Origin of the sequence: Pseudomonas sp. CK-NBRI-02 (assembly GCF_008124495.1) — a bacterium.
Taxonomy (GTDB): Bacteria; Pseudomonadota; Gammaproteobacteria; order Pseudomonadales; family Pseudomonadaceae; genus Aquipseudomonas; species Aquipseudomonas guariconensis.
Window position 1 is genome coordinate 1 of sequence record NZ_VSJH01000008.1, and the last position, 57,135, is coordinate 57,135.

General features: G+C 62.1%; 50 protein-coding genes and 1 tRNA gene (1 of these 51 only partly in view). 28 read left to right on the plus strand and 23 right to left on the minus strand.

Annotated features, from left to right (window positions below; all coding sequences use genetic code 11):
• Positions 1–181: 181 nt before the first annotated feature.
• On the minus strand, positions 182–1,381 hold the full coding sequence (gene tyrS / locus DQ397_RS07805) for a tyrosine--tRNA ligase (RefSeq protein WP_043210472.1): 1,200 nt from the start codon (positions 1,379–1,381) through the stop codon (positions 182–184).
• Between the two features lie 213 nt (positions 1,382–1,594).
• On the opposite strand from tyrS, the gene DQ397_RS07815 reads away from it, so the two are divergent.
• Together DQ397_RS07815 and DQ397_RS07820 are read left to right on the plus strand one after the other, a co-directional pair.
• Positions 1,595–3,025 carry a peptidoglycan DD-metalloendopeptidase family protein gene (locus DQ397_RS07815; protein WP_043210470.1) on the plus strand — a complete coding sequence of 477 codons (1,431 nt, stop codon included), beginning with the start codon at positions 1,595–1,597 and terminating at the stop codon, positions 3,023–3,025.
• A gap of 3 nt (positions 3,026–3,028) precedes the next feature.
• Complete coding sequence (locus DQ397_RS07820; protein ID WP_043210467.1) at positions 3,029–4,120, plus strand: anhydro-N-acetylmuramic acid kinase; 1,092 nt, start codon at positions 3,029–3,031, stop codon at positions 4,118–4,120.
• Positions 4,121–4,181: 61 nt separating this feature from the next.
• On the opposite strand, the gene erpA is transcribed toward DQ397_RS07820, so the two are convergent.
• Both erpA and argC read right to left on the minus strand, forming a co-directional pair.
• Positions 4,182–4,532, minus strand: a complete 351-nt coding sequence (gene erpA, locus DQ397_RS07825) for an iron-sulfur cluster insertion protein ErpA (protein ID WP_043210464.1) — start codon at positions 4,530–4,532, stop codon at positions 4,182–4,184.
• A 166-nt stretch (positions 4,533–4,698) separates the two neighbouring features.
• Positions 4,699–5,733, minus strand: a complete 1,035-nt coding sequence (gene argC / locus DQ397_RS07830; protein WP_043210461.1) for an N-acetyl-gamma-glutamyl-phosphate reductase — start codon at positions 5,731–5,733, stop codon at positions 4,699–4,701.
• A gap of 141 nt (positions 5,734–5,874) precedes the next feature.
• Between argC and hemJ the strand changes: the two genes are divergently transcribed.
• The 5 genes from hemJ to DQ397_RS07855 all read left to right on the plus strand — a co-directional run bounded on the left by hemJ (position 5,875) and on the right by DQ397_RS07855 (position 9,371).
• Positions 5,875–6,300, plus strand: coding sequence for a protoporphyrinogen oxidase HemJ (gene hemJ, locus DQ397_RS07835; RefSeq protein ID WP_043210459.1), 426 nt, complete (start codon positions 5,875–5,877; stop codon positions 6,298–6,300).
• Between the two features lie 120 nt (positions 6,301–6,420).
• Positions 6,421–7,203, plus strand: coding sequence for an SDR family oxidoreductase (locus DQ397_RS07840; protein ID WP_043210455.1), 783 nt, complete (start codon positions 6,421–6,423; stop codon positions 7,201–7,203).
• Positions 7,204–7,267: 64 nt separating this feature from the next.
• Complete coding sequence (locus DQ397_RS07845) at positions 7,268–7,606, plus strand: histidine triad nucleotide-binding protein (RefSeq protein ID WP_009408519.1); 339 nt, start codon at positions 7,268–7,270, stop codon at positions 7,604–7,606.
• Between the two features lie 65 nt (positions 7,607–7,671).
• Positions 7,672–8,319: a 2-polyprenyl-3-methyl-6-methoxy-1,4-benzoquinone monooxygenase gene (gene coq7 / locus DQ397_RS07850; RefSeq protein WP_043210450.1), complete on the plus strand. Its 648-nt coding sequence runs from the start codon at positions 7,672–7,674 to the stop codon at positions 8,317–8,319.
• Between the two features lie 11 nt (positions 8,320–8,330).
• A complete protein-coding gene (locus DQ397_RS07855) occupies positions 8,331–9,371 on the plus strand; it encodes a hypothetical protein (RefSeq protein WP_043210448.1) in 1,041 nt (346 codons plus the stop codon).
• 37 nt (positions 9,372–9,408) lie between these two features.
• Here the strand turns inward: DQ397_RS07855 and DQ397_RS07860 are convergent, their stop codons facing one another.
• Complete coding sequence (locus DQ397_RS07860) at positions 9,409–9,831, minus strand: OsmC family protein (protein ID WP_028689009.1); 423 nt, start codon at positions 9,829–9,831, stop codon at positions 9,409–9,411.
• Positions 9,832–10,021: 190 nt separating this feature from the next.
• Between DQ397_RS07860 and crp the strand changes: the two genes are divergently transcribed.
• A complete protein-coding gene (gene crp, locus DQ397_RS07865) occupies positions 10,022–10,666 on the plus strand; it encodes a cAMP-activated global transcriptional regulator CRP (RefSeq protein WP_043210445.1) in 645 nt (214 codons plus the stop codon).
• On the opposite strand, the gene DQ397_RS07870 is transcribed toward crp, so the two are convergent.
• From DQ397_RS07870 to DQ397_RS07885, 4 genes are all read right to left on the minus strand, one after another.
• Positions 10,663–11,367, minus strand: a complete 705-nt coding sequence (locus tag DQ397_RS07870; RefSeq protein WP_043210442.1) for a lipoate--protein ligase family protein — start codon at positions 11,365–11,367, stop codon at positions 10,663–10,665. The genes crp and DQ397_RS07870 overlap by 4 nt on opposite strands.
• A 128-nt stretch (positions 11,368–11,495) precedes the next feature.
• Positions 11,496–12,332, minus strand: coding sequence for an indole-3-glycerol phosphate synthase TrpC (trpC, locus tag DQ397_RS07875; RefSeq protein WP_043210439.1), 837 nt, complete (start codon positions 12,330–12,332; stop codon positions 11,496–11,498).
• Positions 12,329–13,378, minus strand: a complete 1,050-nt coding sequence (gene trpD, locus DQ397_RS07880; protein WP_043210435.1) for an anthranilate phosphoribosyltransferase — start codon at positions 13,376–13,378, stop codon at positions 12,329–12,331. The genes trpC and trpD overlap by 4 nt, the downstream gene beginning before the upstream one ends.
• Positions 13,379–13,387: 9 nt before the next feature.
• Positions 13,388–13,981, minus strand: a complete 594-nt coding sequence (locus tag DQ397_RS07885) for an aminodeoxychorismate/anthranilate synthase component II (protein WP_043210433.1) — start codon at positions 13,979–13,981, stop codon at positions 13,388–13,390.
• A 375-nt stretch (positions 13,982–14,356) separates the two neighbouring features.
• Between DQ397_RS07885 and estP the strand changes: the two genes are divergently transcribed.
• Positions 14,357–16,222: an esterase EstP gene (estP, locus tag DQ397_RS07895; protein WP_043210430.1), complete on the plus strand. Its 1,866-nt coding sequence runs from the start codon at positions 14,357–14,359 to the stop codon at positions 16,220–16,222.
• A gap of 193 nt (positions 16,223–16,415) precedes the next feature.
• Here estP and trpE read toward each other — a convergent pair whose 3' ends face one another.
• From trpE to DQ397_RS07940, 9 genes are all read right to left on the minus strand, one after another.
• Entirely contained in the window at positions 16,416–17,897 is a 1,482-nt protein-coding gene (gene trpE, locus DQ397_RS07900) for an anthranilate synthase component I (RefSeq protein ID WP_043210427.1), read from the minus strand.
• Between the two features lie 70 nt (positions 17,898–17,967).
• Positions 17,968–18,786, minus strand: coding sequence for a phosphoglycolate phosphatase (locus DQ397_RS07905; protein WP_043210424.1), 819 nt, complete (start codon positions 18,784–18,786; stop codon positions 17,968–17,970).
• A complete protein-coding gene (gene rpe, locus DQ397_RS07910) occupies positions 18,783–19,457 on the minus strand; it encodes a ribulose-phosphate 3-epimerase (RefSeq protein ID WP_043210423.1) in 675 nt (224 codons plus the stop codon). Before rpe ends, DQ397_RS07905 begins: the two co-directional genes overlap by 4 nt.
• Before the next feature lie 179 nt (positions 19,458–19,636).
• Complete coding sequence (locus DQ397_RS07915) at positions 19,637–20,464, minus strand: ABC transporter permease (protein WP_043210420.1); 828 nt, start codon at positions 20,462–20,464, stop codon at positions 19,637–19,639.
• Positions 20,465–20,475: 11 nt separating this feature from the next.
• On the minus strand, positions 20,476–21,723 hold the full coding sequence (locus DQ397_RS07920) for an ABC transporter permease (RefSeq protein ID WP_043210418.1): 1,248 nt from the start codon (positions 21,721–21,723) through the stop codon (positions 20,476–20,478).
• 66 nt (positions 21,724–21,789) lie between these two features.
• A complete protein-coding gene (locus tag DQ397_RS07925; RefSeq protein ID WP_043210417.1) occupies positions 21,790–22,824 on the minus strand; it encodes an ABC transporter substrate-binding protein in 1,035 nt (344 codons plus the stop codon).
• Positions 22,825–22,864: 40 nt separating this feature from the next.
• Complete coding sequence (locus tag DQ397_RS07930) at positions 22,865–23,989, minus strand: ABC transporter ATP-binding protein (RefSeq protein WP_043210413.1); 1,125 nt, start codon at positions 23,987–23,989, stop codon at positions 22,865–22,867.
• Between the two features lie 303 nt (positions 23,990–24,292).
• Positions 24,293–24,922, minus strand: a complete 630-nt coding sequence (locus tag DQ397_RS07935) for a response regulator transcription factor (RefSeq protein WP_043210412.1) — start codon at positions 24,920–24,922, stop codon at positions 24,293–24,295.
• A 12-nt stretch (positions 24,923–24,934) separates the two neighbouring features.
• Entirely contained in the window at positions 24,935–27,322 is a 2,388-nt protein-coding gene (locus tag DQ397_RS07940) for a PAS domain S-box protein (RefSeq protein WP_043210409.1), read from the minus strand.
• Between the two features lie 95 nt (positions 27,323–27,417).
• Between DQ397_RS07940 and DQ397_RS07945 the strand changes: the two genes are divergently transcribed.
• Positions 27,418–28,416, plus strand: coding sequence for an alpha/beta hydrolase family protein (locus DQ397_RS07945; RefSeq protein WP_043210408.1), 999 nt, complete (start codon positions 27,418–27,420; stop codon positions 28,414–28,416).
• A gap of 57 nt (positions 28,417–28,473) precedes the next feature.
• On the opposite strand, the gene DQ397_RS07950 is transcribed toward DQ397_RS07945, so the two are convergent.
• From DQ397_RS07950 to DQ397_RS07960, 3 genes are read right to left on the minus strand one after another with little or no spacing between them, the layout of a single operon-like run.
• Positions 28,474–29,238, minus strand: coding sequence for a TerB family tellurite resistance protein (locus tag DQ397_RS07950; RefSeq protein ID WP_043210406.1), 765 nt, complete (start codon positions 29,236–29,238; stop codon positions 28,474–28,476).
• A 1-nt stretch (position 29,239) separates the two neighbouring features.
• Positions 29,240–29,911 carry an N-acetylmuramate alpha-1-phosphate uridylyltransferase MurU gene (gene murU / locus DQ397_RS07955; protein ID WP_043210404.1) on the minus strand — a complete coding sequence of 224 codons (672 nt, stop codon included), beginning with the start codon at positions 29,909–29,911 and terminating at the stop codon, positions 29,240–29,242.
• Complete coding sequence (locus tag DQ397_RS07960; RefSeq protein WP_043210402.1) at positions 29,908–30,927, minus strand: aminoglycoside phosphotransferase family protein; 1,020 nt, start codon at positions 30,925–30,927, stop codon at positions 29,908–29,910. Before DQ397_RS07960 ends, murU begins: the two co-directional genes overlap by 4 nt.
• A gap of 130 nt (positions 30,928–31,057) precedes the next feature.
• Between DQ397_RS07960 and DQ397_RS07965 the strand changes: the two genes are divergently transcribed.
• The 11 genes from DQ397_RS07965 (at position 31,058) to DQ397_RS08015 (ending at position 45,076) form a co-directional block, all read left to right on the plus strand.
• A complete protein-coding gene (locus tag DQ397_RS07965; RefSeq protein WP_043210401.1) occupies positions 31,058–33,874 on the plus strand; it encodes an LPS-assembly protein LptD in 2,817 nt (938 codons plus the stop codon).
• A complete protein-coding gene (gene surA, locus DQ397_RS07970) occupies positions 33,855–35,174 on the plus strand; it encodes a peptidylprolyl isomerase SurA (RefSeq protein ID WP_043210397.1) in 1,320 nt (439 codons plus the stop codon). Before DQ397_RS07965 ends, surA begins: the two co-directional genes overlap by 20 nt.
• The gene (gene pdxA / locus DQ397_RS07975; protein ID WP_043210396.1) at positions 35,171–36,160 is read left to right on the plus strand and encodes a 4-hydroxythreonine-4-phosphate dehydrogenase PdxA; all 990 of its coding nucleotides are present in this window, start codon (positions 35,171–35,173) and stop codon (positions 36,158–36,160) included. The genes surA and pdxA overlap by 4 nt, the downstream gene beginning before the upstream one ends.
• Complete coding sequence (rsmA, locus tag DQ397_RS07980) at positions 36,157–36,963, plus strand: 16S rRNA (adenine(1518)-N(6)/adenine(1519)-N(6))-dimethyltransferase RsmA (RefSeq protein WP_043210394.1); 807 nt, start codon at positions 36,157–36,159, stop codon at positions 36,961–36,963. The genes pdxA and rsmA overlap by 4 nt, the downstream gene beginning before the upstream one ends.
• A gap of 160 nt (positions 36,964–37,123) precedes the next feature.
• A complete protein-coding gene (gene apaG, locus DQ397_RS07985; protein WP_043210391.1) occupies positions 37,124–37,504 on the plus strand; it encodes a Co2+/Mg2+ efflux protein ApaG in 381 nt (126 codons plus the stop codon).
• Entirely contained in the window at positions 37,504–38,343 is an 840-nt protein-coding gene (locus DQ397_RS07990; protein WP_043210389.1) for a symmetrical bis(5'-nucleosyl)-tetraphosphatase, read from the plus strand. Before apaG ends, DQ397_RS07990 begins: the two co-directional genes overlap by 1 nt.
• Positions 38,344–38,383: 40 nt before the next feature.
• Complete coding sequence (glpE, locus tag DQ397_RS07995; RefSeq protein WP_043210386.1) at positions 38,384–38,713, plus strand: thiosulfate sulfurtransferase GlpE; 330 nt, start codon at positions 38,384–38,386, stop codon at positions 38,711–38,713.
• A gap of 286 nt (positions 38,714–38,999) precedes the next feature.
• On the plus strand, positions 39,000–40,922 hold the full coding sequence (locus tag DQ397_RS08000) for a PrkA family serine protein kinase (RefSeq protein ID WP_043210384.1): 1,923 nt from the start codon (positions 39,000–39,002) through the stop codon (positions 40,920–40,922).
• A 133-nt stretch (positions 40,923–41,055) separates the two neighbouring features.
• Positions 41,056–42,327 carry a YeaH/YhbH family protein gene (locus tag DQ397_RS08005; RefSeq protein WP_043210382.1) on the plus strand — a complete coding sequence of 424 codons (1,272 nt, stop codon included), beginning with the start codon at positions 41,056–41,058 and terminating at the stop codon, positions 42,325–42,327.
• Entirely contained in the window at positions 42,324–43,892 is a 1,569-nt protein-coding gene (locus DQ397_RS08010; RefSeq protein WP_043210380.1) for a SpoVR family protein, read from the plus strand. Before DQ397_RS08005 ends, DQ397_RS08010 begins: the two co-directional genes overlap by 4 nt.
• A 56-nt stretch (positions 43,893–43,948) precedes the next feature.
• Positions 43,949–45,076 (plus strand): multifunctional CCA addition/repair protein, encoded by a 1,128-nt coding sequence (locus DQ397_RS08015; RefSeq protein ID WP_043210378.1) that lies wholly within the window; start codon positions 43,949–43,951, stop codon positions 45,074–45,076.
• Between the two features lie 85 nt (positions 45,077–45,161).
• Here DQ397_RS08015 and folK read toward each other — a convergent pair whose 3' ends face one another.
• Both folK and folB read right to left on the minus strand, forming a co-directional pair.
• Positions 45,162–45,680, minus strand: coding sequence for a 2-amino-4-hydroxy-6-hydroxymethyldihydropteridine diphosphokinase (gene folK / locus DQ397_RS08020; RefSeq protein WP_043210376.1), 519 nt, complete (start codon positions 45,678–45,680; stop codon positions 45,162–45,164).
• Positions 45,671–46,027: a dihydroneopterin aldolase gene (folB, locus tag DQ397_RS08025; protein ID WP_043210375.1), complete on the minus strand. Its 357-nt coding sequence runs from the start codon at positions 46,025–46,027 to the stop codon at positions 45,671–45,673. Before folB ends, folK begins: the two co-directional genes overlap by 10 nt.
• Before the next feature lie 74 nt (positions 46,028–46,101).
• Here folB and plsY point away from each other — a divergent pair, with 74 nt between their 5' ends.
• On the plus strand, positions 46,102–46,671 hold the full coding sequence (gene plsY / locus DQ397_RS08030) for a glycerol-3-phosphate 1-O-acyltransferase PlsY (protein ID WP_043210374.1): 570 nt from the start codon (positions 46,102–46,104) through the stop codon (positions 46,669–46,671).
• Positions 46,672–46,694: 23 nt separating this feature from the next.
• Here the strand turns inward: plsY and tsaD are convergent, their stop codons facing one another.
• Positions 46,695–47,720, minus strand: coding sequence for a tRNA (adenosine(37)-N6)-threonylcarbamoyltransferase complex transferase subunit TsaD (tsaD, locus tag DQ397_RS08035; protein ID WP_043210373.1), 1,026 nt, complete (start codon positions 47,718–47,720; stop codon positions 46,695–46,697).
• A gap of 206 nt (positions 47,721–47,926) precedes the next feature.
• Here tsaD and rpsU point away from each other — a divergent pair, with 206 nt between their 5' ends.
• The 6 genes from rpsU to DQ397_RS08065 all read left to right on the plus strand — a co-directional run.
• Positions 47,927–48,142 carry a 30S ribosomal protein S21 gene (gene rpsU, locus DQ397_RS08040; RefSeq protein WP_003255575.1) on the plus strand — a complete coding sequence of 72 codons (216 nt, stop codon included), beginning with the start codon at positions 47,927–47,929 and terminating at the stop codon, positions 48,140–48,142.
• A 284-nt stretch (positions 48,143–48,426) separates the two neighbouring features.
• Positions 48,427–50,409, plus strand: a complete 1,983-nt coding sequence (gene dnaG / locus DQ397_RS08045) for a DNA primase (protein ID WP_043210371.1) — start codon at positions 48,427–48,429, stop codon at positions 50,407–50,409.
• 67 nt (positions 50,410–50,476) lie between these two features.
• The gene (gene rpoD, locus DQ397_RS08050; protein WP_043210369.1) at positions 50,477–52,330 is read left to right on the plus strand and encodes an RNA polymerase sigma factor RpoD; all 1,854 of its coding nucleotides are present in this window, start codon (positions 50,477–50,479) and stop codon (positions 52,328–52,330) included.
• 123 nt (positions 52,331–52,453) lie between these two features.
• On the plus strand, positions 52,454–56,197 hold the full coding sequence (locus DQ397_RS08055; protein WP_043210367.1) for a bifunctional diguanylate cyclase/phosphodiesterase: 3,744 nt from the start codon (positions 52,454–52,456) through the stop codon (positions 56,195–56,197).
• A 15-nt stretch (positions 56,198–56,212) separates the two neighbouring features.
• A tRNA-Ile gene (locus tag DQ397_RS08060) sits at positions 56,213–56,289 on the plus strand.
• 106 nt (positions 56,290–56,395) lie between these two features.
• On the plus strand, positions 56,396–57,135 hold the 5' portion of the coding sequence (locus tag DQ397_RS08065; protein ID WP_043210365.1) for an LPS biosynthesis protein. Its footprint extends 37 nt past the window's final position; only the first 740 of its 777 coding nucleotides appear in the window; it begins with the start codon at positions 56,396–56,398; the stop codon falls past the right edge of the window.

Here is a 57,135-nt window from a genome sequence, read left to right on the forward strand (position 1 = left end):
CGTTGATTATCAAGGAGTTTTGCGTTTCGACTGCGTCGGAAGTGGGGCGCATTATAAGGGGATTCGAAACCCCGTCAACACTTATTTTCAAAAAACCTTAATCCGGCTGAAAAGCAAAGCGGGGAGGCCTGACGGCCTCCCCGCTTCTATATAGCTACTCCCAAAAATATGGAAGCCGCCCTTACTCGGCTTTCAAGGTAATGCGAGCGAAAGCTTTCTTACCCGCCTGGCAAACATGGGTCGCCCCGATGGCAAAGACGAAACCACGATCGACAACCACGCCATCCACCTTCACCCCACCTGCATTGAGCAGATCGCGAGCAGCGGCAGAGTTTTTCACCAGACCCGCCTTGTTCAGCACCGCGGCGATCGGCATGTCTTCCGGTGCGGCCACCTCGATCTCTGGCAGGTCCTCCGGCAGCTCGCCATCCTTCATGCGGTTGCCCGCAGCACGATGGGCATTGGCCGCAGCCTCTTCACCATGGAAGCGCGCCACAATCTCTTCGGCCAGCTTGATCTTGATGTCGCGCGGGTTGGCACCCTTCTCCACATCGGCTCGGAACTGGTTGATTTCTTCCATGGAGCGGAAGCTCAGCAGCTCGAAATAACGCCACATCAAGGTGTCCGGAATGGAGACCAGCTTGCTGTACATCACCCCCGGAGCTTCCTGGATGCCGACATAGTTGCCCAGAGACTTGGACATCTTCTTGACGCCATCAAGCCCTTCAAGCAAAGGCATGGTGACAATGTTCTGCGCCTCCTGGCCATAGGCACGCTGCAACTCGCGCCCCATCAGCAGGTTGAACTTCTGATCGGTACCACCAAGCTCCACGTCCGCCTTGAGCGCAACCGAGTCGTATCCCTGCACCAGCGGATACAAGAATTCATGGATCGCAATCGGTTGGTTGCTGCTATAGCGCTTGTCGAAGTCATCGCGCTCGAGCATGCGCGCAACAGTGTACTGGGAGGCCAGTCGAATGAAGTCGGCCGGCGTCAGCTTGTCCATCCAGGTGGAGTTGAACGCGACTTCGGTCTTGGCCGGATCAAGGATCTTGAATACCTGCTGCTTGTAAGTCTCGGCGTTATCCAGCACCTGCTCCCGGGTCAACGGCGGGCGGGTCGCGCTCTTGCCACTCGGGTCACCGATCATGCCGGTGAAGTCACCGATCAGGAAAATGACCTGATGCCCAAGGTCCTGGAACTGGCGCAGCTTGTTGATCAGCACAGTGTGGCCCAGATGCAGGTCCGGCGCAGTCGGGTCGAAGCCCGCCTTGATACGCAGGGGCTGGCCGCGCTTGAGCTTCTCCACCAGTTCCGACTCGACCAATACCTCTTCCGCACCGCGCTTGATAAGCGCCAGCTGCTCTTCAACCGACTTCATAGACAGACCCGCAAGGCTCAGATTCAAGGGGAGCCAACCATACAAGATCGGCCATCAATTACAAGTTTCGCAAAGGAATGTGACCCGGATGACGCATTGCGGCGTCTACGCGCCCTTGCGCGAAACCGGATTTGGTTATATTTTATACAGTTATTTCATCTTCATCATGTCATTCATCTTTTCCATTTCACCTTTTTCAAAGTCACCTCACCTATGACCAACGAGACGCCTAAAGCGCCCCCGCTTTATCCGAAAAGCCATTTGTTGGCCGCCAGCGGCATTGCCGCCTTGCTCAGCCTGGCTTTGCTGGTATTTCCCTCCAGCGAAGTCGAAGCCAAGAAGACCACCCTCAGCCTGGAGCTGGAAACGCCGGCCGAGCAGTTGAAGGACGAGTCCAAGGCCGCCCCGCTGGTTCAAGCCGAGAACGACGAAGGCTCTCCTTTTGCCCAAGTCGAAGAGACCGAACCACCCACCAAGCAGGCTGAGCAACAAGCGCCAGCTACCGAGGAAAAAGCCAAGGAGACCGCCGAGGCCAAGCTGCCCGGCCATCGTGAAGTCGCGGTCGCGCGCGGCGATACCCTCTCCACACTGTTCGCCAAGGTTGGTTTGCCAGCCAACGTAGTCCATGACGTCCTGGCAAGCGGCAAGCAGGCCAAGCAGTTCAGCCAGCTAAAGCATGGGCAGGTCCTGCAGTTCGAACTCGACAAAGACGGCCAACTGGCCAGCCTGCACAGCAAGATCAGCAACCTCGAGACCATACGCCTGACCAAAACAGCCAAGGGCTACAGCTTCAACCGGGAAATCAGCAAGCCGGTGGTGCGCACTGCCTATGCCCATGGCGTGATCAAAAGCTCGCTGTCGGCTTCCGCCAAGCGCGCCGGCCTGTCCCACAGCATGACCATGGACATGGCCCGCGTCCTTGGCTACGACATCGACTTCGCCCAGGACATCCGCCCTGGCGATGAATTCGACGTGGTGTACGAGCAGAAGGTCATGGACGGCAAGGTGGTCGGCACCGGCAACATCCTGTCCGCGCGCTTCACCAACCGCGGCAAGACCTATACCGCTGTGCGCTACACCAACAAGCAGGGCAACACCAGCTACTACACCGCCGACGGCAACAGCCTGCGCAAAGCCTTCATCCGTACGCCGGTGGATTACGCCCGCATCAGCTCGCGCTTCTCCGCTGGCCGCAAGCACCCGATCCTCAACAAGATCCGCGCTCACAAGGGTGTGGACTACGCCGCACCACGGGGCACGCCGATCAAGGCCGCCGGCGATGGCAAGGTACTTCTGGCAGGCCGCCGCGGTGGCTATGGCAATACCGTGATCATCGCCCACGGCAACTCCTACAAGACCCTTTATGGTCACATGCAGGGCTTTGCCAAGGGCATCAAGACCGGCAGCTCGGTCAAGCAAGGCCAGGTGATCGGTTACATCGGCACCACCGGCCTGTCCACGGGTCCACACCTGCACTACGAGTTCCAGGTCAATGGCGTTCACGTCGACCCGTTGAGCCAGAAGGTGCCCATGGCCGACCCGATTGCCCGCTCCGAGCGCCAGCGCTTCCTGCAGCAGAGCCAACCCCTGATCGCCCGCATGGATCAGGAAAAGGCCACCCTGCTCGCCGCCAACAAGCGCTGAACCATGGCGCTTTATCTGGGTGTGATGTCCGGAACCAGCCTAGATGGTTTGGACATCGCACTGATCGAACAACGCGAGCAGACCCACCTGCTCGCCACTCACTACACCCCCATGCCTTCTGATCTTCGTCAGGCGCTGCTTGCCCTCTGTGCCAGCGGCCCTGACGAGATCGCGCGTGCCGCATTGGCGGAGAACCGCTGGGCTAGCCTCGCCGCCGAAGGCATAAAACAGCTCTTGGCAAGCCAAGGCCTGGACGCCAGCGCCATCCGTGCAATCGGCAGCCACGGTCAGACCATCCGCCACGAGCCGGCCCGTGAATTCACTGTACAGATTGGCAATCCGGCGTTGCTGGCCGAGCTGACGGGCATCTGCGTTGTCGGTGATTTCCGCCGTCGTGACGTGGCCGCGGGAGGCCAAGGCGCCCCGTTGGTGCCTGCATTCCATGAGGCGCTGTTCAGCCACCTGGGGCAACGCGTGGCCATTCTGAACGTGGGCGGGTTCAGCAACCTTAGCCTGATCGAGCAAGACCAACCGGTCCGTGGTTTCGACTGCGGCCCAGGCAACGTGCTGCTGGACGCCTGGATCGAACGCAAGCGCGGCCAAACCTATGACGCCGATGGCGCCTGGGCCGCCAGCGGCCAGATCATCGATACGTTGTTGGACAAGCTTCTGGCGGACCCCTTCTTTGCAAGCAGCGGCCCCAAGAGTACCGGCCGTGAAGTGTTCAACCTTCCCTGGCTGGACGCCCATCTGGCAGCGCTGCCAGCCTATCGGGACGAAGATGTACAGGCCACGCTGCTGGAACTGACCGCCCGCAGCATCATTGACTCGCTGCTTGGCGCCCAATCAGGCACTGAGGCCCTGCTGGTCTGTGGTGGTGGTGCTCGCAATAGCGCATTGATGGGTCGCCTGGCAGCGCTGCTGCCTTGTGCCCAGGTCAGCAGCACAGCCGCCCATGGCGTGGACCCGGACTGGGTCGAAGCCATGGCCTTCGCATGGCTGGCCCATTGCTGCCTCGAACGCATCCCGGCCAACCGCCCCAGCGTGACCGCCGCCCGGGGGCTGCGCGTTCTCGGGGCGATCTATCCAGCCTGACGAACCTGCACAACGCAAAACGCCGCGCAATTGCGCGGCGTTTTCGTTGCAGGGCCCGGCCTCAGATCGAGAACGAGGAACCGCAACCGCAGGTGGTGGTGGCATTGGGGTTCTTGATCACGAAACGCGAACCTTCAAGGCCTTCTTGGTAGTCCACCTCGGCGCCTGCCAGGTATTGGAAGCTCATCGGGTCCACTACCAGGGATACACCCTCGCGCTCGACGATGGTGTCGTCCTCGGCCACTTCTTCATCGAAGGTGAAGCCGTACTGGAAGCCAGAGCAACCGCCGCCTGTCACGAACACACGCAGCTTCAGGCGATCATTGCCTTCCTCGCTGACCAGGGTCTTCACCTTGTTCGCAGCACCTTGGGTAAATTCCAAAGCCGTGGGGGTGAAGGTTTCGACGCTCATGTTGACTCTCCCGGCGCAGTGTCGCCATAAAACTCGATGACGCGCATTATCCGCTTCTCCGAGAAAATTGGTCAACAATACGAAAGCTGCAAGTGACAAGCTACAAGCGGAAAGCCAATCCCGGCGTGCTCACTTGTAGCTCGAGGCTTGCAGCTTACCGCTGCGCTTAGGGCAGCAGACCCGCATGGGAGAGCCCCATGCGCTCGTCCAGACCGAACAGGATATTCAGGTTCTGTACCGCCTGGCCGGAAGCCCCCTTGACCAGGTTGTCGATCACCGACAGCACCACCACCAGGTCGCCCCCCTGAGGACGATGTACAGCGATGCGGCAGACATTGGCACCACGTACGCTGCGGGTCTCAGGATGGCTACCAGCCGGCATCACATCGACGAACGGCTCATCGGCATAGCGCTTCTCGAACAGCGCCTGCAGATCGACGGAAGTGTCGGCGACGGTCGCGTAAAGGGTCGCGTGAATACCGCGAATCATCGGCGTGAGATGCGGCACGAAGGTCAGCCCGACGTCCTTGCCAGCGGCTTGACGCAGGCCCTGGCTGATCTCCGGCAGATGGCGATGGCCCTTGACCGCGTATGCCTTCATGCTTTCGCCTGCTTCACAGAACAGTGAACCTACGGCTGCGCCACGCCCCGCCCCGCTCACCCCGGACTTGCAGTCCGCAATCAGTCGCGATGGATCAGCCAGGCCTGCCTCCAGCAGCGGCAGGAAACCCAGCTGAGTGGCGGTCGGATAGCAACCGGGCACTGCGATCAGGCGGGCCTGGCGGATCTTCTCACGGTTGACCTCTGGCAGGCCATACACCGCATCCTTGAGCAATTCCGGCGCACCATGGGGCTGGCCGTACCACTTGCCCCACTCCACGGCATCCTGCAGACGGAAATCCGCGGACAGGTCGATGACCTTGGTCCCGGCAGCCAGCAATTCGCCAGCCAGTGCGTGGGCAACCCCATGGGGCGTGGCGAAGAACACCACGTCACAGGCGCCCAAGGTCTTGCTGTCCGGCACGCTGAAGGCTAGGCCATCATAATGACCGCGCAGGTTCGGATACATGTCGGCGACCGCGACGCCCGCCTCGGAGCGCGACGTGATGACAGCGACCTCGGCCTGTGGGTGCTGTGCCAGCAGGCGCAACAGTTCGACACCGGTGTAACCCGTGCCGCCAACGATACCGACCTTGATCATAACGCTTGCCCCTTCTTCAACGAGCCCACTGGAAAGCGCACGATAATAGGGGTGCGGGGCCTCTGTAACAACTCTTCGGATGCCCCATTGGACGCTTGACCGTTACTATCTGACGACCGTGAATCCTGAAGGAACTCCCCCATGCTTTATCTATGGATCAAGGCCCTGCATATCGTCAGCGTGGTCTGCTGGTTCGCCGGGCTGTTCTACCTCCCGCGCCTGTTCGTCTACCACGCCCAAAGTCAGGACAGCCTCAGCCTGGACCGCTTCGTCACCATGGAACGCAAGCTGTACCGCGGCATCATGAACCCAGCGATGATCGCCACTTACGTCTTCGGCGCCTGGATGCTCTACCTCAATCCTGGCTGGCTGAGCCAGGGCTGGCTACACGCCAAGCTCACCCTGGTGGCGCTGTTGACCGTCTACCACCATATGTGCGGCGCCCAGCGCAAACGCTTCGCTGCCGGCACCAATACTCGCGGGCATGTGTTCTACCGCTGGTTCAACGAAGTGCCGGTGCTGTTTCTGCTGGGCATCGTGATCCTGGTAGTGGTCAAGCCGTTCTGAGCCCGAAGGATCATGTGCTGGCAGGCCCCTGAGGCTCGGGGCTGAGCCGGTAGCAAAAGGCAACACCTTCTCCGGCCACGCTGTACACTAGTCGCCCTTTTTCGGCCTCAGGAGCCTTGCATGACCCGTTACGCCATGATTACCGGTGCTTCCAGCGGCCTAGGGCTTGCCCTGGCGGAAGCCCTGGCACGGCGTGGGCGCAACCTGATCTTGGTGGCACGCCACCGCGAGACCCTGGAGCCGGTCGCCATCGAGCTGACCCAGCGCTTCGGCGTCGAAGTGCTGTTCCGGGCTTGCGACCTGAGCCAACCCCTACGCCTGTCGGGCTTCGTCCTGGAGCTCGAAGAAGGCGAGCGACACATCGACCTTTTGGTCAATTGTGCCGGCCAGCGGACCTATGGGCCGTTTCTCGCCCATGAATGGGCCGACGAACAAGACCTGCTGGAGGTCAACGTCCTCGCCCTGAGCCGCCTGTGTCATGCCATTGGCAACCTGATGGCTTTGCACGGAGGCGGACAAATCCTCAATGTCGCAGCCCTGGCCAGCGCCGCGCCCGGCCCGTGGATGGCCACCTACGCAGCCAGCAAGGCCTATGTGGTGAGTTTCTCCGAGGCGCTTCGCGAGGAGCTCAAGCGCACCGGAATCAAAGTCTCGGTCCTGTGCCCCGGGCCTGTGCGATCCTCGCGCCGACGCATCCCTCGGCTGGACGACAGCGCGCGCTGCCTGAGCCCGGAAGAAGTGGCGCTCTATACCGTACGCGCGCTGGACAAGAACCGCGCCCTGATCATGCCTGGACGACGCAACCGCTGGCTGGCGGCGATGCCTCGCCTGATGCCACGCTGGCTCACGCGCAAGCTGGCCGGCGTCATCCATCGGCGCTACTGCCCGGTCGGCGTCGAATAGCCACTGGGCGAGCGTCGTCGTGCTGGGTACACTCGGCCCGGACACTCACCATGGAGTACGAGCTGTGGAGACTATCTTCACCAAGATCATCAACCGGGAGATCCCGGCGAAGATCATCTACGAGGACGACCAGGTTCTGGCCTTCCACGATATCGCCCCGCAGGCACCTGTGCATTTTCTGGTCATCCCGAAAAAGCCCATCCGCACCCTCAACGACCTGACCGAGGAAGACAAAGGCCTGGCCGGCCATATCCTGTTCACGGCCCAGCGCCTGGCCAAGGAACTCGGCTGCGAGGATGGCTTCCGTGTGGTCATGAACTGCAATGAGCTGGGCGGCCAGACGGTCTACCACATCCACATGCACGTGCTCGGCCAGCGCCAGATGCACTGGCCGCCGGGCTGATCCAGGGCAACCGTCCCCTTCCCGATTGCGGTAAACTGTCGGGCACACTCTAGCGGAGGTGCCCGATGGCTACCGAACGTCACTACTCGCCGCTCGACCGCTTGTTGCTGCAGGCCGATACAGCCATGCGCACCTTGCTGCCCTTCAGCGGCCAACCTGCCCGCCCATCCCCGGCCATCGTCCAACCCGATGCCGAACTGGACGAAAGCCAAACCCGCCATATTGCCGGCCTGATGCGGATCAACCATACCGGTGAAGTCTGCGCCCAGGCGCTGTACCAAGGCCAAGCCTTGACCGCCAAGTTGCCTGAGGTGCGCAAGGCCATGGAGCATGCCGCCGAAGAAGAAGTCGACCACCTGGCTTGGTGCGAGCAACGCATCCGCCAGCTTGGCAGCCACCCGAGCGTGCTCAACCCGCTGTTCTACGGCATGTCCTTCGGCATCGGCGCCCTTGCCGGCCTGGTCAGCGACAAGGTCAGTCTCGGCTTCGTCGCAGCGACCGAACACCAGGTATGCAAGCACCTGGACGAGCACCTTGAGCAACTGCCCCAGGAGGATGAAAAGTCCCGGGCCATTCTCGAACAGATGCGTGTCGATGAAGAACAGCACGCCGAGTCTGCACTCGAAGCCGGCGGCTACCGCTTCCCAGCCCCTGTGCGCTTCGGCATGAGCCTGATGGCCAAGGTGATGACCAAAAGCACCTACCGCATCTGAAGGGCACGAACATGACGGAACGTTTCGACGCCAAGGACCTGGCTCGCGCGGTGGACGCAGGTGTTCTTCAACCGGGCCAGGACCAGGCCTTGTTAGCCTTCCTGCGCCAGCAACCGCAAACCCGCGGTACTTTCCAGCTTGCCCATGTGGCGTTCTACTTCGGCGCATTACTGATCATGGGCGCCATGGGCTGGCTGCTCACCGAAGCCTGGATGAGCATCGGCGATTCGGCGCTGCTGGGCGTTTCCTCGCTCTACATCGCCTTGTTGACGCTGCTCGCCCTTAGGCTGCAACGCCGGGAGCAACCCATTGCCGCTGGCGTGCTGGCCGCAGTCGCCGTGAGCATCGTGCCCTTGGCAGTGTTCGCCATCGAGCGCCTTGCCGGTTGGTGGCCACTCGACGATACCCAGAGCGAGTATCACCAGTACTACACCTACGTACAGGGCGGCTGGGTACTGATGGAGGCGGCCACGGTGGTGGCGGGCTTGTTGATGCTGCGCCTGGTCCCCTTTCCCTTCATCGTGATGCCGATGGCCGTGGCCCTGTGGTTCATGTCCATGGACCTCAGCGAATGGTTCTTCGGTTCACCGTTCAGCTGGGAACAGCGTCGCACGGTCTCGTTGTGGTTCGGTCTGACGCTACTGGCGGTCTTCATCGTGATCGATGGGCGAACCCGCCGGGACTACGCAGGCTGGGGCTATCTGGCGGGACTGGCGGCATTCTGGGGCGGACTGACGCTGATGGACAGCGGCAGCGAGCTGGGCAAGGCGTTGTATTGCCTGGTCAATCTTGGCCTGATGGGCTTGGCGGTACTGTTGCGTCGGCCGGTGTTCATGGTTTTTGGTTCCATGGGCGTGGCGGCCTACCTGGGCTTCCTCTCCTATGACGTGTTCGCCGAGTCGCTGCTCTTCCCGCTGGTGCTGACCGTGATCGGCCTGGGCGTGATCGGGCTGGGTTTGCTGTACCAGAAAAAGCGTGAGCAACTGAGCCAGTCGCTACGGGCACACCTGCCAAGATGGTTGCAGCAAGCGCTGCCCGCACTTCGTAACTGAACAGGCTTGGGGCCGCAAAGCAGCCCCGACCGGTCATTCAACCCAGCTCGACGATCTCGTAGCCGTGTGTGATTTCCACGCCAGCGCGATCGAGCATGATCGAGGCCGAGCAGTACTTCTCCGCCGACAGCTCCACCGCGCGCTTGACCTGAGCTTCCTTAAGCCCGCGCCCCTTGACCACGAAGTTCAGGTGGATCTTGGTGAATACCTTGGGGTCTTCGCTGGCGCGCTCGGCTTCCAGGAAGGCCTCGCAGCTCTCCACGGCCTGGCGGGACTTCTTGAGGATGCTCACCACATCGAAGCTACTGCAGCCGCCCAGGCCGAGCAGCAACATTTCCATGGGGCGTACGCCCAGGTTGCGTCCGCCTGCCTCGGGCGGGCCATCCATGACCACGACATGGCCGCTCCCCGATTCGCCGAGGAACATCGCTTCACCGGCCCACTGGATGCGTGCCTTCATGTATCTGGACTCCAAGATGCTTGAGAAAGGTCGTCAGCTTAGTCTTTGTGGCGCTCTCGGAAAAGCGCAATGCGAGCGCCTTTAAAGCCATTGCAAGTGGCAGTGTCTGATAAGCTGACGCCAAATGACTGGCGCTCGTCGCCAACGTCCTATAAAAAGTGCAATGCCTCGCCCCGAACAGGATTTCGTGATGGTTGCCTCCGCTCTACCTGCCAAGATCAAGAATATCGACAAGCTGCTCGCCCACTGCCAGCGCCGCCGTTACGCCGCCAAAAGCAACATCATCTGCGCTGGCGACCGGGCTGAAACGTTGTCCTTCATCATCAAGGGTTCGGTGACCATCTTGATCGAGGATGACGATGGCCATGAAATGATCATCGCCTACCTCAATAGCGGGGATTTCTTCGGTGAGCTGGGCTTGTTCGAGTCCGCAGGACAAGAGCAGCAGCGCAGCGCCTGGGTCCGCGCCAAGACTGAGTGCGAGGTAGCTGAAATCAGCTACGACAAGTTCCGTGAACTGGCCCGCCAGGATCCAGACATCCTCTACGCCCTGGGCAGCCAGATGGCCCAGCGCCTGCGAAATACCACCCGCAAGGTGGGCGACCTGGCTTTCTTCGATGTCACCGGCCGCGTGGCCCGATGCCTGCTTGACCTGTGCAAGCAGCCCGATGCCATGACCCACCCGGACGGCATGCAGATCAAGATCACCCGTCAGGAGATCGGTCGCATTGTCGGCTGCTCACGGGAGATGGTCGGCCGCGTGCTCAAGGACCTTGAAGAGCGCAGCCTGGTGCAGGTCAAGGGCAAGACCATGGTGGTCCACGGCACCCGTTAGTCGCGAGGGATCGCCGCGATCACCTCATTGTAGGCCTGACTCAGGCGCTCGAACCACGGCGCCTCGGGCACCACTTCGTGCAGAGCGATATGGCTGTCGGCAAGGCAACGCTGCTCCAGATCACAGCATTCATTGAAACGGTTGACCGCCGCGACCATCGATTCTCGCTCGTTGTCCAGTAACAGCGCGCCGTGCACCAGCACCACCGCACGCTTTCCGCCTAAGCCCTGGCGCCAGCGCTGGGCAGTACCGACCAGCTTGCGACCATTGAGATTGACGTTGTACCGACCGTCGCAGAACGCGCCGTCGATCTCGCCGACCGAAGCCACGCCGCCCCACTCGCGCAGCACATCGCACAGTGGTAGGCACAGGCGCTCATAGGCATTTTCGATGCGCCCGTGATCTCCTTCACTGCGCGGCGCAACGTAGACCAACGCCACATTCACTGTCGAATGGGACTGAGGCACCGGCTCGCCGCCCGTTTCGCGCAAGAGCACAGGCCACCCGGCAATGGCCAGCTCAGAGCAGGCGGCCTCGAAGTTGTCCAGGCGGCTCATGCGTCGAGGCATCACCAGGGCGTGGTCGGTCGGGCGCCAGAACAGCACACCCGCGTCACGCTCGCCACGGCATACCGCCGCCAGCAGCTCCTGCTCGGCGTGCAGGCCTTGTTCGACGGTCAGCGCCAGCGGTCGTTCGGTCATTGATCCACCTAAAGATGTTGGTTGCACAAACCCTTTCATGGGCAAACCCGCTCCCATGGGATTTTCGTTGCGTTCAGGCTGCGAAGAGCAGGCATACAAAAAAGCCGGCAAACGCCGGCTTCGATCGATCAGTCCAGTTCCTGAACCACGGTTTTCACCGCGCGCTCGGGGAAGAACAGTCGCTGCAGCTCCAGCCCAGGCTGCTCGGCACGCATGAACGCCTCACCGACAAGGAACGAATAGACCTCGTTGATTTCCATCAGCTCCACATCGGCACGGTTGAGGATACCGCTCTCGGTAATCGCCAGGCGGTCACGCGGAATGCGTGGTAGCAGGTCCAGCGTGGTCTCCAGGCTGACCTCGAAAGTATGCAGGTTGCGGTTGTTGACCCCGACCAGCGGAGTATCGAGGGTGTTCAACGCGCGCTCCAGCTCAGCAGCGTCGTGCACCTCGACCAGAACATCGAGCCCGACAGACTTGGCGGTAGCAGCCAGTTCAGCCATGCGTACGTCATCCAGCGCGGCGACGATCAGCAAGACGCAATCGGCGCCCAGGGCCCGGGCCTCGACCACTTGGTAAGGGTCGATGAGAAAGTCCTTGCGGATCACCGGTAGCTTGCACGCCGCGCGGGCCTGCTGCAGGTAGGCATCGCCGCCCTGGAAGTAATCCACATCGGTCAGTACCGAAAGGCAGGTGGCCCCGCCCTTTTCATAGCTGACGGCGATGTCGGCCGGAACGAAATGCTCGCGGATCACGCCTTTGCTGGGCGAGGCCTTCTTGATCTCGGCAATCACTGCCGGCTGCTTGCGCTTGGCCTGTGCGAGCATGGCGTTGGCAAAGCCTCTCGGGGCGTCGGCCGCCTTGGCCATTCGTTCCAGCTCGGCCAGGCCGACGCGGGCACTGCGTTCGGCCACTTCCTCGACCTTGCGGGCAAGGATTTTCTCCAGCACCGTCGGTACGCTCATGCTTCGTTCTCCTGCTTGAATACCGCGGTAAAAGCGCCCAACTCTTGCAGCTTCTCCCAGGCAAGGCCTGTGTGCAGCACGTCATGGGCAAGTTCTACACCGCTCTTGAGGCTCATGGCGTGGTCGGCGGCGTACAGCGCCGCGCCAGCATTGAGCACGATCATCTCGGCGGCCTTCTGGCCATTCTCGGTCTTGCGCCGGCCTAGGGCGTCACGGATCAGCTCCAGCGAGGCCTGCGGACCTTCGACAGCCAGACCGTGCAGGCTCTGGCTCTTCATGCCAAGGTCTTCGGGCTCGACCCAATATTCGGAGATCTGGTCATTGTTCAGTTCGGCCACGAAGGTCGGTGCAGCCAGGCTGAACTCATCCAGACCGTCCTTGGAGTGCACCACCAGCACATGCTTGCTGCCCAGGCGTTGCAGCACTTCGGCCAACGGGCGGCACAGGGCCTGGGTGAACACCCCGACCACCTGGTGTTTCACACCGGCCGGATTCGTAAGCGGGCCCAGCATGTTGAACAGGGTGCGCAGCCCCAGATCACGGCGCGGGCCGGCAGCATGCTTCATGGCGCTGTGGTGGGTCTGGGCGAACATGAAGCCGATCCCCAGGCTGTCGATGCAGCGGGCGACCTGCACGGGCGTCAAGTTCAGGTAGATTCCAGCGGCCTCCAGCAGGTCGGCACTGCCACTCTTGCCGGATACCGCGCGGTTGCCATGCTTGGCCACCGGGCAACCCGCTGCCGCGAGGACAAACGCCGACGCGGTGGACACGTTGAAAATGTTGGCACCATCGCCGCCGGTGCCGACGATGTCGACCACACCGTCGAGGGTTTGCAGTTCTACCTTGCTGCACAGCTCACGCATCACCGATACGGCACCGACGATCTCGTCGATGCTCTCGCTCTTCATGCGCATGCCCATCAGGAAGGCACCGATCTGCGCCTCACTGCACTGGCCCGTCATGATCTGGCGCATGACAGCGCGCATTTCTTCGGTGGACAGATCCAGGTGGCCGACGATACGGCTCAATGCGCTCTTGATATCCATGTTCGCTCCTTAGCGATGGCCGCCGGTCTGCTTGAGGAAGTTGGCGAACAGTTCGTGGCCCTGCTCGGTGAGGATCGACTCGGGGTGGAACTGCACCCCTTCGATGTTCAGCGTCTTGTGGCGCAGGCCCATGATCTCGTCGACCGAGCCATCGGCATGGGCCGTCCAGGCAGTGATTTCCAGGCACTCGGGCAGGGTTTCGCGCTTGACCACCAGCGAGTGGTAACGGGTCACGGTGAGCGGGTTGTTCAAGCCGGCGAACACGCCCAGGTCGCGATGATGGACCGGGCTGGTCTTGCCGTGCATCACCTGGCGGGCGCGAACCACATCACCGCCAAAGGCCTGACCGATGGACTGGTGGCCCAAGCAGACGCCGAGGATCGGCAGCTTGCCGGCGAAGTGCAGGATGGCCTCGATGGAGACCCCGGCCTCGCTCGGCGTGCAAGGGCCAGGGGAGACGACGATGCGCTCGGGCTTGAGGGCTTCGATCTGGGCGATGGTCATTTCATCGTTGCGAATGACCTTGACCTCGGCGCCCAGCTCGCCCAGGTACTGGACGACGTTGTAGGTAAAGGAGTCGTAGTTGTCGATCATCAGTAACATCGGGCTGAACCTCTTGAATCTACTGACTTTGAATTCGAACCTTCCAATGCCGGTGCAAGCGCGGGCTGTCCCGCAGCGAGCGGTGGATGAAGCGACTGGAAGGCAAACGGGGGCGGGCCGGACGGGCCGGCAGGAGATAAAGTCAGGCGCGCCAACGCCAACGGGCGTGGGCCTTGATAACGCGCATCAAGAGTTTGCTGACGATCAACACAGAAGTAGGTCTCGCTTGTACGTCACGGCACAGTAGCCTACCGGGCCGGCGGGTGCAATATGCCCGTAAATACGGAGAAACGAATCCACTTGGGTCGAATTCCCTCAGCTTTGTTAAGGTCAATCGGGCTGTTCCGACAAAAATAAAGAAAAGGACCTTCTCCAATGCGCAAAACACGCTTCATTCGTCCTCTGATGGGGCTTCTGGCCCTTTCCTGCAGCCAGGCCATGGCAGCGCCCTCGCCCTACTCCTCGCTCATCGTGTTCGGCGACAGCCTCAGCGATGCCGGACAGTTCGGGCTGCGCTTCACCAACCGCAATGCCGATGGCAGCTATGCACCGGTCACGCCGATGATCCTGGGGAACCGGCTGGGTGTACCCACCGACGAGCTCAACCCCTCCACTTCCATCGGCACCCGCCCCGACGGCAACAACTGGGCGGTCGGAGGCTACACAACGCAGCAGATACTCGACTCGATCACCGAGACCTCACGCACCATCATCCCGCCGGGACGTCCGGGTGCGGGTACGGTGCTGCGCGAGCGTGACGGCTACCTGGCCAATGGTTTGCGCGCCGACCCTAACGCTTTGTACTACCTGACCGGCGGCGGCAACGACTTCCTTCAAGGGCTGGTCAACACCCCGGGCGACGCCGCTGCCGCCGGCGCGCGCCTGGCAGCCAGTGCGCAGGCCCTGCAACAGGGTGGTGCGCGCTACATCATGGTCTGGCTGTTGCCGGATCTGGGGCAGACACCCAACTACAGCGGCACGCCATTGGAAGGGCCGCTGTCGCAATTGTCTGGCGTGTTCAATCAATCATTGCTGAACCAGCTCGGCCAGATCGACGCACAAATCATCCCTCTGAACATTCCAGCCCTGCTTCAGGAGGCCTTGGCGAATCCAGCCGACTTCGGGCTGGCCACCGGCCAGAACCTGGTCGGCACCTGCTACAGCGGCGAAGGCTGCGTGGGTAACCCGGTGTACGGGGCCAACGGCATCACACCGGATCCCACCAAACTGCTGTTCAACGATTCGGTGCATCCGACCATCGCCGGTCAGAAACTGATCGCCGACTACGGCTATTCGATCCTTGCTGCACCCTGGGAGCTGACGCTGCTGCCGGAAATGGCCCACGGCAACCTACGGGCCCATCAGGACGAGCTGCGCAACCAATGGCAGACACCCTGGCAGGCCGTTGGCCAATGGCAGCCCTTTGTCGCCACGGGCGCTCAGGACCTCGACTTCGACGACCAGCGCGGTGCCGCCAGCGCAGATGGACGCGGTTACAACCTGACCCTGGGCGGCAGCTACCGCCTCGACGACGCGTGGCGCATCGGCTTGGCGGCTGGCGTGAACCGGCAGAAGCTCGAGGTCGGAGAATACGACTCGGACTACAAGCTCGACAGCTATCTCGCCACGGTCTTTGCCCAATATCGCCAGCACCGCTGGTGGGCCGACGCGGCATTGACCGCAGGGCACCTGGACTATCACGACCTCAAGCGTACCTTCGCGCTCGGCGTGGGGGAGCGCAGCGAGAAAGGCGACACGGATGGCGAGGCGTGGTCGGTCACCGGCCGGCTGGGTTACAACCTGGCGAGCGAGCACAGTGTCTGGCAGCTGTCGCCCTTCCTCAGCGCCGACTATGCCCGGGTCAAGGTCGACGGTTACGAGGAAAAGAGCGGGCGCTCCACAGCCCTGGCCTACGATGACCAGGAACGCAGCTCGCGGCGTCTGGGGATAGGCCTGCAAGGTGGCTATCAGTTTGCGGCAGGTACCCGGTTATTTGTCGAAATCGCCCGAGAGCACGAATTCGAAGACGACCGCCAAGACCTGAGCCTGCACCTCACCAGCCTGCCAGCCCATGACTTCACACTCACCGGCTACACGCCGGACAGCAACCTGACCCGTGCCAGCCTGGGGCTGACCCATGAACTGGTGCCCGGTGTGCACCTGCGGGGCAACTACAATTGGCGCAAGAGCGATGCGCTGACCCAGCAAGGCGTCGGCCTGGCGCTGAGCTTGGACTTTTGAACGGAACTGGCGCCCTGCGGCAGATCCCGTTGCCTGTTTTGTGGGTAATCCCGCTCCTGCAGGACAGCGGACTCGTCAAAAGCACTCGAGAACCCGCGAAACAGGCCTGAGCGCCGCTGTCGCAACAGGCTCCGCACAGGCCCTCCAAAGAAGAACGGCGCCACCAGGGCGCCGTTCACTCATCCACTGCCCGTCAGGCTTGTGGCGTCTGCTCCGCCAAGGCCACCGCGCGGAACATGGCCCGACGCTTGTTGATGGTTTCTTCCCACTCAAGCGCCGGTACCGAGTCAGCGACGATGCCGCCACCAGCCTGCACATGCAGCTCGCCGTCCTTGATCACCGCGGTGCGGATGGCGATAGCGGTGTCCATGTTGCCATTCCAGGCCAGGTAGCCCACGGCGCCGCCATAGACGCCACGCTTGACCGGTTCCAGCTCGTCGATGATTTCCATGGCACGGATCTTTGGGGCGCCCGACAGGGTGCCAGCCGGCAGGATCGCGCGAAGCGCGTCCATCGCGGTCAGGCCTTCACGCAGTTGGCCTGTGACGTTGGAGACGATGTGCATGACGTTGGAGTAGCGCTCGATAACCATTTTCTCGGTCAGGCGCACGCTGCCGGTGGACGATACCCGGCCCACATCGTTGCGACCCAGGTCGATGAGCATCAGGTGCTCGGCGATTTCCTTATCATCGGACAGCAGATCGTCTTCCAGTGCCCGGTCGGCTTCTTCGGTGGCGCCGCGTGGACGGGTTCCGGCGATCGGTCGCACGGTGACCAGATTGTCCTCGACACGCACCAGCACTTCTGGCGAGCTGCCCACCACATGGAAGTCACCGAAGTTGAAGAAATACATGTAAGGCGTCGGGTTGAAGCAGCGAAGCGCTCGGTACAGGTCGATCGGCGCGGCCTTGAAGTCGATGGACATACGCTGGGACGGCACCACCTGCATGCAGTCACCGGCCAGGATGTATTCCTTGATGCGCCCGACCGCGTTCTCGTAGTCCTCGCGGGTATAGCTGGAGCGGAATGCGGGCTCGGCGGCGAGCGGGCCGCTCAGGTCCAGGCCGCGACGCGGGGTGATCGGCTCGCGCAGCTTGGCCAGCAGCTCCTGCAGCCGCGCCTGGCCTTGCTCGTAAGCCTGTTCCTCGGCCGGGTCCACCAGCACGATCGCGTGCATCTTGCCCGCGAGGTTATCGAACACCACCACGGCATCGGAGACCATCAGCAGGATGTCCGGTACACCCAGCGGGTCCGGGTTCGGGCAGGCACCCAGGCGCTTTTCCACGTAACGCACGCAGTCATAGCCGAAGTAACCGACCAGACCACCGTTGAAGCGTGGCAGGCCCGGGATGTCAGCGACCTTGTAGCGATCCTTGAAGGTCTCGACGAACGCCAAGGGGTCCTCTACGTCATGGCTTTCCACCTGCACGCCGTCCTGCAGAACGCTCGCGTGGTAGCCATGCACACGCAGCACGGTGCGCGATGGCAGGCCGATCATCGAATATCGCCCCCACTTCTCGCCGCCCTGAACGGACTCGAGCAAATAGGAGTTGGGTTGGTCGGCAAGCTTCAGGTAGATCGACAGCGGCGTGTCGAAGTCAGCCAGGGTTTCGCAGGCCAGGGGAATGCGGTTGTAGCCGGCAGCGGCCAGGCGCAGGAATTCTTCGCGGGTCATGGGTAGCCTCGTGGCAAGCAGCAATGGGGTCGGGCAAGCGGACGGGCCGGCAGGCGCCGGCGGGCAGAAGTCAGGCGCGCCAGCGCCAGCGGGCCAGGGCCTTGATGACTTTCATCCAGAATTTGCCGATGACCGCCACGGTGGACTCTCTGTCTTGTGAGGCTTGAAGGTCCGCCAACGTTATCCCAGTGGCCGGGACTAAGCAACCTGGCAGCAAGGCACGCAGATCGTCGATGACCAGGCTGGGCGACTCCTCGTCGATCGGCCGGCCATGGTTGTAGCCATAGCTCAGTCCTACACACTTGACGCCCGCCGCCTTGGCCGCCAGCACATCGCTGCGCGAGTCGCCCACGAACAATGCCTGCTCGGGGCGCACGCCGGCCATCTTCATGACGAACAGCAACGCGGCCGGATCGGGTTTTTTCTGAGGCAGGGTGTCGCCGCCGATGATCCAGCGGAAATAACGACCGATCTTCATCTGATCGAGCAGTGGCCCGACGAAGCGCTCGGGCTTGTTGGTGATCAGCGCCATTTCCACGCCGCGCTTGCGCAGCCAGCGCAAGGTGTCGCGTACACCGGGGTAGATCACCGTCAGGTCATGGCTTTGCCCATAGGCCTCCATGAACAGGGCCAGGCCCTGTTCGGCCAACGCATCGTCCACGGCATCGTGGTCCAGGCCACCGGCCAAGGCCCGACGGACCAGGACCTGGGCGCCATTGCCGACCCAGTGGCGTACGGCCTCCAGGCCCGCGGGTGGGCGCCCCATCTGGAGCAGCATGCGATCCACGGCGGCGGCAAGGTCAGGGACCGAATCGATCAACGTGCCATCCAGATCGAACATCACCAGCCTTGGCAGCGCTCCCGGGAACAGCTGCTCGAAGCCGCTCATGGGCGCGCCTGGGCCAGTTCGGCGCGCATTTTACCGATGACTTCCTGGTAGTCCGGCGCATTGAAGATCGCCGAGCCGGCCACGAAGGTATCGGCACCGGCGGCGGCGATTTCGCGGATATTGTTGACGTTGACGCCACCGTCGATCTCCAGGCGGATATCACGGCCGCTGGCGTCGATCAGCGCGCGGGCTTCGCGCAGTTTGTCGAGGGTGCCAGGAATGAACTTCTGGCCACCGAAGCCTGGGTTGACGCTCATCAAGAGCACCATGTCGACCTTGTCCATTACGTATTTGAGGGCATCCAGGCTGGTGGCCGGGTTGAACACCAGGCCGGCCTTGCAGCCGCCATCGCGGATCAGTTGCAGGGAGCGGTCGATGTGCTGGGACGCTTCAGGATGGAAGGTGATGTAAGTGGCGCCTGCCTCGATGAAGTCGCCGATGATGCGATCGACCGGGCTGACCATCAGGTGCACGTCGATCGGCGCGGTCACGCCGTACTTGCGCAGGGCGCTGCAGACCATCGGGCCGATGGTCAGGTTGGGCACGTAGTGGTTGTCCATCACATCGAAGTGAACGATGTCGGCCCCGGCGGCCAGCACCTTGTCGACGTCCTCGCCCAGACGGGCAAAATCGGCGGAGAGGATGGAGGGGGCAATAGCGTAGGGCTGCATGGCGCACCTGTTGGCAGAAATCACGGTGGCGCGCATTGTAACTCAGGCAAGCCAATGAAGGCTGATTGGTATCAATGGGTGTCGACCAGTTGCTTCAATGCGGTGCAAACGCTTGGCGGGTGAACCCGCTCCCACAGTTTCAGCGTAGCCCTGTGAGAGCGGGTATTGATCCGGAACCGTCAGGTCGGCTGCTGGGTCCTCAGCTTCTCGCTGCGCCCGCGCAGCCACTCAAGGGTGAGCAACAGCACCACAGAGAAAGCGATCAGCAAGGTCGCGGCCGCGGCGATGGTCGGGCTGAGGTTCTCGCGAATGCCGCTGAACATCTGCCGTGGCAAGGTCGCTTGCTCAGGGCCGGCCAAAAACAGCGTCACCACCACTTCGTCGAAGGAGGTGGCGAAGGCGAACAGCGCGCCGGAGATCACACCTGGGGCAATCAACGGCAGGGTCACCCGACGGAAGGTAAGCAGCGGCGAGGCACCGAGACTGGCGGCAGCCCGCACCAGGTTCTGATTGAAGCCCTGCAGCGTGGCCGACACCGTGATGATGACAAAGGGCACGCCCAGCACCGCATGCACCAGGATCAACGAAACGAAGCTGTTGCCCATGCCCAGTGGCGCGAAGAACAAGTAGCTGGCCACACCAATGATCACCACCGGCACCACCATCGGCGAAATCACCAGGGCCATGACCAACGACTTGCCCGGGAAGTCCCCGCGGGTCAGGCCGATGGCGGCCAGGGTGCCGAATACCATCGCCAGCACGGTGGCGGCCGGGGCGACGATGATGCTGTTCTTGAGTGATCGCATCCATTCGGCCGAGGCGAAGAAGTCCTGGTACCAGTGCAGCGAGAAGCCTTGCAATGGGTACACCAGGAAGCTGCCGCTGTTGAATGACAACGGCACGATCACCAGCACCGGCAACACCAAGAACAACAGAATCAAACCGCAGAGAATACGCAGGCTGTAGAACCAGACCCGCTCCACGGGCGACATGTAAGGGCTCAGCATGACAGGGCTCCTCAGCTCAGGCGCAGGCGGCTGGCGCCGACCAGCCAGCTATAGATCAGGTACAGCACGACGGTGGCCAGCAGCAACAGTCCGCCCAGGGCGGTAGCCATGCCCCAGTTGATACTGGTGTTGGTGTAGAAGGCCACGAAGTAGCTGACCATTTGGTCGTTCGGGCTGCCCAGCAGCGCCGGGGTGATGTAGTAGCCGATGGAGATGATGAACACCAACAGGCAACCGGCCCCTACACCCGCATAGGTCTGCGGGAAGTACACGCGCCAGAAGCTGGCGAACGGATGGCAGCCCAGGGAGATCGCCGCACGCATATAGCTGGGCGAGATACCTTTCATGACGCTGTACAGCGGCAGGATCATGAACGGCAGCAGGATGTGCACCATGGCGATGTACACACCGGTGCGGTTGAACACCAACTCCAGCGGCTCATCGATGATGCCCATGGCCATCAACGCACTGTTGATCAAGCCACCGGACTGCAACAGCACGATCCAAGCAGCCACCCGCACCAGGATCGAGGTCCAGAACGGCAGCAGCACCAGGATCATCAGCAAATTGCTCTGCCGGGTCGGCAGGTTGGCCAGCAGGTAGGCCAACGGGTAGGCCAGCACCAGGCAGATTGCGGTGATGACCACCCCCATCCAAAGGGTTCGGGTGAAGATGTCCAGATAGATGGCCTGGTCTGGCGTGGCCTTGGCCAGTTCGCCCAGGTCGTCGATGCGATGGTCCAGCGCCGCCAGAAGGTAGAACGGTGTCACTGCACTGGTATTGCGACGGATCGCCTGCCAGTACGCAGGGTCGCCCCAGCGCTCGTCGAGCGTCTGCAGGGCATCTTTATAAGAACTAGGCTCGGCCTTGAACGGCAACGCCCGTGCAGTCTTCGCCAGCAGGCTGCGGTAGCCGGCCAACTCCATGTTCAGGCGTTTGGAGAGATCGCCCAGGGTCTGTTTCTTGCGTGACTCCGCCAGGTCCTGGCTGAGCACCTTGTACACGTCCTCGCCCGGCAGGCCCTTGCCATCCCATTGCGCGATGGCCTCGACGGTGCGCGGCAGGCCGTTGACCACCTCGGGGTTGCCGACGCTCTTGTACAGCAGTGCCGCAATCGGCACCAGAAACACCAGCAACAGGAACAGCGCCAGCGGCGCGATCAACGCCTGCGCCTTCCAACGGTTGACCCGCTCGGCATGCTTGAGGCGCTGCTTGAGGCTTTTACCTGCGCCTTCGTTCAGGGGCACTGCAATGGCCATGGCGAACTCCGAAAATCTGGGGAACGATGAGCGCCGCCTTAAAGGCCGGCGCTCCGTCAACGCGGCTTACTTCTTCGCCGCCCAAGCGTTGAAGCGTTGCTCCAGCTGCTCGCTGTTGTCGGCCCAGAAGGCCACGTCGATCTGCACCTGGTTGGCGATGTTCTCAGGCGTGGTCGGCATGTCCTTCTTCACCGTGTCCGACAGCAGGCTGACAGCCTTGGTATTGGCCGGGCCGTAGGCGATGTTCTCGGAGTAGGTCTTCTGCTGCTCGGGCTGGACGCTGAAGGCGATGAACTTCTTCGCCAGGTCGGTATCCTTGGCGCCTTTCGGGATGGCCCAGGCGTCGAAGTCGTAGATGCCGCCGTTCCAGACGACCTTGAGGTTGCTCTCTTTCTGCACCGCGGCGATCCGGCCGTTGTAGGCCGAGCTCATGACTACGTCACCGGAGGCCAGATACTGTGGCGGCTGGGCGCCCGCCTCCCACCACTGGATGCTTGGCTTGATCTGGTCGAGTTTCTTGAAGGCGCGATCCTGGCCTTCTTTGGTGCCCAGCACCTTGTACACATCCTTGGGCGCCACGCCGTCGGCCATCAGGGCGAACTCAAGGGTGTACTTGGCGCCCTTGCGCAGGCCACGCTTGCCCGGGAATTTCTGGGTATCCCAGAAGTCAGCCCAGCTGGTAGGTGCGCTCTTGAGCTTGTCGGCGTTGTAGGCCAGCACCGTGGACCACACGAAGAAGCCCACGCCGCACGGCTGGATGGCGCCCGGCACGTAGTCGGCCTCGTTGCCGAACAAGGCCGGGTCCAGCTCCTCGAACATGCCCTCGTCACAACCGCGGGCCAGTTCCGGCGACTCCACTTCTACCAGGTTCCAGGAGACGCTGTTGGTGTCGACCATGGCTTTGACCTTGGCCATCTCGCCGTTGTATTCACCGGCGACAATCTTGCCTTTGCCTGCCTTCTCCCATGGCTCATAGAACGCCTTGACCTGGGCAGCCTTGTTGGCACCGCCGAAGGACACCACGGTCAGATCCGCAGCCAGGGCTTGGCCGGCGGCGAACAAGCCGAGGGCCAGGGCGGTCAGTTTCAACTGCTTGTGCATTATTGTTCTCTCCACAGTTAAGGGTTGGTGAAGCAAACCATCAATGGGCTTCGGCAATCGGATCGAGCGCGCGGGCGTGCTCCACCTCCCAGCCAAGCGGTACCACATCGCCCACAGCCAGGGCCGGGTCGAGTTCGGCGATCGGCTGCTTCACGAAGAAGTCACCCTTGCCGCAGACTTCCAGGCGAACCCGCACGTGGTCGCCCAGGTAGATGAATTCGGCTACGCGGCCGGAGAAGCGATTGACGCAACTTTCACTGTGGCCGTTTAGGCGCACGCGCTCGGGGCGGATCGACAAGGTCACAGGATCACCCGCCTCGCCGACGTTCACCGCCAAGGCCTCGACCCGCTCCCCACGGGCCAGCTGAACCTGGCAGCGTTCGCCATCACGGGACAGCAAGGTGCCGTTGAGGCGATTGTTCTCGCCGATGAAGTTGGCCACGAAGGTATTGCGCGGCTCTTCGTAGAGGGTGCGCGGCGGGGCGATCTGCTGGATCTCGCCTTGGTGGAATACCGCTACCCGGTCGGACATGGTCAGCGCCTCGCCCTGGTCGTGGGTCACGTAGACCACGGTCACGCCCAGACGCTGGTGGATGTGCTTGATCTCCATCTGCATGTGTTCACGCAGCTGTTTGTCCAGCGCGCCGAGCGGTTCGTCCATCAACACCAATTGCGGCTCGAACACCAGTGCGCGGGCCAGGGCCACACGCTGCTGCTGGCCACCGGACAACTGGCCCGGGTAGCGCTTGGCGAAAGCATCGAGCTGGACCATCGTCAGCACGCGCTTGACCCGCTCGCTGATGTCGGTCTTGCTGAGGTTGCGCACGGTCAGAGGAAACGCCAGGTTCTCCTCCACGGTCATGTGCGGGAACAGCGCGTAGTTCTGGAACACCATGCCGATGTCACGCTTGTGCGGCGGCACGTTGTTGATCGAGCGCCCGGCCAGCTGGATTTCACCCGCGGTAGGAGTCTCGAAACCGGCCAGCATCATCAGGCTGGTGGTCTTGCCCGAGCCGGACGGACCGAGCAGGGTCAGGAACTCACCCTTGCGGATGTCCAGGTTGAGGTCTTTGACGATCAGCGATTCGCCGTCGTAGCTTTTCTGCACACCGCGGAAGCTGACCAGGATCTCGCCGGTGGCAGCGTTCGAATTCGCCTCGCTCATGCCTGCACCTTCTTGTTGGAATGACTGCGTAGGCAAAGACTAGAGAAGGCGCAAGCCCGGGAAAATCGGGGGTGCTGAGAGAATGCCATCATCCGGATGGAAGATTTGTTGTAGGGCGATCCCTACAAGAGTGGCGGGATTGGGACAGTGCGCCAGCCCAGCATCCCCCGCTCTGGGAGCGGCTATACCCCCGACGAGATCAGCCCAGGCAACGCGAATCGCAGGCCCAGCCCTTTCATGGGCAAACCCGCTCCCACAAGCGAAGGGCCGGGCATAAGAGCACAGCTGTCGCAACCAGAACACTCACACCAGTTTGTGCTCCATCGCGTACTTCACCAGCTCCGCCAGGGAGTTCACCTTGAGCTTCTGCATCAAGCGCGCCTTGTGGGTGCTGATGGTCTTGCTCGAGAGCGCCAGCTGCTGGGCGATGTCGTTGACGTTGGCGCCTTGGGCAAGGCGTTCGAATACCGAGAACTCGCGCTCCGACAGCAGCGTATGCAAGGGCCGGGTCTCGGTCAGGCCGACCTCGAAGACCATGCGGTCCGCCAGCGCCGGGTCGATGTAGCGTCCGCCAGCGGCCACCCGCCGGATAGCGGTGAGCAGTAGGGCCGGGTCGCTGTCCTTGGTGGCATAGCCTGCGGCGCCGGCCTTCAGGGCTCGGGCGGCCATCTGCGCTTCGTCATGCATGGACAGCATCAGGATCGAGGGCGGGTTGTGCTGCGCCCGGATACGCGGGATCGCCTCCAGGCCGTTCACCCCAGGCATGGAAATATCCAGCAGCACCACCTCACAGGGCGTATGACGCAGGGTCTCGAGCAGTTGCTCGCCGTTGCCGGCTTCGCCCACCACCTGCATGTCCTTGGCCAGGCCGATCAGCTGTTTGATGCCCTCGCGGACAATCGTGTGGTCTTCGGCCACTAGCACGCGTATCACAGTCGTTCTCCCCTACCCCAACGGAATGGTCACACTCAGGCTACAACCTTCACCCGGCTCGCTGTCCAGCGTCATGCCGCCGCCCAGCATCAGGACCCGCTCGCGCACGCCCACCAGGCCGAAGGACGTTGGCCTGGCCTGATCGCAGCTGAACCCCACACCATCGTCGATGACCGTCATGCGCAGACAGCCCTCCTCGCGCGCCAGCTCGATCTGCACGGTATGGGCCTGGGCGTGGCGCATGACATTGGTCAGTGCCTCCTGCAGGATCCGGAACAGGCCGATGGCCTTGGCGTCACTCAATGCTGGCAGATTGTCCGGCACCTGGACCAGACAGGGAATCTGCGTACGCGCCTCGAAGCGCCGTGCCTGCCATTCGATGGCCGAGGCGATGCCGGCATCGAGGATCGGCGGACGCAAGGCCGTGGCCACGTCGCGCACCAGCTGGAACAACTGCGCGATCAGGCGCTTCATGCTGTCCAGACGCTCATTCAGGCCAGGGTCGAGTTGGGCATAGGCCAGCTCGCACATGGACACTTCGAGCTTGAGCACGGTGAGCATCTGCCCCAGTTCATCATGGACTTCCCGGGCAATCCGCGCTTTTTCCTCTTCACGCACGCTCTCCAAGTGCGCCGAGAGCTCACGTAACTGCTCCTGGGACCGCGCCAGCTCCAGCTCGACCCGCTTGCTCTGGGTGATGTCCCAGACAATCCCGTCCCACACCACCCGGCCGTCGGCCAGGCGCCGGGTGCTGGCCTTGATGTCGGCCCAGCGCTGTTCGCCCTGACGGGTGAGGATCCGCCCCTGCCAGGACCAGTCTTGGTCGGTGGCCAGTGCCAAGTCCTGGACCCGGTGGTAATCGGCACGGTCCTCGGGATGGACCAAGTTGCGAAGGCCCATGTCCGGATGCTGGATCTGGGCTGGCGCATAGCCAACCAGCGCTTCGCTGCCCTCACTGATGTACGGAAACTCCAGATCACCTTCGGCCGGATCGCGCTCCAGACGGAACACCAGCCCAGGGACGTTGCCTGCGATGCCCTTGAGCCGGGCGTCGCTTTCGCGCAACGCCGCCAGGGCGCGGCGGCGCTCGGTAATGTCGGTGATGAACATCACCAGGTACTCGGCATCGCGAAAACGCAGAAAGCTCAGCGACAGCTCCACCGGTAACAGGCTGCCGTCGCTGCGCAGGCATTGGGTCTCGAACGGCTCGACCCCTCCATCGCCGGTGCGCACGCGTTTCCACAACTGCAACCAGCGGTCCATGTGCAGGTTGGGCTCGAAGTCGATCAGCGGCCGGTCCAGCAACTCGCCCTCACCCCTGCCGAGCATGCGCTCGGCGGCGTGGTTGGCGTAGCGCACATGGCTGTCCCAGTTGACCCAGAGAATGCCGACCGTGCTCTGGTCGATGGAAAATTGGCTTAGGCGCAGCGCCTCTTCGCGCGTCTGGCGTTCGGCCAGGGTTTCCCGCGTGGCCAGCAGGTTGCGCTCAAGCTGGTGCTGCTGACGCCGTTGCCAGAGCAGCGTGACCACTGCACAGATGAGCAACAGGCCGAACAACGACGCCAGGTTCTGCCAGAAGCCTGCGGTGTCGCTCAGCCGTGGGTATTTCGGTTGCAGCCAGCGCTGGTGCAGCTGTTCCAGCTCCTTGGCAGGAATGGCCTGCAAGCCGCGCTCCAGGACATCGGCCAGGATCGGCCAGTCGCGCCGCGAGCCGACCCGAAGCAGTTGCGGCAGGCCAATGTCACCGACCACCGCCAGTTCGCCGAACTCGCTTTCCCGAGACAACCCGCTCAGGCGTGCTTCATCCATGACCGCGAAACTGGCCTGGCCACCCAGCACCAATTGCAGGGCCTGGCGCTCGTTGGGCACGCCCTGCAGGTTGAGGTTGACGTAGTTGGCCCGCAGGTAATCGGCCAAGGCGCTGGGCATGCGCACCGCCACCCGGTCGTTGGCGCCCAGGTTTTCCAGCTCGACCGCCACCGCTCCGGTGCGCAGCCCGACGACCATTTGCGGCACACGCATGTAGGGATCGCTGAACGACCAGAGGCGCAAGCTGGCCGGGGTCTGGGTCAGACCGGGCGCGAAATCGATCTCACCGGCTTGCAGGGCATGTTCGAGTGCTGCCTGATCCGGGAAGTTGCGCCACGTCAGGTCCAGCCTGAGCAGCCGCGCCAGCGCATTCACGATCTCGACATTGGCACCATAGAACTGCTGCAGCCGACGATCGAACTGGGCATAGGGCGCCTGCAGCACCAGGCCGACCCGCAGGTTGCGATGGTCATCCAGCCATTGCTGCTGAGCCGGCTCCAACACCACCGAAGGCTCAGGCGCGGGCCTTGCCAAGGCGATCAAGGGCAGCAGCAACCAGCCGATAACCAACAGGCAACGCATTCGCTTCATCTACACGCTCGTCTGGGCAAGGACGGCCGATGCGCATGGCCGTCACGGACAAATACTATTAGGCTGCCGGTATCATTCTGGCCTTGGGTTGATTCATGTTCACACTTTATCGCACGACGCTGGCCATTTGCTGCCTGGCCACGATCCTACCGCTCGGCACACAGGCCGCCGAACCTCAAACACCTCCCGCCGCCGCAGAGTCGCCCACGGCGCCCGCACCTCGCCCACCCCTGGCCGAACGCAGCCAGGAAGATGCCCAGGCGCTCGAACGTACCGTGCCCAAGGCCGAACAGCAAACCTTGCAGGCGGGCGCCGAAAGCTTCCTCGCTTTGTGGAAGCCGGCCAACGATGCCGACCCCAAGGGCGCTGTGATCATCGTCCCGGGTGCCGGTGAAAACGCCGACTGGCCCAATGCTGTCGGGCCGCTGCGGCGCAAGTTTCCCGATGTCGGCTGGCACAGCTTGAGCATCAGCCTGCCGGACCTTGTCAGCGAGAGCCCGCAGCCGCGAGCCGAGAGCAAGCCTGCCCCCGAACCTGAAAAGGGCGAAGGCGAATCGGCGCCCGCCAAGGACACGCCGGAAGATGCCAACGCCAACGTTGCCCAGGCCACGGCCGCCGAAGCCGATGCGGCCGCCAGCACCGATGCCAAGGAAGCCACCGAGCAAAACGATCCGGCCGATGCCGAGCGCATCTTCGCCCGCCTCGACGCCGCAGTGGCCTTTGCCCAACAGCACAACGCGCGCACCATCGCCCTGGTCGGCCATGGCAGCGGCGCTTATTGGGCCGCGCGTTACCTCAGCGAGCGACAGCCGCCACAGGTGCAAAAGCTGGTGATGATCGCCGCGCAGACACCGGCCCAGGTGGAACAGGACCTCGAAGCTCTGGCGCCCACCGTGAAGGTGCCGACCGCCGACGTCTACTACAGCACGCAACCGCGTGACCGCCGTGCTGCCGAGCAGCGCCTGCAGGCCAGCAAGCGGCAGAAGGACAGCCAGTATCGGCAGCTGTCGCTGATTGCCATGCCGGGGAATGCGGCGGCGCAGCAGGAGCAGCTGTTCCGCCGGGTGCGTGGGTGGCTGATGCCTCAGGAGTGATTGGAGGGGCTGCCTTGCAGCCCATCGCGGCCGCGCGCCCGCCCCAGGTCAGAGGCGTCAAAGCCCGCGCCGCTTGCGCACCAGGGCATAGGCCTGGTGCAGCTCACGGGTGCGCTCGGTCGCCTCGCGCACCTGCGCGTCGCTGGCCCCGCTACCGGCGAGCTTGTCCGGATGATGCTTGCTGACCAGCCGGCGATAGGCTTGCTTGACGTGCTCGATCTCGCTGTCCGCCTCGACCCCGAGTAGGCGCAGGGCTGCTGCGTAGGTCAACACGGCGCCCTCCGGAGCCGCCTTGCGCGGTTCGTATTCAAGAGCCAGCGCCTGGATCTGAGTCCGCGACAGGCCTAGCCGGCGCCCCCACTCCAGCAGCAGCTCGCGCTCACGCATCCCCGCCTTGCCATCCGCCCAGACCATCCGCCAGCAGGCGCGTAGGGTGCCTTCAGCGGCATGGGGCTGTTGCTTGATTCGCTGCAAATAGCGCCCCACACGCACCTTGCCCGACTTGCCACGATTGAAGGCGGCGATTGCCCGTAACCGAGCCGGCTCGGCCATATCCAGACGGGTCATTTCCTGGCGGGCCTGCTGGATGTGCCCATCCACGACACGGCCATCGCTCTTGGCCAGTCGCCCGAGCAGGACGAATAGCAGTTCCTCGTCACGCAATGCCGGGCGTCCACCCAGACGCTCACGCAGGTCTTCCCAGCCCTCCAGACGCAAGCGCCGGTCCATGGCCTGGCCAAGCAAGGCCCCGAGCAACGCACCGGGGATGCTGGCCACGGCGAAACCGGCGCCGGCACCTATCAATGTGCTTGGCCACCACATATCAAACGCGCTCGCCGATCAAACGCTCGACCTCGGCCAGGCGCTCTAGGGTGCCGACATCGACCCAGCGCCCCTGGAAGTGCTCACCGCTCACACGCCCCTTGGCCATTGCATGGCGCAGCAATGGCGCGAGCTTGAACGCGCCGGGCTCACAGCCTTCGAACAATGCAGGATCGAGTACGGAGATGCCGCTGAAGGTCAGGGTGCCAGGTGCCTCGTCGCCATCGACAACCGAATCGCCATCCAGACGAAAGTCACCACGGCCGTGATGGCCTGGATTGTCGACCAGTACCAGGTGCGCAAGCCCCCTCATGGGCACGCGCAGCCGGGCGAAGTCGTAGTCGGTCCAGATATCGCCGTTGACCAGCAGAAACGGCGCATCGCCCAACAACGGCAGCGCCTTGAAGATCCCGCCGCCGGTTTCCAGCGGTTCGCCCTCGGGCGAGTAGCGAATGTGCAGGCCGAACCGGGCACCGTCGCCCAGGTGATCCTCGATCTGCTGGCCCAGCCAGGCGTGGTTGATCACCACCTCGGTGAAGCCCGCCTTGGCCAGCGCCTGCAGGTGATATTCGATCAATGGCTGGCCTGCCACTGGCACCAGTGGCTTGGGAGTATGCAAGGTCAGGGGACGCATGCGCTCGCCCTTGCCCGCTGCCAGGATCATAGCCTTCATGAACGCGCTCCGGCCTTCAGCTCGGCGATCAGTTGCCCCAGTTCGGCCAGCTCGGGACGACGGCTGATCACTTCATCTATATAGGCGAAGAATCGCGGCACGTCAGACAGATATCGCGGCTTGCCGTCGCGGTGGCAGATACGGGCGAAGATGCCGATGACCTTCAGGTGACGCTGCACGCCCATCAGGTCACTGGCGCGGTGGAAGTCCTCGAAGTCGGCCTGCACGGGGATGCCGGCCGCTTGGGCTTTCTGCCAGTAATCGCGTAGCCAGCCCTCGACTCGCAGCTGGGGCCAACTGACGAACGCGTCTTTGAACAGGCAGGTGATGTCATAGGTCACCGGGCCGTAGACGGCGTCCTGGAAGTCCAGCACGCCAGGGTTCGGTGTGCTCTGCATCAGATTGCGCGGCATATAGTCGCGATGCACCAGGACTTTGGGCTGGGCCAGGGCACTGTCGATCAGCAACTGACTCACCCGCTGCCAGGTCGCCTGCTGCGAATCGGTGAACGTCAGGCCCAGCTCGCGCCCGACGTACCATTCGGGGAACAGCTCCACTTCGCGGCGCAGCAGGGCGACATCGTAGCTGGGCAACGGCGCGTCCATCGGCAGGCGCTGGAAGGCCAGCAAGGCGTCGATGGCATCGGCGAACAGGGCATCGGCATTGCCGGCATCGATGACATCCAGGTAGGTCTGACGGCCCAGATCCCCCAGCAACAGGAAGCCACGCTCCAGATCCTGGGCGTGGATGGCCGGCACGTGCACGCCGGCACTGGCCAGTAGATGATCGATGTCGACGAAGGGCCGGCAATTCTCTTGTGGCGGCGGCGCATCCATGATCACGAAGCTGCGTGCGCCCCCCTGCCAGCGGAAGTAGCGACGGAAGCTCGCGTCGCTGCTGGCGGCGGTCAGGGCGCCTTCTGGCACCTCGCCCCAGGCGTTTTCACGGAAAAGACGGTCAAGCTGCTCATCGAGCCAAGCGGTCAGTTGTTGCAGGCGTACATCGTGATCGGGCATTACAAGGGTCTCCGACGGCCCTAGCCGTCAAGCGGGTCATGCTTTATTATCCAGCATCTTTTTCAGACCATCGAGAGGCGTGCGGCCCCACACGCGGGCAGATGGCACGCAGGAAGCCCGGACTAATAAGATGGCATTGAAATCCCCCGCGTTTCGTAGAAAGTTTCCGTTGCTGGTGACTGGCGGTCTGCTGGCTCTGCAACCTCTGGCCACGTCATACGTGGTGGCAGCCGAGCAGTTCGACTGCCAAGTGTCCGCCTCCGGTGGTTGGGACTGCAAGCCCAAGACCACGGCCAACAACCTGCCGCCGCGCCCAGTGCATGAAGGCGCCGCGCTGAGCTCGGGCGGTGGCGCCCAGGTCGCCGAGACCGACGCCGATGGCGAACCCAAGCCGGTGCTGGTCACCGAGAGCAAGGGCCGCGGCCTGAAGTCGCGTAGCGAAGACTACAGCCACCTTGACTGGGTTCCCCGCGACAAACTCACCGCCGCCCAATTGGCTGAGACCGGTCCGTACTGCGGTGGCGCCTACATCGAGCCGTCGCGTCCTGGCATGGATGACACCACGCCCAAGGACGAAGCGCCGACCTACCTGAACGCCAAGGTCTCCCGCTACCAGCAGGAGCAGCAGATCGCCACCCTCGCCGGTGACGTGGTCATGCGCCAGGGCAGCATGCAGGTCCAGGCCGACGAGGCCAACCTGTACCAGGCCGAGAACCGCGGCGAGCTCAAGGGCAACGTCAAGCTGCGCGACAATGGCTCGCTGGTCGTCGGCGACCAGGCCGAAATCCAGCTGGATACCGGCGAGGCCAAGGTCGACAACGCCGAATACGTGATGCACAAGTCGCACATTCGCGGCAACGCGCTGTACGCCAAGCGTGGCGAAAACGCCATCATCCGCCTCAAGGACGGTACCTACACCACCTGTGAGCCGGGCAGCAACGCATGGCAGCTCAAGGGCAACAACATCACCCTGAACCCGGCCACCGGCTTCGGTACCGCGACCAACGTCACCCTGCGGGTCAAGGATTTCCCGGTGTTCTATACACCGTACATCTACTTCCCGATCGACGACCGTCGCCAGTCCGGCTTCCTGCCGCCGTCGTTCAGCACCAGCAGCGACACCGGCTTCATGCTGGTCACGCCGTACTACTTCAACCTGGCGCCAAACTACGACGCCACGCTGTACCCGCGCTACATGGCCAAACGCGGCATGTTGATGGAAGGCGAATTCCGCTACCTCACCAAGTCCAGCGAAGGCCAGCTCGGTGCTGCGTACCTGAACGACAAGAACGACGATCGTAAAGATCAGACCGACTACAAAGAACAGCGCTGGATGTACAACTGGCAGCACAAGGGCGGGCTGGATTCGCGCTTGATGAGCGAGGTTGACTACACCGACATCAGCGACCCGTTCTACTTCCAGGATCTGGAAACCGGTCAGATTGGTGTTGAAAGTCGGGATGTGGTCAACCAGCGCGGTACCCTCACCTATCGTGGTGATAGCTACCAGGCACGCTTGAATCTGCAAGCGTATGAGATGGCGACGCTGTCGCGGACCACACCGTACGACAAGCTGCCGCAGGTCACCTTCAACGGCCTCCTGCCCTATCACCCGGGCGGGTTCGACTTCAGCTACCAGACCGAAGCCGTGCGCTTCGATCGTGACCTGAAGGACGACTTCGTTTACAACGAAGATGGTTTGCCGGACACCTCCGCGGGTGCGCCAGGTCGACGCCTCGATCAGAACGTCTTCGGCCTCGCGCGCGCCAACGGCACCCGCCTGAATGCCGCGCCAGCCATCAGCTTGCCGATGGAAGCCAGCTACGGGTTCCTCAAACCGAAGCTGAAGTACGTCTATACGCACTACGATCTGGACCTGGACAACAAGGGCAAGACCGATCTTGCCAATGCCAGCCCGGCAACACGTGAGCTACGTGGCGACTTTTCCAGCACTCAAAACCGCAGTGTTCCGGTCTTCAGCGTCGACAGCGGCCTGTACTTCGACCGCAACACCCAATGGTTCGGCAAGAACTACCGCCAGACCCTCGAACCGCGCCTGTTCTACCTCTACGTGCCGTATGAGGATCAGAAGGACATCCCGGTCTTCGACACTGGAGAAACTTACTTCAACTACGCCTCGCTGTTCCGCGACAACCGCTTCAGCGGCTCCGACCGCATCGGCGACGAGAACAAGCTGTCGCTGGGCGTGACTAACCGTTGGATCGAGGAAAACGGCTTCGAGCGCCAGCGCTTGAGCGTCGGCCAGGCCCTGTACTTCCGCGACCGCAAGGTGCAGATGCCAGGTATCGACTGGCGGACCCGTGCCGACTCGCAGTCGGACGTTTCCCCGTACGCCTTGGAATACCAGTACGCCTTCAACCGCGACTGGCGCTTCAACTCTGACTACAACTGGGACCCGGACAGCCGCAAGCCACGCTCCGGCAGCGCCATGTTCCACTACCAGCCGGAAGACAACCCGAACAAGGTCATCAACGCAGGCTACCGCTACCGCAACGACCTGGTTCGCTACGACTCGCTCACCGGCACCTGGCAGGTGGGTGGTGGCGACTACGGCACCCCGGGCAGCCCGAACTACGTCAAGGACTACTACAAGATCCAGCAGCACGACTTCTCGGTCATCTGGCCGATCGTTCCTCAGTGGAGCGTGATCGGTCGCTGGCAGCATGACTACAACCGCAACCGCACCCTGGAAGCCATGGGTGGTTTCGAGTACGACAACTGCTGCTGGAAGCTGCGTCTGATCAACCGTTACTGGATCGACTACGACGACTTCAGCCAGGCACTGCCGCAAAACGAGAAGGGCGACCACGGCGTCTTCTTGCAAATCGTCCTCAAAGGCCTCGGCGGCGTTGTGGGCAACAAGGTCGAGACGTTCCTCGACGAAGGCATTCAAGGTTACCGTACACGTGAAGACCAAGCTTATTGATCGACTGCGCCCGCTGCTGCTGGGCGCTGCATTGCTGAGTGGCGCGGTGCATGCCGCGGTACAACCTCTGGACCGCGTGGTGGCCATCGTCGACAACGACGTGGTCATGCAAAGCCAACTGGATCAACGCATCCGCGAAGTGCAGCAGACCATCGCCAAGCGCGGCGGCGGCGTGCCCCCGGCCGGAGCCCTGGAGCAGCAAGTGCTGGAGCGCCTGATCGTCGAGAATCTGCAACTGCAGATCGGCGAACGTTCGGGCATCCGCATCACTGACGAAGAGCTCAACCAGGCCATCGGTACCATTGCCCAGCGCAACGGCATGAGCCTCGATCAGTTCCGTGCCGCCCTGGCCCACGATGGCCTGTCGTTCGACGACGCCCGTGACCAGGTCAAGCGCGAGATGATCATCAGCCGCGTGCGCCAACGCCGTGTGGCCGAGCGTATCCAGGTCTCCGAACAGGAAGTGAAGAACTACCTCAACTCCGACCTAGGCAAGATGCAACTGTCGGAAGAGTACCGCCTGGCCAACATCCTGATCCCGACCCCGGAAAGCGCAAACTCCGAGGCGATCCAGGCGGCCGCCCGCCAAGCCGGTGACGTTTACCAGCAGCTCAAGCAAGGTGCGGACTTCGGCCAGATGGCCATCGCCCGCTCCGCCAGCGAGAACGCCCTGGAAGGCGGTGAGATGGGCTGGCGTAAAGCCGGCCAACTGCCGCCTGATTTCGCCAAGATGTTGAGCAGCATGGCCGACGGCGACATCACCCAGCCAATCCGCATCCCCAACGGCTTCATTATCCTCAAGCTCGAGGAAAAGCGTGGGGGCAATGCCAGCGTGCTGCGTGACGAAGTCCATGTTCGCCATATCCTGATCAAGCCAAGCGAGATCCGCAGCGATGCGGCCACCGAGCAACTGGCCGAGCGCCTGTATGAGCGCATCAAGAACGGCGAAGACTTCGGCGAGCTGGCCAAGAGCTTCTCGGAAGACCCAGGTTCGGCCCTCAACGGTGGCGACCTCAACTGGGTTGACCCCAACAGCCTGGTGCCGGAGTTCCGCGAACAGATGGCCAACGCCCCCCAGGGCGAAGTGACCCGTCCGTTCCGTACCCAGTACGGCTGGCACGTACTGGAAGTGCTGGGCCGCCGCGCTACCGACAGCACCGAGCAAGCGCGCGAACAGCAGGCCCTGAGCGTGCTGCGCAACCGTAAGTACGATGAAGAGCTGCAGACTTGGCTGCGTCAAATCCGCGACGAAGCCTACGTTGAAATCAAGCTGCCTGGCGCCGACCAGGCCGCCCAGTGAAGCCCCTGCGCTTCGCCGTCACGCCCGGCGAGCCGGCCGGCATAGGCCCAGACCTGTGCCTGCTGCTGGCCGCCGAGGCTCAGCCTCATCCCTTGATCGCCATCACCAGCCGTGACCTGCTCGCCGAGCGGGCCACGCAGCTGGGGCTGGCTGTCAATCTGCTGCCGGTCATCCAAGGCGCCTGGCCCGACCAACCCGCCCCCGCCGGCAGCCTGTATGTCTGGGATACGCCATTGGCCACCCCGGTTGTACCCGGGCAGTTGGACAAGGCTAATGCCGCGTTCGTGCTGCAGACCTTGACCCGCGCTGGCCAAGGCTGTCTGGATGGGCATTTCGCCGGCATGATCACCGCACCGGTGCACAAGGGCGTGATCAATGAAAGCGGCATCGCTTTCTCCGGCCATACCGAATTTTTGGCTGACCTTACCCACACCAACCAGGTGGTGATGATGCTGGCCACCCATGGATTGCGCGTGGCGCTGGTGACTACCCACCTGCCCCTACGTGACGTCGCCGACGCCATCACCGCCGAGCGCCTGGAGCGGGTCACGCGGATCCTGCATGCCGACCTGCGCGACAAGTTCGGTATCGCCCAGCCCCGCATCCTGGTTTGCGGTCTCAACCCGCATGCCGGCGAAGGCGGTCACCTGGGCCGCGAAGAAATCGACATCATCGAGCCCGCCTTGCAGCGCCTACGCAGCCAAGGCATGGACCTGCGTGGTCCGCTACCGGCCGATACCCTGTTTACCCCCAAATATCTGGAGCACTGCGATGCGGTGCTGGCGATGTACCACGACCAGGGCCTGCCGGTACTCAAGTACAAAGGCTTTGGCGCCGCAGTCAACGTGACCTTGGGCTTGCCGATCATCCGCACGTCGGTCGACCACGGCACCGCCCTGGACCTGGCTGGCACCGGCAAAGTCGACACCGGCAGCCTGCGTGTCGCCCTGGAAACCGCCTACCAGATGGCCGAGAACCGACCATGACCGAGCAATACCAACACCGGGCGCGCAAGCGCTTCGGCCAGAACTTCCTGCACGACGCCGGCATCATCGACCGCATCCTGCGTGCCATCAATGCCAAACCCGGCGAGCATCTGCTGGAAATCGGCCCGGGCCAAGGCGCCCTGACCGAAGGCCTGCTGGGCAGCGGCGCCCAACTGGACGTCGTCGAGCTGGACAAGGACCTTGTGCCGATTCTCCAGCACAAGTTTGCAGACCGGGACAACTTCCGCCTGCACCAGGGCGATGCCTTGAAGTTCGACTTCAATCAGTTGGGCGTGCCTGAGCGCAGCCTCAAGGTGGTGGGCAACCTGCCCTATAACATCTCCACCCCGCTGATCTTCCACCTCTTGGAACACGCCAACCTGATCCGCGACATGCACTTCATGCTGCAAAAGGAAGTGGTCGAGCGTTTGGCCGCCGGCCCAGGAGGCGGCGACTGGGGCCGCCTGTCGATCATGGTGCAGTACCACTGCCGCGTGGAACACTTGTTCAACGTCGGCCCTGGCGCCTTCAACCCGCCGCCGAAAGTGGACTCAGCCATCGTCCGCCTGGTACCGCATGAAACCCTGCCGCACCCGGCCAAGGATCCACGCCTGCTAGAACGCATCGTGCGCGAGGCCTTCAACCAGCGTCGCAAGACCCTTCGCAACACCCTTAAAGGGCTGCTCGACAGCCAGGCCATCGAGGCAGCGGGTGTCGATGGCAGCCTGCGTCCAGAACAACTGGATCTCGCGGCGTTCGTACGCCTGGCCGACAAGCTGGCCGAGCAGCCAAGCGCCAGCTAAGCACACGCCATTGGTGTGGCCCCATCGCGCAGACAAACCCGCGGTGGGGCCGATAATGTCTACAAGCGACGCCAGGCCCTGCATAACTGGCCTCAAGCCCCGTCCATGGCCTAGACTGCAACCATTGCAGTATTTGCGTCCGCTCGTCCAAGGCCTTTGCATGTCAGACCCCCGCTATCAGATCGACGTCAGCGTCGTGACCCGTTACCTCAAAGAACAATCCGATCCCGACAACGACCGCTTTGCCTTCGCCTACACGATCACTGTGCAAAACAACGGCACGCTCAAGGCCCGTCTGGTCTCACGCCATTGGCTGATCACCAACGGTGACGGGGAAGTCGAAGAGGTTCGCGGGGCGGGTGTGGTCGGCCAGCAACCGCTCATCGAGCCAGGCGACAGCCACACCTACAGCAGCGGCGCGGTGCTCACGACCCGTGTCGGTACCATGCAGGGCAGCTACCAGATGTTCGCCGAGGACGGCAAACACTTCGATGCGCCTATCGCGCCGTTCCGCCTGGCCGTGCCTGGAGCACTGCACTGATGGCGGTGTACGCGGTCGGCGACCTGCAGGGCTGCCTGCAGCCGCTCAAGTGCTTGCTCGAACGCGTGCACTTCAACCCCGCCGTGGACCGCCTGTGGCTGGTAGGCGACTTGGTCAACCGCGGCCCCGAGTCCCTCGAGACCCTGCGCTTTCTGTATTCGATCCGCCAGTCGCTGGTGTGTGTGCTGGGCAACCATGACCTGCATCTGCTGGCAGCCTGGTACAACGTCGAGCGCTTGAAGAAGAGCGACACCCTGCGCGAGATCATCGAAGCACCAGACGCCGACCAGCTGTTCGACTGGCTGCGCCAGCAGAAGCTGCTGCACTATGACGAGGCACGCGGTATCGCCATGGTCCACGCCGGCATCCCGCCCCAGTGGACCCTGGGCAAGGCGCTCGAACTGGCGGCCGAAGTGGAGGAAGTGCTGCGCGACGACACTCGCCTGCAGCTCTTTCTCGATGGCATGTACGGCAACGAGCCGAACAAATGGAGCAAGAACCTGACCGGCGTCGAACGCCTGCGGGTCATCACCAACTATTTCACCCGCATGCGCTTTTGCACTGCCGAGGGCAAGCTCGACCTCAAGAGCAAGGAAGGCCTGGACAGCGCCCCCAAGGGCTATAAGCCCTGGTTCGCCCACAAGGACCGCCGCTCACGTCATGTGAAGATCCTCTTCGGCCACTGGGCCGCCCTGGAAGGTCGTGTCGATGTCCCCGATGTCATCGGCCTGGACACCGGATGCGTCTGGGGTGGCGCCATGACGCTGTACAACGTCGACAGCGGCGAATTCCACCGCTGCGAGTGCGCCGACGATGGCACCCCACGCCAATCGGCATAACCGACTAGACTTAACGATCAGCCCCGAAGGAAACCGACCCATGAGCGAATTCAAGCGCATCCCTCCCGAGCAGGCCCTGGCCTTGCGTGAGCAAGGTGCGGTGGTCGTCGACATTCGCGACCCACAGGCGTTTGCTGCCGGCCATATCAGTGGCGCCACACATCTGGATAACCATTCGGTCGCGGAGTTCATCCGCAATGCCGACCTCGATGCACCGACCCTGGTGGTCTGCTACCACGGCAATTCCAGCCAGAGCGCCGCGGCCTATCTGGTGGGCCAGGGCTTTTCCGAGGTGTACAGCCTCGATGGCGGCTTCGAGCTGTGGCGCAACACCTACCCGGCTGAAACCGCTCAAGGCGGCGCCGAATAAAAATTTTCATTTTCCCGCAGCCCGCGCCACGTGCGGGCTTGGGCCTTTCCTGACGAACGGTCGTGAGTATCTTCTCGGCCTCGCGCCCTTGACCTCCCGTATAACCAACTATCCTTAAGCCCAGGCCATCCAAAAAAGGGGAGAGCCGGTACACCGGCGTGCGGGTCATCGGTAGCGTTTCTACGGGTGTTCTGGGGGGTATACAGCAATCGGCCAGCCCGGTTGCATGCCAGCATCATGCTGACTGATCCGGCGTCGGCTCCAACGTATCGAGCGAGGTGACGTCATGAGCATTTTTAGCCACTTCCAACAACGTTTCGAGTCAACCCGCCAGGAAGAATTCTCGCTGCAGGAGTACCTCGAGCTGTGCAAAGAGGATCGCAGTGCCTATGCATCGGCGGCCGAACGGCTGTTGCTGGCCATAGGCGAACCAGAGCTGGTCGATACCTCAACGAATTCCAGGCTGTCGCGAATCTTCTCCAACAAGGTAATAAGGCGCTATCCGGCCTTTGCCGACTTCCACGGCATGGAAGAATGCATCGACCAGATCGTCTCGTACTTCCGCCATGCCGCACAGGGCCTGGAAGAGAAGAAACAGATCCTGTACCTGCTGGGCCCGGTGGGTGGCGGCAAATCGTCCCTGGCCGAGAAGCTCAAGCAGCTCATGGAGAAGGTCCCTTTCTACGCCATCAAGGGCTCCCCGGTGTTCGAATCGCCCCTGGGGCTGTTCAATGCCAGCGAAGACGGCGCCATTCTTGAAGAAGAATTCGGCATCCCGCGCCGCTACTTGAACACCATCATGTCCCCGTGGGCCACCAAGCGCCTGCAGGAGTTCGGCGGCGACATCTCCAAGTTCCGGGTGGTCAAGCTCTATCCTTCCATCCTCAACCAGATCGCCATCGCCAAGACCGAACCAGGCGATGAGAACAACCAGGACATTTCCGCCTTGGTCGGCAAGGTGGATATCCGCAAGCTCGAGGAATTCCCGCAGAACGACGCCGACGCCTACAGTTACTCGGGCGCGCTGTGCCGGGCCAACCAGGGCCTGATGGAGTTCGTCGAGATGTTCAAGGCGCCGATCAAGGTCCTGCACCCGCTGCTCACCGCCACCCAGGAAGGCAACTACAACAGCACCGAAGGCCTCGGAGCGATCCCCTACTCCGGGATTCTGCTGGCCCACTCCAACGAATCGGAATGGCACACCTTCCGCAACAACAAGAATAACGAGGCGTTCATCGACCGGATCTACATCGTCAAGGTGCCGTACTGCCTGCGTGTCAGCGACGAAGTGAAGATCTACGACAAACTGTTGATCAACAGCTCGCTGGCCAAGGCCCATTGCGCACCGGACACCCTCAAGATGCTCGCGCAGTTCACCGTGCTGTCGCGCTTGAAGGAGCCGGAGAATTCCAACATCTACTCGAAGATGCGCGTCTACGACGGTGAGAATCTCAAGGACACCGATCCGAAGGCCAAGTCGATCCAGGAATACCGCGACGCCGCCGGTGTCGATGAAGGCATGAACGGCCTGTCGACCCGCTTCGCCTTCAAGATCCTCTCCAAGGTGTTCAACTTCGATCCGCATGAAATCGCCGCCAACCCGGTGCACCTGCTCTATGTGCTCGAACAGCAGATCGAACAGGAGCAGTTCCCTGCCGAAGTACGCGAGCGTTACCTGCGTTACCTCAAGGAATACCTGGCTCCCCGCTACATCGAGTTCATCGGCAAGGAGATCCAGACCGCCTATCTGGAGTCCTACAGCGAATACGGCCAGAACATCTTCGACCGCTACGTGCTGTACGCCGACTTCTGGATCCAGGACCAGGAGTACCGCGACCCGGAAACCGGCGAGATCCTCAACCGCATTGCCCTCAACGAAGAGCTGGAGAAGATCGAGAAGCCGGCCGGCATCAGCAACCCGAAAGATTTCCGCAACGAGATCGTCAACTTCGTGCTGCGGGCGCGAGCCAACAACAACGGCAAGAACCCCAGCTGGCTGAGCTACGAGAAGCTGCGCGTGGTGATCGAGAAGAAAATGTTCTCCAACACCGAAGACCTGCTGCCGGTCATCAGCTTCAACGCCAAGGCCAGTAAGGAGGATCAACAGAAACACAACGACTTCGTCACCCGGATGGTGGAGCGTGGCTACACCGACAAACAGGTTCGCCTGCTGTCGGAATGGTATCTGCGGGTCAGGAAATCGCAATAAAGCGGCAAGCGACAAGCCGCAAGCTGCAAGCTGTCCGGCGCCAGGCCACGTCTCGCGCCACAGCTTGCAGCAGCGGTGGCTGCTCATTCTTGCAGCTTGAGGCTTGCAGCTGCATCCAGTCACCGGAGGGACCATGAGCTACGTAATCGACCGACGCCTGAACGGCAAGAACAAGAGCACGGTCAACCGCCAACGCTTCTTGCGGCGGTACCGTGAGCACATCAAGAAAGCCGTCGAAGAGGCCGTGAGCCGCCGCTCCATCATGGACATGGAGCATGGCGAGCAGATCAGCATTCCGGGTCGTGATATCGACGAACCCGTGCTGCACCATGGTCGTGGCGGCAAACAGACCATCATCCACCCCGGCAACAAAGAGTTCACCGCAGGCGAGCATATCCCCCGGCCACAGGGTGGCGGAGGGGGTGGCGGCCGCGGCAAGGCCGGCAATTCCGGGGAGGGCATGGATGATTTCGTGTTCCAGATCACCCAGGAAGAATTCCTCGAATTCATGTTCGAGGACCTGGAACTGCCTAACCTGGTCAAGCGTCACCTGACCGGCGCCGACACCTTCAAGACCGTGCGTGCAGGCATCGCCAACGAAGGTAACCCCTCGCGCATCAACATTGTCCGCACCCTGCGCTCGGCCCACGCCAGGCGTATTGCCCTGACCGGCAGCAGCCGTGCCCTGCTACGCGAGGCCCAGGCTGAGCTCGCCCGCCTCAAGGTCGAGGAGCCGGACAATTTCACCGATATCCAGGCCACCGAGGCCGAAATTGAACGCCTCAAGGCACGCATCAACCGCCTGCCCTTCCTCGACACTTTCGACCTCAAGTACAACCTGCTGGTCAAGCAGCCCAACCCCAGCTCCAAAGCGGTGATGTTCTGCCTGATGGACGTGTCCGGCTCCATGACCCAGGCCACCAAGGACATCGCCAAACGGTTTTTCATCCTGCTGTACCTGTTCCTCAAGCGGAACTACGATCGCATCGAGGTGGTATTCATTCGCCACCACACCAGCGCGCGCGAGGTGGACGAAGAAGAGTTCTTCTACTCCCGTGAAACCGGCGGCACCATTGTTTCCAGCGCACTCAAGCTGATGCAGGAAATCATGGCCGAACGCTACCCGGCCAGCGACTGGAACATCTATGCCGCCCAGGCCTCGGACGGCGACAACTGGAACGACGACTCGCCGATCTGCCGCGACATCCTCTCCAAGCAGATCATGCCGCATGTGCAGTACTACACTTACGTCGAGATCACCCCTCGCGAACACCAGGCGCTCTGGTATGAATACGAGCGCATCGGCGAGGCTTTCCCAGATACCTTCGCCCAGCAGCAGTTGGTATCGGCCGGTGATATCTACCCGGTCTTCCGTGAACTCTTCCAGCGCAGGTTAGCCACATGACCGCCAGAGAGCAGAGACGCCAACCCATCTCCACCGGGTCCGAGTGGACGTTCGAGCTTATCCAGGCCTATGACCGCGAAATCAGCCGCCTGGCCGAGCGCTACGCCTTGGACACCTACCCCAACCAGATCGAGGTGATCACTGCCGAGCAGATGATGGACGCCTATGCCTCCGTCGGCATGCCGCTGGGCTATCACCATTGGTCCTACGGCAAGCAGTTCCTCAGTACGGAGAAGTCCTACAGCCGTGGCCAGATGGGCCTGGCCTACGAGATCGTGATCAACTCCGATCCGTGCATCGCCTATCTGATGGAAGAAAACACCATGTGCATGCAGGCGCTGGTAATCGCCCATGCCTGCTATGGCCACAACAGCTTCTTCAAGGGCAACTACCTGTTCCGCACTTGGACCGACGCCAGCTCCATCATCGACTACTTGGTGTTCGCCAAGCAGTACATCGCCCAATGCGAGGAACGCCACGGCATCGATGCCGTCGAAGACCTCATCGATTCCTGTCACGCCCTGATGAACTACGGCGTCGACCGTTACAAGCGCCCCTACCCCATTTCTGCCGAGGAAGAGCGTCGGCGGCAAAAAGAGCGCGAGGAGCACCTGCAACGGCAGATCAACGACCTGTGGCGCACCATCCCGAAGGGTTCGGAAAAAGGCAATGAACGCGATGATGTGCGCTTCCCCGCCGAACCGCAGGAAAACATCCTCTATTTCATCGAAAAACACGCGCCGCTGCTCGAGCCCTGGCAGCGCGAAGTGGTGCGTATCGTGCGTAAGATTGCCCAGTACTTCTACCCGCAGCGACAGACCCAAGTCATGAATGAAGGCTGGGCGACGTTCTGGCATTACACCCTGATGAACGACCTCTACGATGAAGGCCTGGTGACCGAAGGCTTCATGATGGAGTTCCTGCAGTCGCACACAAGCGTGGTGTTCCAGCCGGGCTTCGACAGCCCTTACTACAGCGGTATCAACCCTTATGCCCTGGGTTTTGCGATGTACACGGACATCCGTCGCATGTGCGAACACCCTACGGAAGAAGATCGTCGCTGGTTCCCTGACATCGCCGGCAGCGACTGGCTTTCCACCCTCAAATTCGCCATGAGCAGCTTCAAGGACGAAAGCTTCATCCTGCAATACCTCTCGCCCAAGGTGATCCGAGACCTCAAGCTGTTCAGCATCCTGGATGACGACCAGCGCGACGACCTGTTGGTACCGGCGATCCACGACGAAGCTGGCTACCGGATCATCCGAGAGCAACTGGCCGCCCAGTACAACCTGGGCAATCGCGAACCCAACGTGCAGATCTGGAGCATCGACCGTCGCGGCGACCGCTCCCTGACCCTGCGCCACCAGCAGCACAATCGCAAGCCGCTGGGCGACTCCACCGAGGAAGTGCTCAAGCACCTTCATCGTCTGTGGGGCTTCGATATCCACTTGGAAACCGTGCAAGGCGACCAGGTCATGAAGACCCATCACATGCCTCCCCGCGGCGACCAGAGCGAAGCGGGAGAGTACGGTCGCATGGACCTGGCAGTGGTCCACCACCTCTAGAGCCCCCTTCCGTAGCTGTCGACAGGGTATCCTGTCGGCAGTCACGGAGGTTTTTCATGCAGATCTATAAAGTCGGTGGCGCGGTACGCGACCGCCTGCTCGGGCGCCCGGTCAGCGATATCGACTGGCTGGTAGTCGGCGCTACGGTCGACCAGATGCAGGCCCTGGGCTACCGCCCGGTCGGGGCTGATTTCCCGGTGTTCATTCATCCGCGCACGGGCGAGGAGTACGCCTTGGCGCGTACCGAACGCAAGAGCGGGCGGGGTTATGGTGGGTTTACCTTCCATGCCAGCCCCGATGTAACCCTCGAAGAGGACCTGATCCGCCGGGACCTTACCATCAACGCCATGGCCGAAGACGAACTAGGCAATTTGTACGATCCTTATCATGGCAAGAAGGATTTGGATCAGCGCTTATTGCGTCATGTTTCTCCGGCTTTCGCCGAAGATCCGCTGCGCGTACTGCGGGTGGCCCGCTTCGCCGCCCGCTATGCGCCGCTGGGGTTTCGGGTCGCCGACGAAACGCTCGAGCTGATGCGCCAGATCAGCGCATCCGGCGAATTGCAGGCGCTTACCGCCGAGCGCAGCTGGAAGGAGATAGAGCGCGCGCTGATGGAGGATCAACCCCAGGTATTCATCCAGGTGCTGCGCGACTGCGGCGCCCTGAAGGTCCTGATGCCAGAGGTGGACGCACTGCTGGACAAGCAGCAAAGCCATACCCTGCAAGCACTGGAACAGGCCGCCGGCGAGCAGTTACCGCTCAACGTACGCTGGGCCTGCCTGCTGCATGAACTTACCGACCTGAACCAGGCCAAGGCACTCAACCAGCGGTTCAAGGCGCCCCGGGAGTCCCAGGAACTGGCCTTGCTGGTCGTGGAATGCCAAACGCTGTGCCATGGTGCTCTGGAACTGAGCGCTGCTGAGCTTATCGAGTTACTGCAGAAGTTCGATGTGTACCGTCGTCCCCAGCGTTTGGAGGACTTCATCGCCGCCTGCCAGGCACAAGCGCGAAGCCGAGGCGAGAACCAGGCCTATCCACAAGCCGACTACCTACGCGGCGCAGCAGCAGTGGCCAAGGCGGTCGATGTGAAGGGGTTGGTGGAAAAAGGCCTGACCGGACAGGCTCTGGGCGAGGCGCTGAAGGAGGCCCGGCTGACGGCGCTCGAGGCCTACAGGCAACGCTGAATGGCTGGCCATGGGAGCGGGCGCAACGATGAGCGCTGGGTTAATACCGCATTCACCGGGTGCCCTCGCTCCCACGCAGATGGCTTCAGATCGGCTGCAGTGGCGTCAGCTGCAACCCGCGCCACTCGAACGGCACCGGCGCCAGCACCTGTTCGATCCGCGCCTCCTGCCACAGCTGAGCCATGCTTTTGCCTTCACCGGGATGCACCAGTTGCGGCGCGATCAGCGACAGCGGCCACAACACGAACGCGTTCTTCAGAATCTCGGCCCGTGGTAGCACCAAGCCATTGAACGTCCCCAACAAGTCGTCATACATCAGCACATCGATGTCCAGCGGCAGGCCTTTGCGCTCAGGCGCATAGCGACCATTGTCCGCCTCGATGAACTTGAGCCGACGGTCCAGCTCCAGCAGCGGCAAGTCGGTCTTGCCGGTCACCACCAGGTTGTAGAAAGGCCCACTCTTGATGCCCACCGCCTGGCTCTCGAACACTGGAGAGCAGTGCATGCCCTGCAGAAAGCTCGCCAGCGCATCGAGCCCGGCGCACAGGTGCGCCTCCCGGTCGATATTGCTGCCCAGGCCCAGGTAAACCGTGCTCAAAGACATCCGCGCTCAATCTCCACGCCAACACCACCGCGGGCAGCCGGCACGGCGCCGGGCTTGGTCAGCTTCAGGCGTACCCAAGGGATGTTGAACTCTTCCATCAGCGCCGCAACCAAGCGTTCGGCGAAGGTCTCCACCAGCTCATAGCGCGACTGCTCGGCGAACGCCTGAATACGCGCGCTCACACTGGCGTAGTCCAGGGCAAGGCTCAGGTCGTCGCCTGCTGCCGCCGGGCGGTTGTCCCAGGCGAAACTCAGGTCCAGGCGCAGGCACTGGCGAATATCCCGCTCCCAGTCATAGGCACCGATGACGGTCTCGACTTCCAGGCCTTCGATGAACACTCTGTCCAAGCACTTCTCTCCACAGCACGACAAGGGCGACTGGCGCCGTTAGAATCAAGGCGTCCTCGCCCGGAATAGTTAGCATGTTTTGGTTATTGGCGCTGCTTGCCTACCTGCTCGGCTCTCTGTCCTTCGCCATCGTCCTCAGCCGCCTCAGCGGCAGCCCGGACCCGCGTTCGAGCGGCTCAGGCAACGCCGGCGCGACCAACATGCTACGCCTGGCGGGCCGCAAGCTGGCGATCCTGACCCTGCTCGGCGACCTGTGCAAGGGGCTGTTGCCCGTGCTGCTCGCCCAACTGGCCGGCCTCGGCCTTCAGGAGCAAGCCTGGATCGGCCTATGCGCGGTCATCGGTCATCTGTTCCCGCTTTACTTCTGCTTCAAGGGCGGCAAGGGCGTGGCCACCGCAGCCGGCATGCTCATGGGCCTGTACTTTCCGGCCGCCTTGCTGGCCATCGCCGCCTGGCTGCTGACCTTCTACCTGACCCGCACCAGTTCCCTCGCCGCATTGATTGCCACACCGCTGACACTGCCATTGCTGGCCTGGCGCGAACCTGAGGCACTGCTGCCAATCACCGTGCTTACAGTACTCATCGTCTGGCGCCACCGCAGCAATCTACGCGACCTGTTTGCCGGGCGCGAACGACATTTCTAACGCCTGCCCGGCAACACCCCGCCTCATAAGGCCGACAACTGCTCCATCGGCCAGCGCGCCTGCACGCTGATCGCCAGGTCCTGGCGTTGCCCGGCCAGCAGCCGCTGGCAACCGGCATAGGCGATCATCGCGCCGTTGTCGGTGCAGAACTGGGGACGTGCGTAGTAAACGTTGCCATGAAGACTGGCGAGCATGGTTTCCAGCGAGGCGCGCAAGGCCTTGTTGGCGCTCACACCACCGGCGATGACCAGGCGCTTGAGGCCAGTCTGCTTGAGCGCGCGCTTGCACTTGATGGTCAACGTCTCGACCACCGCCTGCTGGAACGCCAGCGAAAGGTCGCAGCGGGTCTGATCGCTATCATCGCCGGCATCCCGGCATTGCTGCCAAGTATTCAGGGCGAAGGTCTTCAGACCACTGAAGCTGAACTCCAGGCCTGGGCGGTCGGTCATCGGCCGTGGGAACACGAAGCGGCCCGGCACGCCTTTTTCGGCCAGACGGGCGATTTCCGGGCCTCCGGGGTAATTCAGGCCGATCAGCTTGGCCGTCTTGTCGAACGCCTCGCCTGCCGCATCGTCCAGACTTTCGCCTAGCAGCTCGTACTGACCGATGCCATCGACCCGCACCAGCTGGGTATGGCCGCCGGAGACCAACAAAGCGACGAACGGGAACTCTGGTGGGGTCTCTTCCAGCATGGGCGCCAACAGGTGACCTTCCATATGGTGTACGCCGATCGCCGGGATGTCCCAGGCGAACGCCAGCGCCTGGGCGCAGGAAGCGCCGACCAGCAGCGCGCCGACCAGCCCGGGGCCAGCGGTGTAGGCGATCGCATCGATCTCGGTGGCGACACAGCCGGCCTCGGCCAGTACCTGGCGGATCAAGGGCAGCATGCGCTTGACGTGATCACGCGAGGCCAGCTCCGGCACCACGCCGCCATAGACGCGGTGCAGGTCGATTTGACTGAACAGCGCATCGGCCAGCAGGCCACGTTCGCTGTCGTATAATGCGACGCCGGTTTCGTCGCAGGATGTTTCCAATCCCAGTACTAGCATGGGTCCGTGCCTTGTCGAGGCTGAATTCGAAGGCGCGCATGATAGTCCTCGTACCCCATGCCGACCAGCGGTTTTCGATCAGAGGCTTTGCATTCCGGCCAGCTAAGGGTTAACATCCGCAACCCTTGAAAACCGACGTTCTCCAGCACACCTTTTTGTTTTGCCAGGAGCACGTCTACCCCGGTAATGAATGAAGGTAGCCCTGGATGCCAGCCGTCAAAGTTAAAGAGAACGAACCCTTCGACGTAGCTCTGCGTCGTTTCAAGCGCTCCTGCGAAAAAGCCGGTGTACTGGCTGAAGTTCGTAGCCGCGAGTTTTATGAGAAGCCGACTGCCGAGCGCAAGCGCAAAGCTGCTGCCGCTGTAAAGCGTCACGCCAAGAAGGTTCAGCGCGAACAGCGCCGCGCCGTTCGTCTGTACTAATACAGACGTTCTACGCAAAGCTTCTGCCCCGCCCGGCCCTGTGCCGGGTTGATGGCAGCGGTTGTTTCAAACCTCAGACTCACGTCCGAGGCGCCCCTCGCAACAACTCGGGGCAACCTGCCTGAACACGTCAGAGCTGGTCCTCGACCAGTCGTGCACGTCCTGACTGACGAGCCCTCCGTGGCTGACGAGCACATTTTTTCTCATACTTCCCGCACCGCACTACTCGCCCCTAACCCGCGCGTAGCGATTAGACTTGCCAGCTGCCAGATGACGAGACTGCCATGGCCGGGCTGATTCCCCAAAGCTTCATTGATGACCTGCTCAACCGCACCGATATCGTCGATGTGGTGAGTTCGCGTATCCAACTGAAGAAAACCGGCAAGAATCTCTCCGCCTGCTGCCCGTTCCACAAAGAAAAAACCCCCTCTTTCACCGTCAGCCCAGACAAACAGTTCTATTACTGCTTCGGCTGCGGCGCTGGCGGCAACGCGCTCGGCTTCGTCATGGACCACGACAACCTGGACTTCCCCCAGGCCGTGGAAGAACTGGCACGCGCCGCTGGCATGGAAGTGCCGCGAGAAGAAGGCCGCCGAGGTCAGAAGCCCCGTCAGCCCACCGATTCACCCCTCTACCCGTTGCTCGAGGCCGCTGCCGAGTTCTATCGCCAGGCCCTGCGCGCTCACCCGACCCGCAAGGCAGCGGTGGACTACCTCAAGGGCCGCGGGCTGTCCGGCGAGATCGCCCGCGACTTCGGCCTCGGCTTCGCGCCGCCGGGCTGGGACAACCTGCTCAAACACCTGGGCGCCGATAGCCTGCAACAGAAAGTGATGATCGACGCAGGCCTGCTGATCGAGAACGCCGAGAGCGGCAAGCGCTACGACCGCTTCCGCGACCGGGTGATGTTCCCGATCCGTGACAGCCGGGGGCGGGTCATCGCCTTTGGCGGCCGGGTCCTGGGCGATGACAAGCCCAAGTACCTGAACTCCCCGGAAACCCCGGTCTTTCACAAAGGCCAGGAACTCTACGGCCTGTTCGAAGCGCGAAAGCACAACCGCAACCTCGATGAGATCATCGTGGTCGAGGGCTATATGGACGTCATCGCCCTGGCCCAGCAAGGCCTGCGCAACGCGGTGGCAACCCTCGGCACCGCAACCAGCGAGGAACATCTCAAGCGCCTGTTTCGCGTGGTGCCGAGTGTCCTGTTCTGCTTCGACGGTGACCAGGCTGGTCGCAAGGCTGCCTGGCGCGCCTTGGAGTCCACCCTGGCCAGCCTGCAGGATGGGCGCCGGGCGCGCTTTCTGTTCCTGCCCGAGGGCGAAGACCCGGATAGCCTGGTCCGCGCCGAAGGCACCGACGCTTTCATGGCCCGCATCAACCAGCACGCCCAACCGCTGGCGGACTACTTCTTCGAGCAACTGAGCAACGAGGCGGACCCTCGGTCGCTGGAAGGCAAGGCGCACATGGCTACATTGGCCGCACCGCTGATCGAAAAGATTCCGGGCGCCAATTTGCGTCAGCTCATGCGCAATCGCTTGAAGGAAATTACCGGCCTCGATCCTCAGCAGGTCGAGCAGTTGGCACAGCACGCGCCGGCACCCAACGTGCCCGACTACGACCCAGGCTATGACTACGACGCCATGGCCAGCTACGCCCCTGACTACAGCGACGCGCATCAGCCCGACTACGCGCCCGCCCAGCAGGAGCAGCGTCTATGGATCCCGAACAAGGGCGCGAAGAAACCGTGGGATGGCAAGCCCTGGGACAAAAAAGGCGGCAAACCCTGGCAACGCGATGGCCAGCGCGGCGAAGCACCACCGCGTGTCCCCGCCCCGGTCGAGCCGCCGACCCTGTCGGCCCTGCGCACCCTGCTGCATTACCCGTTGTTGGCCGGAAAGGTGGAAGATGCCAGCCATTTTGCCGACGAAGAGCATATCTACAGCCAGCTGTTGGTCGCACTGATCGAGGCCGCGCAGAAGAATCCTAAGCTAAGCTCAATGCAGTTGATCGCACGTTGGCACGGCACCGAACAAGGCCGCCTGCTGCGGGCTCTGGCGGAAAAGGAATGGCTGATCGATGCCGATAACCTTGAACAACAGTTTTTCGACACTATAACTAGCTTGTCCGCCCGCCAACGCGAGCGCAGCCTGGAACATCTGCTCAGGAAAGCACGTCAAAGCGAGTTGAGCACCGAGGAAAAATCGCAGCTCCTCGCACTGCTGAGCCGGAATGTTCCCGCACAAACCCCGACCTCATCTGGCGCGTGAGGTCCATGCTCGGGTATAATCCTCGGCTTGTTTTTTGCCCGCCAAGACCTTCAGTGGATAGGGTGTTATGTCCGGAAAAGCGCAACAGCAATCTCGTATCAAAGAGTTGATCACCCGCGGTCGTGAGCAGGGCTACCTGACTTACGCGGAGGTCAACGACCACCTGCCTGAGGATATTTCAGATCCGGAACAGGTGGAAGACATCATCCGCATGATCAACGACATGGGGATCAACGTATTCGAGAGTGCTCCGGATGCGGATGCCCTGCTGTTGGCGGAAGCCGACACCGACGAAGCCGCAGCCGAAGAAGCCGCCGCAGCGTTGGCGGCAGTCGAAACCGATATCGGCCGCACGACCGACCCGGTGCGCATGTACATGCGCGAAATGGGTACCGTCGAACTGCTGACCCGCGAAGGCGAGATCGAAATCGCCAAGCGTATCGAGGAAGGCATTCGCGAAGTCATGGGCGCCATCGCCCATTTCCCGGGGACTGTCGACTACATCCTCAGCGAATACGATCGTGTCACCACCGAAGGTGGCCGTCTGTCCGATGTCCTCAGCGGTTACATCGACCCTGACGACAACATTGCCGCGCCGACCGAAGAAGTCCCGATCCCGGGCGCCAAGGCCGCAGCTGCCAAGGAAGAAGAGGACGAAGACGAAGAGAGCGAAGAAAGCAGCGACGACAGCGAGGACGAGGGCGAAAGCGGCCCGGATCCGGAAGTCGCCCGCCAGCGTTTCGGCGCCGTCGCCGACCAGCTCCAGATCACCGGCAAGATCCTGAAGAAACACGGGCGCAGCGGCAAGGAGAGCATCGAAGCCCTCCAGGCCCTGGCAGACCTGTTCATGCCGATCAAGTTGGTACCCAAGCAGTTCGACGTCCTGGTCGAGCGCGTGCGCAGTGCACTGGATCGCCTGCGCGCCCAGGAACGCGCCATCATGCAGTTGTGCGTACGTGATGCACGCATGCCTCGTGCCGACTTCCTGCGCCTGTTCCCAAGCAACGAGACCGACCAGACCTGGAGCGGTGACCTGTCCAAGCGCAACACCAAGTGGGCTGCCGCCCTGGGTGAGAAAGACGCTGCGATCGTCGCCTGCCAGCAGAAGCTGATCGACCTTGAGAACGAAACCGGCTTGACCGTCGCCGAGATCAAGGAAATCAACCGTCGCATGTCGATCGGCGAGGCCAAGGCCCGTCGCGCCAAGAAAGAGATGGTCGAGGCGAACCTGCGTCTGGTGATCTCCATCGCCAAGAAGTACACCAACCGTGGCCTGCAGTTCCTGGACCTGATCCAGGAAGGCAACATCGGTCTGATGAAGGCGGTGGACAAGTTCGAATACCGTCGCGGCTACAAGTTCTCGACCTATGCCACCTGGTGGATCCGCCAGGCGATCACCCGCTCGATCGCCGACCAGGCACGCACCATCCGTATTCCGGTGCACATGATCGAGACGATCAACAAGCTCAACCGTATTTCCCGCCAGATGCTGCAGGAAATGGGTCGCGAACCGACGCCGGAAGAGCTGGGCGAGCGCATGGAAATGCCTGAGGACAAGATCCGCAAGGTGTTGAAGATCGCCAAGGAACCGATCTCCATGGAAACGCCGATCGGTGACGACGAAGATTCGCATCTGGGCGATTTCATCGAGGACTCGACCATGCAGTCCCCGATCGACGTGGCCACGGTCGAAAGCCTCAAGGAAGCCACGCGTGACGTGCTCTCCGGTCTGACCGCACGCGAAGCCAAAGTGCTGCGCATGCGTTTCGGTATCGACATGAACACGGATCACACCCTCGAAGAGGTAGGCAAGCAGTTCGACGTGACCCGCGAGCGGATCCGTCAGATCGAAGCCAAGGCGCTGCGCAAGCTGCGCCATCCGACGCGAAGCGAGCACCTGCGCTCCTTCCTCGACGAGTGATGACAAACCCCGGCCTAGGCCGGGGTTTTTCTTTTCAGGCACGCGACAAACCCCACTGATCGCCTCTCCCCTCGGCCATTGCCCGTCTACACTCGATTCAGACCACCTGAGTGAGAGGCCGCTATGTCCTTTGTGCCGGCCCTTCTGTTGCTGATCCTGCTTGCGTGGAACGCAACGGCCGGCGCCCTGACCCTGACTGATGAAGAAAAAGCCTGGCTCAGCGCTCACCCACACGTGCGCCTGGGCGTCGATGCCTCCTGGCCGCCTTTCGAGTTTCGCGACCAGGAAGGCCGTTACCAGGGATTGGCCGCCGATTACGTTGCCTTGATCCAGGAGCGTCTGGGCATATCGCTCAAACCGATCGAGCCCAGCAATTGGACCGAGGTATTGCAGCAGGCTAGGGAAAAACGCATCGACCTGCTCCCCGGCATCATGTCGACGCCCGAACGCCAGCAATACCTCGCCTTCACCCGCCCCTACCTGGACTTCCCCATCGTCATCCTGGCACACAAGGGCGGCCCACAGCCCCGCACCCTCGAAGACCTGTATGGGCTGAAGGTGGCCGTGGTTGAAAACTACGCCCCCCATGAGCTGCTGCGCACTCACCACCCGGACCTGAACCTGGTGGCACTGCCCAACGTCAGCTCCTCCCTTCAGGCCCTGGCGACAGATGAAGTGGACGCAGTGGTCGGGGACCTCGCCTCGAGCATCTGGGCCCTGCGTCAGCTCAAGCTCGACGGCCTGTACGTTAGCGGTGAGACGCCCTATCGCTATCAACTGGCCATGGCGGCCCAGAAGGACAACAAGATACTGGTCGGCCTTCTCGATAAGGTCATGGCCGACATGACCACGGCAGAAATTAGCCACATCCAGCAACGCTGGGTCGGGAACGTCGTCGACCAGCGGTCGTTCTGGAGTGACATGCTGATCTACGGCCTGCCTGCGGTCTTGCTGCTGCTTGCCGGTCTGGCGGTGGTCATTCGCATCAACCGGCGCCTGAGTTCAGAAATTTCGCGGCGTATCGCCCTCGAACAGGAACTGCGCAGCAGCGAGTACCACTACCGCAGCCTGGTCGAAAGCCTGTCCGCCATCGCCTGGGAAGCCGATGCCAACGACTTCACATACAGCTATGTCTCCCCCCATGCCGAAGACCTGCTCGGCTACCCCTTGAGTGATTGGCTGCGCCCCGGTTTCTGGCGCAGCATCCTGCATCCTGAGGACGCGCTCTGGGCCCAGGCCTATTGCGACAGCGAAACCGCCGCGGGGCGCGATCACAGCCTCGACTATCGAGTGATCCGCGCGGACGGCCACGCCCTCTGGGTACGCAATATCGTCAGCATGATCGAACACGGCCACCGCCCGTTGCTGCGGGGCTTGATGATCGACATCAGCGAAACCAAACGTACGGAAGATGCCCTGCGCCTGTCGGAACAAAAGTTCGCCTCGGTGTTCCAGCAATGCCCGGACATCCTGGTGATTGCTCGCCATAGCGACGGTTGCCTATTGGAAGTCAACGAAGCCTTCGAGGAACAGATCGGCCTGAGCCCAGGCCAGGTGATCGGGCGCACCGCCACCGAACTAGACCTGTGGGCCTTGGCCGGCGCCGGCCCCGCTCTGCTCGAGCGCCTGCAACAAGGCGGTATCCGCAACTTGGAAATGAGCTTTCGCCGCAGCAACGGCCAGGTGTTCACCGGCCTGACCTCGGCCGAGACGTTCGACCTCGACGGCACCCGGGCCATGGTCGTGGCGGTGCGCGACATCAGCCAACTGAAGGAAACCCAGCGACAACTGCAGACCTCCGAAGAAAAGTTCGCCAAGGCCTTCCATGCCTCCCCCGACGGCCTGTTGCTGTCGCGCCAGAGCGACGGCTTGTTGCTCGAAGTGAACGAAGGGTTCTGCCGCCTCACCGGCTATGACATCAATCCAGCCATGGACCAGACCTCCCTGGACCTGGGTATCTGGGTCGATCTCAACGAGCGCAAGCGCCTGATCGAGCAATTGCAGCGCGACGGTTTCGTGCGTGACTTCAGTTGTCATATCCGGCGCAGCGATGGGCAGATCCGCCTGTGTGAACTCTCCGCCAGGCCGCTGCCGATCGAAAGCACCGACTGCATGCTGACCATCGCCCGGGACATCACCGAGCGCCATCTGATGCAGGAAAAACTGCAACTGGCCGCCACTGTGTTCGAGAACACCGCCGAAGGGGTACTGATCACCGATCCCGACCAGCGCATCAGTGCCGTCAATCGCGCCTTCAGCGAGATCACCGGCTACAGCGAGATCGAAGCCCTTGGACAAACCCCACGCCTGCTCGCGTCCGGGCAGCACGACAGCGCGTTCTACGCGGCCATGTGGCATCAACTGACTGCCGAAGGCCATTGGCAAGGCGAGATCTACAACAAGCGCAAGAACGGCGAGCTCTACCCCGGCTGGCTGACCATCAGCGCCGTGCGCAACCGCGATCATGAGATCACCCACTTCGTGGCTGTGTTCGCCGATATCTCCAGCCTCAAGCTCGCCCAAGCCAAGCTCGATTACCAGGCCCACCACGACCCGCTGACGGGCCTACCCAACCGTGCGCTGTTCGAAAAGCGCCTGCAGGCCGCCCTTACTTGCCCGCAAGAGGCCAACCGACAGGGTGCGGTGCTGTTTCTGGATCTGGACCGCTTCAAGCACATCAACGACAGCCTCGGCCATCCGGTCGGCGACCTACTGCTCAAAGGCATCGCCCAACGCCTGAGAGAGCAGGTACGCGACTTGGACACCGTGGCGCGGCTAGGTGGCGATGAGTTCATCATCCTCCTGCCCGGCCTGCATCGCCCAAGCGATGCCAGCGCCATCGCCAACAAGCTGCTGACCTGCTTCCATGCCCCGTTCGAGGCCGGTGAACATGAGTTCTTCACCAGCGCCAGCATCGGCATCAGCCTTTATCCACAGGATGGCACCGACGTCGCCAACCTGATTCGCAACGCCGACGCGGCCATGTACCGCTCCAAGGCCAAGGGCCGCAACCGGGTCGAGGCCTATACCCGCGACCTGACCGCCCAGGCCAGCGAGCGCATCGCTCTGGAACACGAACTGCGTCGGGCCATCGAGCGCAACGAAATGAGCTTGTGCTTTCAGCCCAAGTTCAGCCTCAAGACCCAAAACCTGGTTGGCGCAGAGGCCTTGATCCGCTGGCGTCACCCCACCCTAGGCGACGTCCCGCCAGAGCAGTTCATCCACCTGGCCGAAGAGAACGGCACCATTTTGCAGTTGGGCGACTGGGTGCTGGAACAAGCCTGCCGGCAGATGTACAAATGGAAGAGCACCTACGAGCCGTTTGGCCCTTTGTCGATCAACCTCGCCGGCGCCCAGCTGCGCCAGCCCAACCTCGCCAGACGCATAGAACACCTGCTCAAGACTTACCAGCTCAAGGCCGGGGACCTGCAGCTGGAGATCACCGAGAACTTCATCATGAGCCAGGCCGAGGAAGCCTTGGCCATCCTTCATCAGCTCAAGGCGCTCGGCGTGCAACTGGCCATCGATGATTTCGGCACCGGCTATTCGTCCCTGAGCTACCTCAAACGTCTACCCCTGGACATTCTCAAGATCGATCAGTCATTCATTCGCGGCCTGCCCAGCGATCCCCATGACGTCGCCATCACCCGCGCAATCATCGCCCTGGGACGCAGCATGCAGTTGACCATCATTGCCGAAGGTGTCGAGAACCAGGCGCAGCAAAACTTTCTCGCCTGCGAAGGCTGCGAACAGATTCAGGGCTACATCGTCAGCCTGCCCCTGCCTGCGGAGGAATTCGCTGCCACCTTCCTTCGCATAGCACTATCAGATCTTTCAGATGGCACCCACCTCAAACCCTCGTTATAATCCCCGCCACCTCTGGGGCCTATAGCTCAGTTGGTTAGAGCAGAGGACTCATAATCCTTTGGTCCACGGTTCGAGTCCGTGTGGGCCCACCAGATACGACAAAGCCGCGCATTGCGCGGCTTTTTGCTATCTGGGTGATTGGCTGGTGCTCCCAAGATTATGTAACATCGAATGCGCCTACCAGACGGAACTCTATGCATGCTTGCAGTCACGCCCAGCCCTACGTCTTCCCTTCGGGAATTCGGGGCCTGCCGAAATATCGCAGAAGGGGCGGTCATTATCTTGGCATCCGGGGCGTCGGCGAAAAATTTCCCGATCACCGAATTTGCCCATATACCAGTCATTGCGATGAATGGCTCGATCACGCTATTGAGCGAGGCCGGTATACGCCCATTCTTCTACGTATGCTCTGATAAGGGATTCGCGCGCCAACAACCGGAGCTGTTCGCTTTGGCGATGGAGAAGAGCCAACGGGTAGCGATTTGGCAGGATCAATACGAACGCCTTCAACGGCAGCCGAAGGGTGAAGTGTATTTTCTGAAAAAAGCCAGGAATCTCACTTTTCTTCAACGCATGATCGACAATGATCCGGTGCTGATCCGCAACCGCAATAGTCTGAATAAGCGAGTGCGCTCCCTCGGCTTCAGCAAAAATCTCGAACACGGCTATTTCGACGCCCGGACGGTTGCGTACCTTGCGCTGCAGATTGCTTACCACTTGGGGTTCTCGCGTGTGTTTCTCTTAGGCGTCGACTTGCATCAGGCTGTCGCCCGCTTCTATGAAAATGACGACTCGCGTAAATCACCGTGTGGGTTGGATCAACATTTCGAAGGCCGGATTCTGCCCTCCTTCGAGCTCGCCGCACGGCAAGTCGTCAGCGAGCAGTTCCAGGTCTATAACCTTTCGGCCAACTCCAGAATTCCCCATGAAGTCATTCC

What these genes read in the sequence shown, in the direction of transcription:
- dnaG (WP_043210371.1), top strand. Translation starts at nt 48,427, where the DNA reads ATGGCCGGGCTGATTCCCCAAAGCTTCATTGATGACCTGCTCAACCGC.
- trpD (WP_043210435.1), bottom strand. Translation starts at nt 13,378, where the DNA reads ATGGATATCAAGAGCGCATTGAGCCGTATCGTCGGCCACCTGGATCTG.
- DQ397_RS07930 (WP_043210413.1), bottom strand. Translation starts at nt 23,989, where the DNA reads ATGAGCGAGGCGAATTCGAACGCTGCCACCGGCGAGATCCTGGTCAGC.
- DQ397_RS07925 (WP_043210417.1), bottom strand. Translation starts at nt 22,824, where the DNA reads ATGCACAAGCAGTTGAAACTGACCGCCCTGGCCCTCGGCTTGTTCGCC.
- DQ397_RS07965 (WP_043210401.1), top strand. Translation starts at nt 31,058, where the DNA reads ATGGCATTGAAATCCCCCGCGTTTCGTAGAAAGTTTCCGTTGCTGGTG.
- DQ397_RS07990 (WP_043210389.1), top strand. Translation starts at nt 37,504, where the DNA reads ATGGCGGTGTACGCGGTCGGCGACCTGCAGGGCTGCCTGCAGCCGCTC.
- DQ397_RS07885 (WP_043210433.1), bottom strand. Translation starts at nt 13,981, where the DNA reads ATGTTACTGATGATCGACAACTACGACTCCTTTACCTACAACGTCGTC.
- tyrS (WP_043210472.1), bottom strand. Translation starts at nt 1,381, where the DNA reads ATGAAGTCGGTTGAAGAGCAGCTGGCGCTTATCAAGCGCGGTGCGGAA.
- trpC (WP_043210439.1), bottom strand. Translation starts at nt 12,332, where the DNA reads ATGAGCGTACCGACGGTGCTGGAGAAAATCCTTGCCCGCAAGGTCGAG.
- rpe (WP_043210423.1), bottom strand. Translation starts at nt 19,457, where the DNA reads ATGCAGCCCTACGCTATTGCCCCCTCCATCCTCTCCGCCGATTTTGCC.
- crp (WP_043210445.1), top strand. Translation starts at nt 10,022, where the DNA reads ATGGTTGCCTCCGCTCTACCTGCCAAGATCAAGAATATCGACAAGCTG.
- glpE (WP_043210386.1), top strand. Translation starts at nt 38,384, where the DNA reads ATGAGCGAATTCAAGCGCATCCCTCCCGAGCAGGCCCTGGCCTTGCGT.
- rpoD (WP_043210369.1), top strand. Translation starts at nt 50,477, where the DNA reads ATGTCCGGAAAAGCGCAACAGCAATCTCGTATCAAAGAGTTGATCACC.
- DQ397_RS07915 (WP_043210420.1), bottom strand. Translation starts at nt 20,464, where the DNA reads ATGCTGAGCCCTTACATGTCGCCCGTGGAGCGGGTCTGGTTCTACAGC.
- DQ397_RS08015 (WP_043210378.1), top strand. Translation starts at nt 43,949, where the DNA reads ATGCAGATCTATAAAGTCGGTGGCGCGGTACGCGACCGCCTGCTCGGG.
- folK (WP_043210376.1), bottom strand. Translation starts at nt 45,680, where the DNA reads ATGTCTTTGAGCACGGTTTACCTGGGCCTGGGCAGCAATATCGACCGG.
- argC (WP_043210461.1), bottom strand. Translation starts at nt 5,733, where the DNA reads ATGATCAAGGTCGGTATCGTTGGCGGCACGGGTTACACCGGTGTCGAA.
- hemJ (WP_043210459.1), top strand. Translation starts at nt 5,875, where the DNA reads ATGCTTTATCTATGGATCAAGGCCCTGCATATCGTCAGCGTGGTCTGC.
- DQ397_RS07820 (WP_043210467.1), top strand. Translation starts at nt 3,029, where the DNA reads ATGGCGCTTTATCTGGGTGTGATGTCCGGAACCAGCCTAGATGGTTTG.
- rsmA (WP_043210394.1), top strand. Translation starts at nt 36,157, where the DNA reads ATGACCGAGCAATACCAACACCGGGCGCGCAAGCGCTTCGGCCAGAAC.
- estP (WP_043210430.1), top strand. Translation starts at nt 14,357, where the DNA reads ATGCGCAAAACACGCTTCATTCGTCCTCTGATGGGGCTTCTGGCCCTT.
- DQ397_RS07860 (WP_028689009.1), bottom strand. Translation starts at nt 9,831, where the DNA reads ATGAAGGCACGCATCCAGTGGGCCGGTGAAGCGATGTTCCTCGGCGAA.
- DQ397_RS07945 (WP_043210408.1), top strand. Translation starts at nt 27,418, where the DNA reads ATGTTCACACTTTATCGCACGACGCTGGCCATTTGCTGCCTGGCCACG.
- DQ397_RS07920 (WP_043210418.1), bottom strand. Translation starts at nt 21,723, where the DNA reads ATGGCCATTGCAGTGCCCCTGAACGAAGGCGCAGGTAAAAGCCTCAAG.
- DQ397_RS07870 (WP_043210442.1), bottom strand. Translation starts at nt 11,367, where the DNA reads ATGACCGAACGACCGCTGGCGCTGACCGTCGAACAAGGCCTGCACGCC.
- DQ397_RS07940 (WP_043210409.1), bottom strand. Translation starts at nt 27,322, where the DNA reads ATGAAGCGAATGCGTTGCCTGTTGGTTATCGGCTGGTTGCTGCTGCCC.
- coq7 (WP_043210450.1), top strand. Translation starts at nt 7,672, where the DNA reads ATGGCTACCGAACGTCACTACTCGCCGCTCGACCGCTTGTTGCTGCAG.
- DQ397_RS07855 (WP_043210448.1), top strand. Translation starts at nt 8,331, where the DNA reads ATGACGGAACGTTTCGACGCCAAGGACCTGGCTCGCGCGGTGGACGCA.
- DQ397_RS07950 (WP_043210406.1), bottom strand. Translation starts at nt 29,238, where the DNA reads ATGTGGTGGCCAAGCACATTGATAGGTGCCGGCGCCGGTTTCGCCGTG.
- DQ397_RS08010 (WP_043210380.1), top strand. Translation starts at nt 42,324, where the DNA reads ATGACCGCCAGAGAGCAGAGACGCCAACCCATCTCCACCGGGTCCGAG.
- DQ397_RS07960 (WP_043210402.1), bottom strand. Translation starts at nt 30,927, where the DNA reads ATGCCCGATCACGATGTACGCCTGCAACAACTGACCGCTTGGCTCGAT.
- DQ397_RS08000 (WP_043210384.1), top strand. Translation starts at nt 39,000, where the DNA reads ATGAGCATTTTTAGCCACTTCCAACAACGTTTCGAGTCAACCCGCCAG.
- DQ397_RS08055 (WP_043210367.1), top strand. Translation starts at nt 52,454, where the DNA reads ATGTCCTTTGTGCCGGCCCTTCTGTTGCTGATCCTGCTTGCGTGGAAC.
- DQ397_RS07905 (WP_043210424.1), bottom strand. Translation starts at nt 18,786, where the DNA reads ATGAGCGGCTTCGAGCAGCTGTTCCCGGGAGCGCTGCCAAGGCTGGTG.
- DQ397_RS07815 (WP_043210470.1), top strand. Translation starts at nt 1,595, where the DNA reads ATGACCAACGAGACGCCTAAAGCGCCCCCGCTTTATCCGAAAAGCCAT.
- erpA (WP_043210464.1), bottom strand. Translation starts at nt 4,532, where the DNA reads ATGAGCGTCGAAACCTTCACCCCCACGGCTTTGGAATTTACCCAAGGT.
- rpsU (WP_003255575.1), top strand. Translation starts at nt 47,927, where the DNA reads ATGCCAGCCGTCAAAGTTAAAGAGAACGAACCCTTCGACGTAGCTCTG.
- tsaD (WP_043210373.1), bottom strand. Translation starts at nt 47,720, where the DNA reads ATGCTAGTACTGGGATTGGAAACATCCTGCGACGAAACCGGCGTCGCA.
- DQ397_RS07840 (WP_043210455.1), top strand. Translation starts at nt 6,421, where the DNA reads ATGACCCGTTACGCCATGATTACCGGTGCTTCCAGCGGCCTAGGGCTT.
- apaG (WP_043210391.1), top strand. Translation starts at nt 37,124, where the DNA reads ATGTCAGACCCCCGCTATCAGATCGACGTCAGCGTCGTGACCCGTTAC.
- DQ397_RS08005 (WP_043210382.1), top strand. Translation starts at nt 41,056, where the DNA reads ATGAGCTACGTAATCGACCGACGCCTGAACGGCAAGAACAAGAGCACG.
- trpE (WP_043210427.1), bottom strand. Translation starts at nt 17,897, where the DNA reads ATGACCCGCGAAGAATTCCTGCGCCTGGCCGCTGCCGGCTACAACCGC.
- murU (WP_043210404.1), bottom strand. Translation starts at nt 29,911, where the DNA reads ATGAAGGCTATGATCCTGGCAGCGGGCAAGGGCGAGCGCATGCGTCCC.
- plsY (WP_043210374.1), top strand. Translation starts at nt 46,102, where the DNA reads ATGTTTTGGTTATTGGCGCTGCTTGCCTACCTGCTCGGCTCTCTGTCC.